49 protein-coding genes (2 of these 49 running past the window's edge) are annotated in these 57,671 nt (G+C 32.6%); 26 read left to right on the forward strand and 23 right to left on the reverse strand.

Annotation, left to right across the window (positions count from 1 at the left end):
- Positions 1-506 carry the final stretch of an aryl-sulfate sulfotransferase gene (locus tag RM697_RS07045; RefSeq protein ID WP_311427163.1) on the forward strand. The gene continues 1,138 nt to the left of window position 1, outside the view, so the window shows 506 of its 1,644 coding nt (coding positions 1,139-1,644); its start codon lies off the left edge, out of view; the stop codon is at positions 504-506.
- Between the two features lie 57 nt (positions 507-563).
- Complete coding sequence (gene rlmB, locus RM697_RS07050) at positions 564-1,298, forward strand: 23S rRNA (guanosine(2251)-2'-O)-methyltransferase RlmB (RefSeq protein ID WP_311427164.1); 735 nt, start codon at positions 564-566, stop codon at positions 1,296-1,298.
- Here the strand turns inward: rlmB and RM697_RS07055 are convergent.
- Positions 1,295-2,047, reverse strand: a complete 753-nt coding sequence (locus RM697_RS07055) for a rhomboid family intramembrane serine protease (RefSeq protein ID WP_311427165.1) — start codon at positions 2,045-2,047, stop codon at positions 1,295-1,297. The genes rlmB and RM697_RS07055 overlap by 4 nt on opposite strands.
- Positions 2,048-2,123: 76 nt before the next feature.
- Between RM697_RS07055 and RM697_RS07060 the strand changes: the two genes are divergently transcribed.
- The gene (locus RM697_RS07060; RefSeq protein ID WP_311427166.1) at positions 2,124-3,404 is read left to right on the forward strand and encodes a replication-associated recombination protein A; all 1,281 of its coding nucleotides are present in this window, start codon (positions 2,124-2,126) and stop codon (positions 3,402-3,404) included.
- On the opposite strand, the gene RM697_RS07065 is transcribed toward RM697_RS07060, so the two are convergent.
- Genes RM697_RS07065 through radC form a run of 4 tightly spaced genes read right to left on the reverse strand, consistent with a single transcriptional unit; the run spans position 3,401 to position 6,980 of the window.
- Entirely contained in the window at positions 3,401-4,282 is an 882-nt protein-coding gene (locus RM697_RS07065) for a hypothetical protein (RefSeq protein WP_311427167.1), read from the reverse strand. The two genes, RM697_RS07060 and RM697_RS07065, sit on opposite strands and share 4 nt — an antisense overlap.
- 12 nt (positions 4,283-4,294) lie before the next feature.
- Positions 4,295-4,984, reverse strand: coding sequence for a YjjG family noncanonical pyrimidine nucleotidase (locus RM697_RS07070; RefSeq protein ID WP_311427168.1), 690 nt, complete (start codon positions 4,982-4,984; stop codon positions 4,295-4,297).
- Positions 4,974-6,275 carry a polysaccharide deacetylase family protein gene (locus RM697_RS07075; RefSeq protein ID WP_311427169.1) on the reverse strand — a complete coding sequence of 434 codons (1,302 nt, stop codon included), beginning with the start codon at positions 6,273-6,275 and terminating at the stop codon, positions 4,974-4,976. Before RM697_RS07075 ends, RM697_RS07070 begins: the two co-directional genes overlap by 11 nt.
- Before the next feature lie 6 nt (positions 6,276-6,281).
- Positions 6,282-6,980, reverse strand: coding sequence for a RadC family protein (radC, locus tag RM697_RS07080; protein WP_311427170.1), 699 nt, complete (start codon positions 6,978-6,980; stop codon positions 6,282-6,284).
- Between the two features lie 51 nt (positions 6,981-7,031).
- Between radC and RM697_RS07085 the strand changes: the two genes are divergently transcribed.
- Positions 7,032-7,475 carry a DUF1569 domain-containing protein gene (locus tag RM697_RS07085; protein ID WP_311427171.1) on the forward strand — a complete coding sequence of 148 codons (444 nt, stop codon included), beginning with the start codon at positions 7,032-7,034 and terminating at the stop codon, positions 7,473-7,475.
- Between the two features lie 48 nt (positions 7,476-7,523).
- Here the strand turns inward: RM697_RS07085 and RM697_RS07090 are convergent, their stop codons facing one another.
- The 3 genes from RM697_RS07090 to RM697_RS07100 form a co-directional block, all read right to left on the reverse strand.
- Positions 7,524-9,791, reverse strand: coding sequence for a zinc-dependent metalloprotease (locus tag RM697_RS07090; protein ID WP_311427172.1), 2,268 nt, complete (start codon positions 9,789-9,791; stop codon positions 7,524-7,526).
- A 95-nt stretch (positions 9,792-9,886) separates the two neighbouring features.
- Positions 9,887-11,239: a UDP-N-acetylmuramate--L-alanine ligase gene (locus RM697_RS07095; protein WP_311427173.1), complete on the reverse strand. Its 1,353-nt coding sequence runs from the start codon at positions 11,237-11,239 to the stop codon at positions 9,887-9,889.
- Positions 11,240-11,287: 48 nt separating this feature from the next.
- Positions 11,288-12,241: a tetratricopeptide repeat protein gene (locus RM697_RS07100; protein ID WP_311427174.1), complete on the reverse strand. Its 954-nt coding sequence runs from the start codon at positions 12,239-12,241 to the stop codon at positions 11,288-11,290.
- A 144-nt stretch (positions 12,242-12,385) separates the two neighbouring features.
- Here RM697_RS07100 and RM697_RS07105 point away from each other — a divergent pair, with 144 nt between their 5' ends.
- A complete protein-coding gene (locus RM697_RS07105) occupies positions 12,386-18,643 on the forward strand; it encodes an alpha-2-macroglobulin family protein (RefSeq protein ID WP_311427175.1) in 6,258 nt (2,085 codons plus the stop codon).
- Positions 18,644-18,747: 104 nt separating this feature from the next.
- Positions 18,748-19,122 carry a DoxX family membrane protein gene (locus RM697_RS07110; protein WP_311427176.1) on the forward strand — a complete coding sequence of 125 codons (375 nt, stop codon included), beginning with the start codon at positions 18,748-18,750 and terminating at the stop codon, positions 19,120-19,122.
- Positions 19,123-19,193: 71 nt separating this feature from the next.
- On the opposite strand, the gene RM697_RS07115 is transcribed toward RM697_RS07110, so the two are convergent.
- From RM697_RS07115 to RM697_RS07135, 5 genes are all read right to left on the reverse strand, one after another.
- Complete coding sequence (locus RM697_RS07115) at positions 19,194-19,754, reverse strand: DinB family protein (RefSeq protein WP_311427177.1); 561 nt, start codon at positions 19,752-19,754, stop codon at positions 19,194-19,196.
- A gap of 87 nt (positions 19,755-19,841) precedes the next feature.
- Positions 19,842-20,357 carry a DUF4136 domain-containing protein gene (locus tag RM697_RS07120; protein ID WP_311427178.1) on the reverse strand — a complete coding sequence of 172 codons (516 nt, stop codon included), beginning with the start codon at positions 20,355-20,357 and terminating at the stop codon, positions 19,842-19,844.
- A gap of 34 nt (positions 20,358-20,391) precedes the next feature.
- Positions 20,392-21,111 carry an ion transporter gene (locus RM697_RS07125; protein ID WP_311427391.1) on the reverse strand — a complete coding sequence of 240 codons (720 nt, stop codon included), beginning with the start codon at positions 21,109-21,111 and terminating at the stop codon, positions 20,392-20,394.
- Positions 21,107-22,105 carry a GTPase ObgE gene (gene obgE, locus RM697_RS07130; RefSeq protein ID WP_311427179.1) on the reverse strand — a complete coding sequence of 333 codons (999 nt, stop codon included), beginning with the start codon at positions 22,103-22,105 and terminating at the stop codon, positions 21,107-21,109. Before obgE ends, RM697_RS07125 begins: the two co-directional genes overlap by 5 nt.
- 80 nt (positions 22,106-22,185) lie before the next feature.
- Complete coding sequence (locus tag RM697_RS07135) at positions 22,186-23,295, reverse strand: adenylate kinase (protein WP_311427180.1); 1,110 nt, start codon at positions 23,293-23,295, stop codon at positions 22,186-22,188.
- Positions 23,296-23,449: 154 nt separating this feature from the next.
- On the opposite strand from RM697_RS07135, the gene RM697_RS07140 reads away from it, so the two are divergent.
- The 14 genes from RM697_RS07140 to RM697_RS07205 all read left to right on the forward strand — a co-directional run bounded on the left by RM697_RS07140 (position 23,450) and on the right by RM697_RS07205 (position 36,857).
- Complete coding sequence (locus tag RM697_RS07140; RefSeq protein ID WP_311427181.1) at positions 23,450-24,613, forward strand: 5-(carboxyamino)imidazole ribonucleotide synthase; 1,164 nt, start codon at positions 23,450-23,452, stop codon at positions 24,611-24,613.
- A 4-nt stretch (positions 24,614-24,617) separates the two neighbouring features.
- Complete coding sequence (gene purE / locus RM697_RS07145; RefSeq protein WP_311427182.1) at positions 24,618-25,100, forward strand: 5-(carboxyamino)imidazole ribonucleotide mutase; 483 nt, start codon at positions 24,618-24,620, stop codon at positions 25,098-25,100.
- Between the two features lie 191 nt (positions 25,101-25,291).
- Positions 25,292-27,325, forward strand: a complete 2,034-nt coding sequence (locus tag RM697_RS07150) for a M3 family metallopeptidase (protein WP_311427183.1) — start codon at positions 25,292-25,294, stop codon at positions 27,323-27,325.
- Positions 27,326-27,352: 27 nt separating this feature from the next.
- Positions 27,353-28,132 (forward strand): hypothetical protein, encoded by a 780-nt coding sequence (locus RM697_RS07155; protein WP_311427184.1) that lies wholly within the window; start codon positions 27,353-27,355, stop codon positions 28,130-28,132.
- A 49-nt stretch (positions 28,133-28,181) separates the two neighbouring features.
- Positions 28,182-28,685 (forward strand): GbsR/MarR family transcriptional regulator, encoded by a 504-nt coding sequence (locus RM697_RS07160; RefSeq protein ID WP_311427185.1) that lies wholly within the window; start codon positions 28,182-28,184, stop codon positions 28,683-28,685.
- Positions 28,686-28,743: 58 nt separating this feature from the next.
- Entirely contained in the window at positions 28,744-29,076 is a 333-nt protein-coding gene (locus RM697_RS07165; RefSeq protein ID WP_311427186.1) for a hypothetical protein, read from the forward strand.
- Positions 29,073-29,894: a DCC1-like thiol-disulfide oxidoreductase family protein gene (locus RM697_RS07170; RefSeq protein WP_311427187.1), complete on the forward strand. Its 822-nt coding sequence runs from the start codon at positions 29,073-29,075 to the stop codon at positions 29,892-29,894. The genes RM697_RS07165 and RM697_RS07170 overlap by 4 nt, the downstream gene beginning before the upstream one ends.
- A 3-nt stretch (positions 29,895-29,897) precedes the next feature.
- A complete protein-coding gene (locus RM697_RS07175) occupies positions 29,898-30,794 on the forward strand; it encodes a TIGR01777 family oxidoreductase (protein WP_311427188.1) in 897 nt (298 codons plus the stop codon).
- A 90-nt stretch (positions 30,795-30,884) separates the two neighbouring features.
- The gene (locus RM697_RS07180) at positions 30,885-31,556 is read left to right on the forward strand and encodes a TetR/AcrR family transcriptional regulator (protein ID WP_311427189.1); all 672 of its coding nucleotides are present in this window, start codon (positions 30,885-30,887) and stop codon (positions 31,554-31,556) included.
- A complete protein-coding gene (locus RM697_RS07185) occupies positions 31,556-33,211 on the forward strand; it encodes a peptidase domain-containing ABC transporter (protein ID WP_311427190.1) in 1,656 nt (551 codons plus the stop codon). Before RM697_RS07180 ends, RM697_RS07185 begins: the two co-directional genes overlap by 1 nt.
- A gap of 4 nt (positions 33,212-33,215) precedes the next feature.
- Complete coding sequence (locus tag RM697_RS07190) at positions 33,216-34,571, forward strand: HlyD family secretion protein (RefSeq protein WP_311427191.1); 1,356 nt, start codon at positions 33,216-33,218, stop codon at positions 34,569-34,571.
- Complete coding sequence (locus RM697_RS07195) at positions 34,568-35,962, forward strand: TolC family protein (RefSeq protein WP_311427192.1); 1,395 nt, start codon at positions 34,568-34,570, stop codon at positions 35,960-35,962. The genes RM697_RS07190 and RM697_RS07195 overlap by 4 nt, the downstream gene beginning before the upstream one ends.
- 75 nt (positions 35,963-36,037) lie before the next feature.
- Positions 36,038-36,592: a sigma-70 family RNA polymerase sigma factor gene (locus tag RM697_RS07200; protein ID WP_311427193.1), complete on the forward strand. Its 555-nt coding sequence runs from the start codon at positions 36,038-36,040 to the stop codon at positions 36,590-36,592.
- A gap of 10 nt (positions 36,593-36,602) precedes the next feature.
- Positions 36,603-36,857: a hypothetical protein gene (locus RM697_RS07205; RefSeq protein WP_311427194.1), complete on the forward strand. Its 255-nt coding sequence runs from the start codon at positions 36,603-36,605 to the stop codon at positions 36,855-36,857.
- On the opposite strand, the gene RM697_RS07210 is transcribed toward RM697_RS07205, so the two are convergent.
- Positions 36,843-37,682 (reverse strand): UbiA prenyltransferase family protein, encoded by an 840-nt coding sequence (locus tag RM697_RS07210; protein ID WP_311427195.1) that lies wholly within the window; start codon positions 37,680-37,682, stop codon positions 36,843-36,845. The genes RM697_RS07205 and RM697_RS07210 overlap by 15 nt on opposite strands.
- 114 nt (positions 37,683-37,796) lie before the next feature.
- Here RM697_RS07210 and gcvP point away from each other — a divergent pair, with 114 nt between their 5' ends.
- The 4 genes from gcvP (at position 37,797) to RM697_RS07230 (ending at position 43,278) form a co-directional block, all read left to right on the forward strand.
- Positions 37,797-40,643 (forward strand): aminomethyl-transferring glycine dehydrogenase, encoded by a 2,847-nt coding sequence (gene gcvP, locus RM697_RS07215; RefSeq protein WP_311427196.1) that lies wholly within the window; start codon positions 37,797-37,799, stop codon positions 40,641-40,643.
- 181 nt (positions 40,644-40,824) lie between these two features.
- The gene (locus tag RM697_RS07220) at positions 40,825-41,886 is read left to right on the forward strand and encodes a 3-oxoacyl-ACP synthase III family protein (RefSeq protein ID WP_311427197.1); all 1,062 of its coding nucleotides are present in this window, start codon (positions 40,825-40,827) and stop codon (positions 41,884-41,886) included.
- Position 41,887: 1 nt separating this feature from the next.
- Entirely contained in the window at positions 41,888-42,409 is a 522-nt protein-coding gene (locus tag RM697_RS07225) for a class I SAM-dependent methyltransferase (RefSeq protein WP_311427198.1), read from the forward strand.
- Between the two features lie 20 nt (positions 42,410-42,429).
- The gene (locus RM697_RS07230; RefSeq protein ID WP_311427199.1) at positions 42,430-43,278 is read left to right on the forward strand and encodes a glycosyltransferase family 2 protein; all 849 of its coding nucleotides are present in this window, start codon (positions 42,430-42,432) and stop codon (positions 43,276-43,278) included.
- Here the strand turns inward: RM697_RS07230 and pafA are convergent.
- A complete protein-coding gene (gene pafA, locus RM697_RS07235) occupies positions 43,275-44,918 on the reverse strand; it encodes an alkaline phosphatase PafA (RefSeq protein WP_311427200.1) in 1,644 nt (547 codons plus the stop codon). The two genes, RM697_RS07230 and pafA, sit on opposite strands and share 4 nt — an antisense overlap.
- A 103-nt stretch (positions 44,919-45,021) precedes the next feature.
- Here pafA and RM697_RS07240 point away from each other — a divergent pair, with 103 nt between their 5' ends.
- On the forward strand, positions 45,022-45,759 hold the full coding sequence (locus RM697_RS07240; protein ID WP_311427201.1) for an MlaE family ABC transporter permease: 738 nt from the start codon (positions 45,022-45,024) through the stop codon (positions 45,757-45,759).
- Complete coding sequence (locus RM697_RS07245; protein WP_311427202.1) at positions 45,759-46,529, forward strand: ABC transporter ATP-binding protein; 771 nt, start codon at positions 45,759-45,761, stop codon at positions 46,527-46,529. The genes RM697_RS07240 and RM697_RS07245 overlap by 1 nt, the downstream gene beginning before the upstream one ends.
- A gap of 2 nt (positions 46,530-46,531) precedes the next feature.
- Here the strand turns inward: RM697_RS07245 and RM697_RS07250 are convergent, their stop codons facing one another.
- The 8 genes from RM697_RS07250 to pdhA form a co-directional block, all read right to left on the reverse strand.
- Positions 46,532-47,992, reverse strand: coding sequence for a DUF389 domain-containing protein (locus tag RM697_RS07250; RefSeq protein ID WP_311427203.1), 1,461 nt, complete (start codon positions 47,990-47,992; stop codon positions 46,532-46,534).
- Positions 47,985-49,067 carry a mannose-1-phosphate guanylyltransferase gene (locus tag RM697_RS07255; protein WP_311427204.1) on the reverse strand — a complete coding sequence of 361 codons (1,083 nt, stop codon included), beginning with the start codon at positions 49,065-49,067 and terminating at the stop codon, positions 47,985-47,987. The genes RM697_RS07250 and RM697_RS07255 overlap by 8 nt, the downstream gene beginning before the upstream one ends.
- Positions 49,068-49,100: 33 nt before the next feature.
- Positions 49,101-49,697, reverse strand: a complete 597-nt coding sequence (locus RM697_RS07260) for a SprT-like domain-containing protein (protein WP_311427205.1) — start codon at positions 49,695-49,697, stop codon at positions 49,101-49,103.
- Positions 49,698-49,706: 9 nt separating this feature from the next.
- Complete coding sequence (locus tag RM697_RS07265) at positions 49,707-53,726, reverse strand: FG-GAP-like repeat-containing protein (protein ID WP_311427206.1); 4,020 nt, start codon at positions 53,724-53,726, stop codon at positions 49,707-49,709.
- Positions 53,727-53,825: 99 nt separating this feature from the next.
- Complete coding sequence (locus RM697_RS07270) at positions 53,826-54,512, reverse strand: SDR family NAD(P)-dependent oxidoreductase (protein WP_311427207.1); 687 nt, start codon at positions 54,510-54,512, stop codon at positions 53,826-53,828.
- Complete coding sequence (locus tag RM697_RS07275) at positions 54,502-55,509, reverse strand: M28 family metallopeptidase (RefSeq protein ID WP_311427208.1); 1,008 nt, start codon at positions 55,507-55,509, stop codon at positions 54,502-54,504. Before RM697_RS07275 ends, RM697_RS07270 begins: the two co-directional genes overlap by 11 nt.
- Before the next feature lie 129 nt (positions 55,510-55,638).
- Complete coding sequence (locus RM697_RS07280) at positions 55,639-57,252, reverse strand: pyruvate dehydrogenase complex dihydrolipoamide acetyltransferase (protein ID WP_311427209.1); 1,614 nt, start codon at positions 57,250-57,252, stop codon at positions 55,639-55,641.
- A 3-nt stretch (positions 57,253-57,255) separates the two neighbouring features.
- A protein-coding gene (pdhA, locus tag RM697_RS07285) for a pyruvate dehydrogenase (acetyl-transferring) E1 component subunit alpha (RefSeq protein ID WP_311427210.1) crosses the window boundary here: on the reverse strand, positions 57,256-57,671 show its 3' portion. 583 nt of this gene lie beyond the right edge of the window; the window shows 416 of its 999 coding nt (coding positions 584-999); its start codon lies beyond the right edge, outside the window — the gene reads right to left on this strand; its stop codon occupies positions 57,256-57,258.

The raw sequence follows: 57,671 nt of genomic DNA on the forward strand, positions 1-57,671 counted from the left end.
ATGGTAATACTTTAATTTGTGAAGGAGCTAATGGGAGACTATTTGAGATTGATACTAATGAGAATTTGGTATGGGAATATATAAGTCCTGTTCATAACATCTCAGGACTTATTTTAACACAAGAAGACGATCCAGGTACAATCCCTAACAATACCTTTAGAGCTATAAAATACACACCAGATTACCCAGCGTTTTTAAATAGAGATTTAACACCAGGTAATGTTATTGAACTTAACGGAAATTTAAATCCTTGTGATAATTTAGACGTTAATGAATTTGAAATCGCTAATATTAGTTTGTATCCAAACCCAGTGATTGATCAGTTATATTTAAGTGGTTCTAGCGAAGTAAATTCATATATATTGCATGATGTATTAGGCAATATTGTTAGAGAAAAAATGCTTGATGCTCAAAGCATAAACTTTAGTAGTTTAAACTCTGGTATATATTTTTTAAGGTTGAGGTCAGATAATTCTAGTATTACCAAAAAAATAATTAAACAATAGCTTCAATTAATAAAAACCATCTCGCAACTAGATGGTTTTTTATTTTACTTTTGCCCAATGGAAAAAGAGACCACTATTTTTGGTATACGAGCTATCATTGAAGCCATTAACTCAGGAGAATCAATTGATAAAGTATTTATACAAAAAGGACTACATGGCGAGTTGTTTCATGAGCTTGAACACCTACTCAGAAAAGATGGCATAAGTACTTCTTACGTTCCAGTGGAAAAACTGAATCGTCTTTCTAAAAAAAATCATCAAGGTGTAATAGCACAAATTGCACCTATTGAATTTTGGGATATTGATACACTAATTACAACAACTCTTGAATCAGAAAAAACACCAATCTTTCTTCTATTAGATCAATTAAGTGATGTTAGAAATTTTGGAGCTATCATAAGAACAGCTGAATGTACTGGTGTTAATGGAATAATTATTCAAAAAAAAGGAGGAGCTCCAGTAAATGGCGATACCATTAAAACAAGTGCAGGAGCAATTTTTAAGATGCCTATTTGTAAAGTCGATCATATTAAGGATGCCATCTTTTATTTACAATCTTCTAATATCAAGGTGATTGCCGCAACAGAAAAATCTGAAGACACGCTCTATAATGTATCTTTCAAAGAACCATGTGCTATTGTGATGGGATCTGAAGGTAGAGGTATAAATCCTTCCGTCTTAAAAATAGTAGATGAAAGTGCTAAATTACCAATACTAGGAGATATTGAATCTTTAAATGTGTCTGTAGCCTGTGGTGCTTTTCTGTATGAAATGGTGAGACAACGTAGCTAATCCTCCGACTTTTTCTTAAATATATATCGCACTTTGATTATAGGCTTCTGAACTTTATTATCAACTAACTCGTCATTATCTTCAACTTCTTGATGTTCAATAAAATTACCGTCTTCATCAAAATGTCTCATAAATGGATCGTCCTCTTCATTATAACTAGGTTGTTCCCATACATAGCGCTCTGGTTTTGCTATCTGTTTCCTAAAGATTAAAGCAAAAAACAAACCCGTTATTAAACCTGCTAAATGACCTTCCCAAGACATACCTTCTTTTATTGGAAACACATACCAAATCATGCTTCCGTAGAAAAATATTATTATTAATGATAATGCTATAAGTCTATAGTGTTTTGCAAAGATTCCCTTGAAGAACATAAAGCTTACCAAAACATAAATTAGACCACTTGCTCCAATATGATTTGCTGGTCTACCAATAAGCCATGTTAAAAATCCAGAAAGTAGAATGCCATAAAAAATCACTTTCCAACTTATAGGTCTATAGAAATAAAATAATGCCATGGACAACACAAATAGCGGAATAGTATTGTTATATAAATGTTCAATATTTCCATGAATAAATGGACTAAAAATAACTCCTCGTAAGCCTTCAAAATCTAAAGGTCTTATACCAAAAGATTTAAAACCTGAATATATTCTTACTTGAAACCAAAAGGATATCCAAATGGTTAATACAAATAATATTGGATAGGCTACAACACCTGTTGAATATTTAAATTGAGTCTGACTCATACGTAACATATGTCAAATAGTAGTCCAAGATTTAAAGGTATGAAATATTGTCACTATCAATTCGTAATTTTACAACATGAATATTCCATTAGCTGAACGTTTACGTCCAAAAACATTAGACGAATATCTTAGTCAAGATCACCTTGTTGGCAAACATGGTACGCTTACCAACCATATAAAACAAGGTTTTATTCCATCCATGATTTTTTGGGGACCTCCAGGTATAGGTAAAACAACTTTAGCTAATATAATAGCTAATGAATCTGAACGACCTTTTTTTAAGTTAAGTGCTATAAACTCTGGTGTAAAAGATATACGAGAAGTTATAGACAAGGCTAAAAAAAGTGGTGGATTGTTTACTACTAGGAACCCTATTTTGTTCATAGATGAGATTCATCGGTTTAGTAAATCACAACAAGATTCTTTATTAGAAGCTGTTGAAAAAGGTTGGGTAACATTAATAGGTGCCACTACAGAAAATCCTAGTTTTGAAGTTATCTCAGCTTTACTATCAAGATGTCAGGTTTATACCTTAAATGCTTTTAGTAAAATTGAATTAGAACAATTATTACAACGAGCTATTACTGAAGATGACTTTTTAAAAGACAAACAAATTACCATAAAAGAAAGTGCAGCTTTAATTAAACTCTCTGGAGGTGATGCTCGTAAGCTTCTCAATATTTTTGAGTTATTAGTCTCCACGTTAAAAGATGATGAAAGCATTATAATTACTAATGAATTAGTAGAGCAAAGTATTCAAAATAACACAGTTCTTTATGACAAAACTGGAGAACAGCACTATGATATTATCTCTGCGTTTATTAAGTCTATTAGAGGAAGTGATCCTAATGCAGCTGTGTATTGGCTAGCAAGGATGATTGAAGGTGGTGAGGATGTTAAATTTATAGCAAGGCGTTTATTAATATTAGCCAGTGAAGATATAGGTAATGCAAACCCTACGGCTTTGGTTATTGCAAATAATACGTTTCAGGCAGTAACCGTAATTGGCAATCCAGAATCTCGTATTATATTAAGTCAGTGTGCTACCTATTTAGCAACATCTCCAAAAAGTAACGCGGCTTATAAAGCAATTGGAGCTGCTCAACAAATGGTTAAAGAAACAGGTAATTTATCAGTGCCTTTATCTATTAGAAACGCACCTACAAAATTAATGAAAGAATTAGGCTATGGTAAAGATTATCAATATGCTCATAATCATGAAAATAACTTTGCAAAGCATGAATTTTTACCTGAAGAAATAAAAGGTACCGTTTTTTATGAACCTGGTAATAACTCTAGAGAACAAGCTCAGCGAGACTTCTTGAAAAATCGCTGGAAAGACAAGTATGACTATTAGAATTTTATATTTAATTCTTTTGTAACATTGCCATTAGTCGTAACCTCAGAATAATACCATTTTCCATCCTCTTTATATACAATGGCGTTTTTATCTTTAACAGAGAATACATCTGCCTTGGGTGTAGCTAGTAAAATCATAACCTTCTTTGGAGTTGTATCTACTAACTGAAAGCCATTATCTATTGGTTGTGCGTATAAAATCTCTTTAGATTTAGTTTCTGAAGTTTTTGCTTCTTTAGTTTTTGCTTCAACTTTAGCTGTTTCTGCCTCTTCTAATTTCTTTTTTAATTCTTGTTCTTCCTTTTTTAATTTTTCTATAAGTTTAACCTCTTCTTTTTCTTTCTTTAAAGCTTCTACTTCTGCCTTTAGCTTCTCTAATTCTTCAGAATTTTCTTCTTCTTTTTCAGTTACTGAAACACTTTTAGTTATTGCTAAGGGTTCATATTTATAATCTAACGTACTAAAAGTTACAAAAGCATCTCTTAATGCTAAATTATAGCCTTTTTTATATTCTTTTTCTCTAGTTTCTCCTACTTTAGAAGCTATTATTAGATTACGATTACAGTCTATTAGTTCTATCTGTATTTTATTTTTCAGAAATCCTTTAACTTTCTTAGCTTCTGCTCTTAAAGCTAAACATCTATTATCTTTTAAATCCTTAGGCAAATCTTCATCTTCCAAAAATGCTGTATAACCATTCTTATTAAACAAAAATTTAGTAAGCGAATTAAGTTGGTATTTATCTTTACCTTTAGTAAACTCAAACTGATTAGGAACGATAATGTATTTATAATTATTGAGCTCTTGAGCCTGTGTTGTAAACGAAACACATAAACTCAATACATAAATTAGTACAGTTGCTTTTAAAAATTTCATGCTTTTATTTCTTTAAAGATACTTTTTTAATTCTGATAACTTATTTACACTAAGATGCTTACCATTTAATTTTTCATTTCTGTAATTAAAATGAATAGCCTCCATATTTATATTTAATGCACCTAAAACATCTGCTTCGTAACTATCGCCAATCATAATACTTTTTGAAACTTGTGCATTGGCAATTTTTAAAGCATGATTAAAAATAATAGGATTTGGTTTTTTAACACCAGCTTGTTCGGAATTTGTAACACTAATAAAGTATTTAGATAAACCTGAGTTTTTAATTTTTTTTGTTTGAGCCTCTTCAAAACCATTAGTGATAATATGCAATTTGTAGTTTGGTTTTAAATAGCTTAGTATATCTATGGTATCATCAAAAAGGTGATTAAATGTTGTAAGATAAGTAATGTAATCTACTGCTAATATATCTATAAGCTTATCTTCAATTTCATATTCTAAACTATCAAACGATTTTTTTAGACGTCCATAACGCAGTTCTTTTTTTGTAATTTTCTCTTCTCTATAAAGTTTCCAGTACTCAAAATTAATAGGTTCGTAAACTTTAGTAAAGTCATTAATATCTACTTTAATATTATTAAGCTCAAAAATACGCTTAAATGCTAGCTTTGAATTCTTATCAAAATCCCACAAAGTATGATCTAAATCAAAAAATATATGATTAATATGATTAAGTTTCATCTTTAGATTCTAATATAATATTAAATAAATCTTTAAAACCATCCCATGGTTCTTCGTTACTTAATGAATAATTATGAAATACAGGAACAAAAGTACCATTAACTTGTTTTATTGTTTGCATTAAAGCTTGTATTTTTTCCTTTTTATCAAGTTGAGATTTATGTTTTAGTAATGAATAATCAAAACAGTGAAAAGCATTTATTTGTAGTGGAGTTTCAATCTCAAAATCTAAGTCGTAAAACTGAAATGGTGTACATGTGCTAGCTCTAAATCCAAGCTCATTGATATAACCCATTGTGTAATCCTTGTAAATTTCTAATTCTATTAAATTTCTGTAAGCTTCTGGTAAGTTTATCTTGGAATGTGAATTTCTGGAAGCGTCTACATTATAATTTATAACAGATTCTAATTTCTTCTTCTCATTGATTAAAATTTTAAGATCATTTAATGCAAGATATGAGGCCTTAAGACCTACATCGCAATAATCTGCAACTGATTTTATAAGTGATACAAATTTCTTTTTGTTAATACTAATATTTTTATCGTAAGTAGTATAATTACCAACCAAGAAGAAAACTATAAACTTAAAGTTATGCTGTTTTTGTTTTGTTATTATCCATTTAAAAGTATCATGCGGATCTCTTTTAAAACCTGTTAAAGTAGAAAATCTTTGATAAAGTCGTTTTAGTTTTAATCTTCCTAGATCACCTAAAGTTCCACCAACTGTTCTTAACAATCCTTTATTACTGAAATAGTAAGCCATTGGCACATCTATAACCGGATTTATTTTATAACGTTGTTTTGGAAAGGTAAACTTTGGAAATTTTTCTAACAGTACTGCCTTTAATTTATATGCCCAGATATCCACCACTGGTTGCTGTAAAAAATCATTTTTATATGCCAAACTCTCAGTAGCTAAAAATCGTCCATATTCATCTCTAACTTGTGGTAAGTATTCTTCATATCTGCTTAACAGGTAAAATGAAGCTGCAAAAATATCATATGGTAAACTACTTTTCTCGCTGGTTACAAAAAAACCAATAGTTGCATCCCAATCTTGAATATTTATAGGAATATCTGACAGTCCTTGCTCAAATAACAACTCATTACTTCTAACAAAAATCTCACTACTCAGAGGTTGTTTAGTGTAAGACATCTTTATGCTATCATGAGCGATAAACTCTTCAACTTTACTCGTAAAACTTACAGGCACACCAAGTATCCGTTTTACAATATGTTTAAACGTATATCTTAGTCTTGGTGTTATTTTATGAGTATATACTAAAAGCATGGTAAATTATAAGATGTCCTTATCTGCAAAACTAAAGTAAGCATCTTCAGTAACTATTAAATGATCCAAAACTTTTATATCTAAACTCTCTGCAGCTATTTTGAGTTTTTGAGTTATCATTTTGTCAGAATTGCTGGGTTTCAATGTTCCTGATGGATGGTTATGTGCCAATATTATTCCTGTAGCTCCATACTCTAGAGCAGTTTTTAAAGCTAGTCTTACATCAACTAAAGTACCTGTAATGCCTCCTTTACTAAGCTGTATTTTCTGAATAATTTTGTTGGAATTATTAAGATATATTATCCAGAATTCTTCATGAGGTAATTCGCCTATAATAGGTTGCATAACTTCAAAAACAGATTGACTTGATGTGATTTTTTTCTTTTCTATGGCCTGTTCTGCTCTTCTACGTCTTCCTAATTCTAAAGCAGCAGCAATAGTAATAGCTTTAGCTTCACCAATACCTTTAAAACTCATTAATTGTTTTAAAGATAATTTACCAAGATCACTTAAATTATGATTAACACTTGCTAATATTCGTTTACTTAAATCAACAGCTGTCTCTTCTCTACTGCCAGATCCTATGAGGATAGCAATTAATTCTGAGTCGCTAAGAACAGACTTTCCTTTATCTCTTAATTTCTCTCTAGGTTGGTCGTTTTCTGACCAATTTTTTATAGATAATGAATTAGATGGCTCTGACATGTTTTAAATATAAATATTGTAAATTTCTGATGCAATTAAATACCAATTATTATGACCTCTTTTTTTGATAAAGGCACTTTTGAAGAGTTAAATCGTAGAATAGACGCTTTAAATAAAAACCATAAGCCTCAATGGGGAAAAATGGATGTAGCACAAATGCTATGGCATTGTCAAGGACCTTTAAATATTATTTTAAATCATAACGATTATAATTTAAAACCAAATTGGTTAGTGAAAACTTTCTTCAAAAAAACAATGTACAGTGATAAACTATGGCGAAAAAACCTACCTACTATTTCTGTATTTAAAAGCTCTGAATCTAAGGATTTTGAAAATGAAAGACGTAAGCTCTTAGACTTAGTACAAGAGCTAAACACACATAAAGATAGAAATACTTGGCAACCTCATCCTGTCTTTGGAAAACTTACCAAAGCCCAATGGGGAAAAATGCAGTACAAACATTTAGATCATCATTTAAGACAGTTTGGTGTATAAAAAAAAGGAGCTTTTCAGCTCCTTTTTTATTAATATTTAAATAGTTATTTAACGAATTATAAGTTTACGTTCTACAGAACGAATGCCATCAGAAATTCTGAGAATATAGATACCACTCATTGCATTCTGAACAGAAATATTTTCATTGAATTGTGAGGTAATTTCATAGTCCTTACTAAATACTTTTCTACCTCTAATATCATAAAGATCAATTTTAATATCATTAACTGTATTAGGTCTAAAATCAATGGTAAAGTCACCAGTGTTTGGATTAGGATAAATGCTAAGATTACTTAGTAACTCATCTTCAACACTCAGTCCTGCTTGTAATTCAAAAGGTATTAAGTTAATATTATAGAAAATATTCCCTACAGATTCTACAATAATTCTACAATTTTCAGCATCTACATTTGGCATAACCACATCATGTGATCCATCATTAGCTACAGAAGCTGCTAAAACAGTATCAAAAGTAACACCTGCATCAGTTGATAGTAAAATATTAACTTCTGATGTATTAATACCATTCTCTGTAGTTCCTGCAACATCCCAAGTTACAGTCTGCGTTGAATTTCCATCGTATACAGTACCAGGTGCATTTTGAGACGTTACTCTAAAAAATCCTGACAACACTGTATTTATAGTCATTGCGTCAAAATCGTTATTTCCACCATTAGGATCATTGTCTCTTACTGTGACTCTAAAATTAATTGCTCTCTCTATTAGAACTAATTTTTCCCATTGTGTGGAGTTTCCACCATTTGCGACTACATCTTCTAATCTAGGAATGTATCGAACAGGACTAGAAGTAGGTGGGAAAGAGCGTACCAATGGACCTTCCATAGTCGTTTCACCTGGAACACCTTGAGGACCTAAATCATATTGCTCCCAACAATAAGTTAAAGACTCAGTACCATCAGCATCTGTTGCTGTTGCTGTTAATTTGTATGGTGTTCGTATTGGTATGTTATAGTTAGCGCCAGCATCTACAGAAGGTGCACTATTTCCTGAAGCTGTTTGAGTTGCGCAAGTACTATTACCAAAACTAATGTTGTTCCACATGGTTTGAAGACTTCTTTGATGAAAATACAAGTCTCTAAACGTTTGAATATTTTGCGATCCGCAAATCCCTGCATAACCCATTATGGTTGTTCCACTTCCAGGTTCATAAGCACTTGATGTAGACACATTGCTTGGATTACAAGATCCCTCTGAACCATTCCATGTATGTGGCGAACCATATTGATGTCCCATCTCATGCATTAAAATCCCTTCAAATGCAGAACCAATTGGAGCTCCTGTTCCACTTACTGCTCCAGCCCTAATAGAAGTACAAGGAGAGTTTAAAAACGCTAAACCACCAGGACCTGTTGTTAACATATGACCAATATCATAAGGTTGACCAATAAAAGCATCAATAAATTGTTGACTTTCATTGATCAAAGCTGAATAATTACTATTAGATAAGAATGGTGACGATAAAAAGATGACATTTTCGTTATTAGATACTAACTCCATGGTTAACGAAAGTTCTCTTTCGTAAAGTGCGTTGACGCGAGTCATCACATCAACCATATTAGCTAATACGGCTGCTTTTCTTTCAGCCTCAGGTGCATCTTCAGCCAAGCCTGCTTGTGCTACTTGAAAAGCTGCATATTCTTCTGTACAACCTAAAGCTAAAGCAAATGTTCTAAGCTGACCATCGTCTGCATTACGTTGAAACGTACCAGTATCTTCCGCTCTACTTATGTCTATAATATCTTCATCTTCAACACCACATTCAAAAGGAACAAATGGCACACTAGCTCTTGAATATACACTGTAAACAGTTTTATCTGTTGTAGCAGGCTCAATGTAATCAACACCATCTGGAGACATCTTAATACTTCTTAAACCAAAAGGCGTAATACTAAATCTTACTGTATTGTATGGATTTGTAATACTCTGACCTTTATAGGATCTTAACTCTGGATGTTGGTTTTGTAAAGCTTCCTGCATTACAGAAGCTTCAACTACTCTGTATTGCTCTACAGTTCCATCAGAATTTGGAAAATCTACAATAACACCTTGTGTAAATGAAGCTTCTCTTCTATTAGGTGCAGCTTCTAATCTAGATTTTAATGCCTCTAGCTTAAGTTCATATTGTAAGTATTCTATTGGCTGATCTTGGATGTAAACTAATGTTTTCTGACTTAAGTTATCTTCTGATGCAGAACTCCAAAGATTTGTTTTCTGCGCAAAGGACATAGAAAAAACCATCACAAAAGCCATAGTTAACACTATTGCTTTTGAAGGTAATGTGTACTTATTTTTCATAGTTATTTTTTTAAAGAAACCAAAGTTATTGTTTATTTTAGTGATATGCAATAGATTTAATAGTCTCTTTTGTAATAAACTCATTACAAATAAAGCTAAATTAATCCTTTTACCTCATCAAAATCTAAGCCTCCATAATTTCCTGAGCTCATCAAAAGAAGTGCTTTATTATCAAAATTCTGTGAGAATAAAAAGTCTTTAAAATCGTCTGGATTCGTATAAATGATTAGGTCATCTCGTTGGAAGGCATTAGCAATTTGCTCGTGTGTAACTTCTTCCAATTTTTTTATTTCAACGGCATGTGGCGAATAAAACACAACAGCTACATCTGCAGCGTCTAAAGCACCTTTGTACTCTTTTAAAAATTCAGCATTGAGACTACTATAGGTATGTAATTCTAGACAAGCCACTAAGGTTCTATCTTGGTACTGTTCTTTAACCGCTTGTGTTGTCGCTTCTACTTTACTAGGCGAATGTGCAAAGTCTTTATAGGCCACGCTATTGGAAGATTCTGCAATTTTCTCTAGACGTTTACTTGCGCCTTTAAAGGTTGAAATGGCCTCATAGAAATCGTCTTCATCGATTCCCATATGTTGGCATATCCACTTAGCTCCTGCCAAATTATTTAAGTTATGCTTTCCAAAAACCTCAATCGGCAAATCTCCTTCTGGTGTTGCTAAAAGCGTTTGTCCTTTATCAACCCTGTACTCTGGTGTTTGATAAGGCAACTTTCTAATGGTATTTTCTGATATTTCGACAACACGTTTTACTTCGAGATCTTCTTCATTATAATTAATACTTCCTCCATTAATTATTGAATCTACAAAAATGCTAAACTGCTCTACATAATTTTCGTAGGTTGGGAATACATTGATATGATCCCAAGCAATACCACTAATTAAGGCAATATTAGGTTTATATAGGTGAAACTTTGGTCGTCTGTCTATAGGTGAACTTAAGTACTCATCACCTTCAAGGACAATAAAATCATTATCCTCAGTAAGTTTAACCATCACATCAAACCCTTCTAGTTGTGCACCAACCATATAATCTACGTCTCTATCATGGTAATGCATCACATGAAGTATCATAGACGTAATCGTAGTTTTACCATGACTACCTCCAATAACAACTCTAGTTTTTTCTTTGGATTGTTCGTATAAAAATTCTGGATAACTATAGATTTTTAATCCTAATTGCTGTGCTTTTAATAATTCAGGATTATCGGCTTTTGCGTGCATTCCTAATACAATAGCATCTAGGCTTTCAGAAATTTTTTCAGGATACCAACCAAAAGCTTTAGGTAATAACCCTTTTGCTTCTAACCTTGATTTTGATGGATCAAAAATCGTATCATCGCTTCCTGTAACCTTATATCCTTTATTATGAAGCGCTATGGCTAGATTATGCATCGCTGCACCACCAATAGCTATGAAGTGAACATTCATGTAATTGTGTTTACAACAAAGATTAAACTCCAATTTCCAAATTCCAAATTACAATTGAAGAATCTGTTCTTTTTCTTTGAGCGCTTGTTTAAAATTAGCACGAATAGATAAGGCCTTATTAATCCAATTTAAAGATTGCGCTTTATCTTTTTTATGTTTATAAATCTGAGCTAACCTGTAATAAGCCCATTCTATAGGCACACCATCCTTTACGGAATGATTTTCTACAAATACCAATAAGCACTTCTCACCTTTTTCTAATTGAACATTATAGTCCGCACAAACTTTTCCTATTTGATAATGCAAAGCATTACGCTTATGCTTCTTATGTGCATTTTCAATATTAGAGATAGCATCATTTGGTCTGTTTTCATTCTCATAGAACGTTGTTAACTTACCAAAACAAGTTAAAGATCCACCTACTTTAATAGCCTTTTTATAGTAATTTTCTGCCAATTCTGGTTCATCATCATATTCATAGATATAGCCTTTTGCCAAGTAACCATCAACAGCAGATAAATCTTGTAGCTCATTAGCATAGTATAATGACTTCTTCTTACTACCTCCTACTATTCCTGGTAATTGCATGTATAACTCCACTAAAGCCCAACGTGCATCAATATGAGTTTCGTCTAGTTCAGCTGCACGCTTAAATGCTTTTTTTACATCACCTATAATTCCAAGAGCTTTAAGCTTACTAACCGTTAAAGCCTTCATGCCTAAAGCACCTCCATGCTTATAATGATAGTTAGCATTAGTAGCATTAGCTTCAACTAATTGTTCATACTGTTCAATGGCTTCATCCCATTTTTTTTGATGACCATAAGCATCTCCTAATAACTCCACACCTTTAATATCTTTAGGGTTCTCTGAAACATAGTTAACAAGAAAAACTTCCGCTTTTTTAAATTGCTTTTTATCGAACAACACAGGAATATCCTCCAAAGAAGATTGTCCTAGGAGCATACTTGGAAATAGAAGTAATAAGGTTAAGTATCGCATAGGTAATTCAGTCGAAAGTGCAAAAATAAACTTTCTTTCTCACGTTTAAAATAACTAACTTCACTCAATCAACGTTAGTATTACCTCATTTGTTGTTTTTTGGAATGGCTTTTGAATGTATCCTTGTTGTAAAATCGATTACTAATGAAACAGACACTCTCTATATTAATGGTATTCTTATTTGCTTCTTTTTCTCATGCTCAAAATGATTATAAATCTCTTTGGGAAACTGTTGAAAAACATGAAAATGATGGCCTACCAAAATCTGCATTAAAAGTTGTTGAATCTATTGCTGAACAAGCAAAAAAAGATCTTAATAAACCTCAGCAAATTAAAGTTTTACTTTATAAAAGTAAGTATGTGTTAACATTAGAAGAAGATGCACAACTAAAGATCATAAATGATTTTAAGGCTGAGATAAAAATAAATGAAGCACCTGTAAGCAATATTCTTGAGAACATGTTAGCTACCATGTATTGGCAATATTTTCAGCAGAATCGTTATCGTTTTTATAACCGTTCTAATACACAAACTAAAGTCGATAAAGCCGATTTTAGAACTTGGGATTTAAAAACCCTTTTTCAAGAAATAAAAATTTATTATCAAAAATCATTAGAGAATGGTCTTTTACTAAAGCAAGAGCGCTTGGTAGATTATGATATCTTACTACATAAAGCCACAGAATCTAAACGTTACAGACCAACACTCTATGATTTATTAGCTCATAACGCACTTGAGTTTTATAAAACAGACGAAAACAGTATTACCAAACCAACGTATCAGTTTAAAATTGATGATTTAAAATATCTAGGAGATAATAAAACGTTTCAAAGTTTAAACATTAACTCAAGAGATTCGTCATCGCTTCAATTAGAAGCATTAAAATTATATCAAAAACTCATCAAGTTTCATGCTAAAGATACCGAGTTTTATGCCTTAGCTGATGTAGATATACAGCGTTTAAAATTTGTAGCGCAGCATGCAACGTTTGGTTCTAAAGAAGACCATCATCTCAAGGCCTTAACTTCTGGTAGCAATTTATATAAAAACTCTGAAATTTCTAGCTGGTATAATTTTGAAATAGCTTCAATTTATGCAGAGGAAGGCAGAACATATAATACTAAAAAAGAAGACACTTGGAATAACCGTTGGAAGCTTAAAGAAGCATTAAAAATTTGTAATACTGTCATTGAAAGGCATCCAAGTTCTCGTGGTTCTGAGAATTGTAGAACTCTTAAGAATCTGCTGTTAATTGAAACACTTCAGCTCACTACAGAAAAGTATGTTCCTCTAAATAAACATTCAAGATTATTAGTTAGTTACACTAATATAAATAAGCTAAAATTTGAACTATTTAAGGTGAGTATAAACCAACTTGAAGAATTCAATAGCTTACGAAAAAAAGACGATAAACTAAAGTTTTTAAAATCTAAATCAGCAGTAAAAGACTGGGAGGAAACTTTAAAAAACGAAAGTGATTATCAAAACCATTTTACAGAAATTGTTATTCCTAAATTAGATAATGGTATTTATATAATACTTGCTAAAACCAATAATAATCAAAACATATTTGCAGTATCTGAGCTTCATGTTACTAATATGGCATTGGTCGAAAAAGCAGAGAATAAAAAGCATGTTTACCAACTTATCAATCGTAATGATGGTTCGCCAATCTCTGGTGCAACAATAAACATGCAATATAAAATTAACTACAATTCCTCTTCAAAAACTAGAGCATATACAACGGATTCCAAAGGTCAGTTTACAGTTTCAAAACCTAATGCTTCGCGTTATTACCAGATAAAGTTTGATGCCAATTATAACGAAGAGAAAGGTTTCTTTAACAACTTTAACATGTATCGTTCTTACAGAGATAGAGACGATAATGACACAAAGCACAACGGATTTTTATTTACAGATCGAAGTATTTATAGACCTGGACAAACTGTATTTTTTAAAGGTATTGTGATGTCTACTAAGGACGAAAAATCCTCTGTTGTTAATAATGAAACTGTGACTGTGCAGCTAAAAAATGTAAATCATGAACAACTCAAAGAACTAACGTTTAAGACCAATGCTTTTGGCTCTTTTCATGGTGAATTTATCTTACCAAATGATGGTTTAACAGGTGAGTTTCATTTACAAGTTAGAGGTCGAAAAGACTTGAACGTTTATCATTATTTTTCAGTAGAAGAATACAAGCGTCCAAAGTTTGAAACCAAATTTAATCCTGTAACTAAGCTTTATAAAGTTAACGACAGCGTTACAGTAAAAGGTAATGCGCTTGCTTATGCAGGAAGCGCTATTACAGATGCCAAAGTGGTTTACAGAGTTACACGAAAAGTTCAGTATCCTAATTGGTATTATTGGAGACGTCCTTACTTTAGTTCTCAACCTCAAGAAATAACCTTTGGCGAAAGCATTACTGATGATTCTGGAAATTTTGAAATCACCTTTAAAGCCTTACCAGACGATACAGTAGACAAAACTAGTTTGCCAATATTTCAATACGAAGTCACAGCAGATGTTACAGATATAAATGGCGAAACCAGAAGCGCCACAACTATAGTTAATGTAGGTTATCATGCCATGACTGCCTCAATCTCAGTTGACCCTCAACTAGATAAAACGAAGAAAAATAATACGCTTACTATTGAAACCAAAAATCTTAATGGTGAAGTTGTTGAGGCTAAAGGAACACTCAAGATTTACAAATTACAAGCACCAAAAACGGTATTAAGAAATAGACCTTGGCAAGCTCCTGACTATCAAGAATTGTCTCAGTCTGAATTCAAAACACTGTTTCCACATGATGCTTACAATAATGAAAGTAACCCTCAATTTTGGAAAAAAGGCGATTTGTTTTTCGAAACTAGTTTTGACACTGAAACCTCTAGAGAAATAGCACTTGGCAAACTAAAAAAATGGCAATCTGGTTTATACACCATCATCCTTGAAAGCGAAGATAATTTTGGGCAAGCTGTAAAAGCAGAATCTAGAACGACGTTATATAGTACTGATGACAATACATTAGCTGATAACGCCTTATTTAATATCACTACCAATAAAAACAGTTATACTATTGGCGAAACGGTTTCTGTAACGATTGGGTCTTCAGCTACAACGACAGTAACTCTAGAAGTAGAAAAAGATCAAAAGGTTATTAGCTCCTATATCATCCCACTAAACAATAACAAAAAAACCATAACCATTCCTGTTACTGAAGCAGATTTTGGTGGTTTTGTAGTGCATTATAGCTTCTCGGCTTTTAATGGCTATCAAAGTGGTAGCAAGTTCATTACTGTACCTTATCCAAAAACAAACTTAGAGATTGAAACCACAACTTTTAGAGACAAGCTACAACCAGGAACAGACGAGACCTGGAGTTTTAAAATTAAAGGGCCAAAAGGCGAACAAGTAAGTGCTGAGCTATTAGCAAGTATGTACGATGCCTCTTTAGACCAGTTTAAAACGCACCAATGGCAATTCAACCCAATCCAGCGACCAACCTATTACAGCACTAGTCGTTGGAATGCCAATCATAGTTTTGGCAATAAAAACTTTAGAGTTTATAATACTATAAATGCCTATTATAACTTTAAACAACAATCCTATGACCAACTCAATTGGTTTGGGTTTTATTTTGGGAATATCTACGAACTAAAAGACAACTATTACAGAGGTTCTGTTTTAAGTAAAAATAGATCATTGAATGAAGAAGATCTACCAAATGCTGAATTCGTGCAAACATTAAGTGGTCAAGTTGCTGGTCTTAATATAACCAGTGATTCAGGACAACCAGGTGGTAACTCTTCAGTCCAATTGCGAGGCGTTTCTTCCATTAATGGTAATTCTGAACCTTTATTCATTATTGATGGAGTTTCTGTTGATGAAAAAACTTTTAAAGCATTAAGTAAAGATGAGGTAAAGGAAATTAAAGTACTCAAAGACTCTAAAGCTTTAGCTATATATGGTATTAAAGGGAAAAACGGAGTAATAATAATTACAACTGTTAACGGAAACTTTAAAGTCGCTAACTTCGATAACATCAAAATCCGTAAAAACCTTCAGGAAACAGCCTTTTTCTTTCCACAATTACAAACCGATGCAGAAGGTCATGTAAGTTTTAATTTTACCACACCAGAAGCTTTAACCCAATGGAAATTACAATTGTTAGCACATACTAAAACCTTAGAAAGTGCAACAACAACCTTGGAAGCCGTAACTCAAAAAGAGCTCATGGTTATACCTAATACACCTCGTTTCCTAAGACAAGGTGATCAAATTACAATCAGTACAAAAATTGCTAATCTTACTGATAAGGAACTTAAAGGTGTTGCTATACTTCAACTCTTTGATGCTATAACTGGAGAATCTATAGATCATAAATTATCTAATTCTTATAACGACTTAGGCTTCTCAGTTTCTGCAAAAGGGAATACAAATGTGGTTTGGAATTTAGATATTCCTAATTCCATTAACGCAGTTCAATATAAAATAATTGCAAAATCTGGCGATTTTAGTGATGGTGAACAAAACGCTTTACCTGTACTTTCCAATAGAATGTTGGTTACTGAAACATTACCTATGTGGATACGTTCTAACGAAACGAGAACATTTACTTTAGATAAACTCAAAACCAACACCTCGACAACGTTAAAGCATCATAAGTTAACTTTAGAAATGACTTCTAATCCTGCTTGGTATGCTGTGCAAGCGTTACCTTATTTAATGGAATATCCATACGATTGCAACGAACAAACCTTTAGTAGGTATTATGCTAATGCTTTAGCCAGTCATGTCGCAAATTCTAATCCTAGACTACAAGAGGTGTTTAATCAATGGAGGAATACAGATGCGCTTATCTCAAATTTAGAAAAGAATGAAGAATTGAAGTCTATCCTAATTCAAGAAACACCTTGGTTACGCGATGCCCAAAGTGAAACGGAACAAAAGAAACGCATTGGCTTGTTATTCGATCTTAATAAAATGAATAGTGAGCTTAGTAAAGCGTTACGCAAGCTCAAACAAAACCAAATGAATAATGGTGCATGGCCTTGGTTTAAAGGTGGTTATGCTAATCGTTATATTACTCAACACATTATCACAGGATTTGGACATTTAAAGCAACTTTCTGTCATTCAGAGCGACAGCGAAGAATCTATGATCAAAAAAGCCATTCAATATTTAGATAATGAATTTGTAAAAGAATACCACAACTTAAAGAAATACAATAAGAATGTTGACTTAAGTAAAGATCATTTAAGCTACACGCAGTTACATTACCTCTATATGCGAAGCTTCTTTAAAGACATAAAAGTGTCTGAAGAAGTACAGGATATAATGGATTATTACCACAATCAAGTCAAAGACTATTGGTTATCACGTTCATTATATGCCAAAGGTTTAATGACGTTGATTACACACAGAAACAAAGACACAAGTACTGCAACAAAAATTTTAAAATCATTAAAAGAAACAAGTATCAACTCAGAAGAATTAGGCATGTATTGGAAAGCGAATACTGCGTCTTGGTATTGGTATCAAGCACCTATTGAAACGCAAGCGTTACTCATTGAAGCTTTTGCAGAAGCAGGAACTGTAATCCAGAACGAAGCGAAGAACCTTGAAACTATTGATAACCTTAAGATTTGGTTACTAAAAAACAAACAAACCAGTCGATGGAAAACTACAAAGGCAACCACTGAAGCTGTTTACGCTTTGTTGCTTCAAGGGAGTGATTGGCTATCAGTATCAGAAGCCGTTGAAGTTTTGATTGGAGAAAGAAATATTGTACCTGAAAAGTTAGAAAATGTTACTGTTGAAGCAGGAACAGGTTATTACAAAACCTCATGGAATGCAAATGAAATTACTCCAGAAATGGCTAATGTAACATTAACTAAAAAAGGAAATGGTATAGCTTGGGGAAGTTTATATTGGCAATATTTTGAAGATTTGGATAACATAACGTCTGCTGATACACCATTAAGCTTAAAGAAGAAATTATTCCTAAAAAAGAATACAGATACAGGAGAACAAATCACAGAAGTAACTACAGAAACTAATCTAGAAGTTGGCGATTTAGTTCGTGTTCGAATAGAATTACAAAGCGATCGTGATATGGAGTTTTTACATATGAAAGATATGCGTGCAGCTGGGCTAGAACCTGTTAATGTACTTTCCAAATACAAATGGCAAGATGGTTTAGGTTATTACGAAAGCACTAAAGACGCATCGACCAACTTCTTTTTTGATCGCCTACCAAAAGGTGTATATGTTTTTGAATACGATTTAAGAGTGAATAATGCTGGCAATATGAGCAATGGTATTACTACGATTCAAAGTATGTATGCACCAGAATTTTCGAGTCATAGTGAAGGGGTTAGAATTTCGGTAAAGTAAGTTACTTTTTGTTAGTAATTGTGTTGATAGACGACAAATCAACACAATTAAGTAGACTACATTTTACTTAATTTTAAAACATACTAACTAATAACTCTTTTATTATGAATCCAAAAGTTAAAATGATTCTAAGAATTCTTCTTGGTGTCTTCGTCCTAGTATTTGGTGTAAACAAGTTTCATAGCTTTTTACCAATGCCTGAGCTTTCAGGAGATGCAGCAGCTTATTTCGGTGCTTTAATGAACTCCAAGACCATGACCCTAGTTGCTATTGTAGAAATTGTAGCTGGTTTAGGTTTAATCTTTAATAAATATGGTGCACTATTAGCCTTGATACTTATGAGTGTTTCAGTAAATGCGGTTTTATTCCATGCAGTTCTCGATCCAGGTGGTATTGGTGGTGCAGCTCTATTGCTAGTTCTAAATGTACTCGTACTCATGGGTTACAAAGACAAATACAAAGACCTCTTAGCAGGCTAGATAAATAAAAGAGACGCTTTTTAAGCGTCTCTTTTATTTAATGTAATCTCTTTATTCTTGAAATAGACTGTTTAATCATTAGGTATTCGTTTCTTCAATAATAAGATTTGACCTAAATGACTTGATTGATGTTCCATAACATGAAACCAAGCCCAATAGTGATTCATATTGTCGTCAGATGTGTTTTGTGCTAACCATTGATCATCCTTATTCTTTAAATACTCTAGCGTTTTAGCCCTAACAGCTTCAAAGACCTCTAGATATTCTTGAACTTCTTTGCCTTTGAATTTTTTTTGAGCCTCTTTACCCATTGACATTGCTGTATTCCATTCTTCCTCCTCTTCTTCATTGAGTTCCCTGTTTTCAAACGTATAAACCTGATACAACTTTTCGGTTGCAGCTAAATGCATAATTAATGTACCAATGCTATTCGCGTTTTCATCTAGTAAAAAATCAATTTCTTCAGTATTTAAGTCTTTAACCGTTCGTTCAACTCTATTACTTAAATCGTTTAGCATGGACACTAAAACACCTACTTGTGGCGTAAAACCCTCTTCAGAACTAATTGTTCTCTGTGCATTTACAGTAATTGTAATTAAGAAAAAGGAGAAACCTATTAAAATCTTTTGCATAGCTAGTTGGCTTTAAGTTTAGAATAAAAGTAAGGCTAATAATCAACTGCTGTTGATGTATTAGTAACAATTTAACAAGATGCAATTCTACTTAGGCGGATATTGCGATAGGATTTTATTAACTAAAGCCACAAAAGCAGCTTCTCGTTTTTCAGGTTTAGCTTTAGGATTATAGGCGCTTTCGCTAACGGCTTGCCAAAAGAGATTAGTTCTATCTTTATCCACAAAATCTAATATTATTTCTCTATTAAGTTTAGACGACCCAATTGGGAAACCAATGGAAACACCTCCTCCAACATTTCGCCCACCACTTCCTACACCTACACCAACATTATTACCAGAGTTATTTCTAAATTCTTGACTTTTAACATCAATGTAGAAATCAGGATTTTCTGATAACGTATAACCTTTAGATGCCATAGCTGTATCTAAAGCAGCGATTAAACGTTTAAAATCTAATTCACTTAATCCAGACTTTATATCTGTAAAATAATTGTAGGTTTTATAAGATGTAAAGTCTGTTTTATTATCGTAGTCGTAGTTTACAGTTGCGCCACAGGACACTAATAGTAAGCTTAAAATAAGTACTTTCAGAAATCTCATTTTTATAAATTTTTGACTTAAAGATAATCAAAAATCAATCTTTACTATCTACAGATTTTGTTAAAGCTGAAGAAATAATACCTGTTGGTATGGCTACAATACCTAAACCTATGAGTAAAATGAAGAACGTAAAAATACGTCCTCCAACTGTTATAGGATATACATCTCCATAACCAACTGTTGTTAAAGTAACAATAGACCACCATAAACTTTCAAATACTGATGAGAAGTGTTGTGGTTGTGCTTCGTTTTCAAAATAATAAATACCAACGGCCGAAAAATAGATTAAAATTAGTGTTATAACCATAAAAAGAATAATCTGCTCTTTGGCAGCAATCATGGCTTGTGTAAATACACGCAAAGCTTTGTTGTAGCGTACTAATTTTAAGAGTCTAAATAACCTAAACATTCTCAATAATCTCAACGATCTTAAATCTACACCAAAGGATAAATAAAACGGTAGAATAGCAAAAAGATCTATGAGTCCGAAAAAGCTAAAAACAAACTTAATTTTTTTATCTGCTATATAAATTCTTGCTAAATATTCTATAGTAAAAACGATAACACAAAACAATTCTATGAGATGTAAGATTTGCTTTGATTGGATAGTTAAATTTGGTAAGGTCTCTATCGAAAAGGTAATAACAGATAGAATAATTAAAAACTGAATACCATAAGCAAATGCTCTTCCTAAACTAGAATCATTGCTATCAATAATATTTCTAATTTTTTCTTTCAGGATAAAATTATTAATGGTTTAACATACTCCAAAGCTGGTCTTTCAACTCTGTGATACCTTTTTGTGCCACGGAAGATATAAAACAATATTTTATAGGCAAAGTCTTATCTAATTCTATCTTTAATTCTGCTTGCAATTCATCATCTAACATATCACTTTTAGAGATTGCAATAAAACGTTCTTTATCTAACATCTCAGGATTATAACGCCTCAGTTCATCTAGAAGAATGTCGTATTGCTTTGCAATATCGTCTGCATCTGCAGGAATTAAAAACAATAGTATTGAGTTACGCTCTATATGTCTTAAAAAATAATGCCCAAGCCCTTTTCCTTCGGCAGCACCTTCAATGATTCCAGGAATATCTGCCATAACAAAGGTCTGATAATCTCGATACTCTACGATGCCTAGATTTGGTTTCAAGGTCGTAAATTCGTAATCGGCAATTTTTGGTTTTGCAGAAGTAATTACAGATAAGAGTGTTGATTTACCTGCATTAGGAAAACCAACTAAACCAACATCTGCTAAAACTTTCATTTCTAAAGTTATGCGCTTTTCTTCTAGAGGTTTTCCTGGTTGTGCATAACGTGGTGTTTGGTTTGTAGAACTTTTAAAATGCCAATTTCCACGTCCTCCCATTCCGCCTTCACAGATAATTTTCTCTTCACCATCATCAGTGATTTCAAAAAGTATGTTGTCCGTTTCTGTGTCTCTTACAACAGTACCTAAAGGGACATCAATATATACATCCTCACCATCAGCTCCTGTACTTCTACTTTTACTACCATGTCCTCCATGACCTGCTTTAAAGTGCTTTTTAAATTTAAGATGATATAAGGTCCAAAGATTTGAGTTTCCTCTTAAGATTACATGACCACCTCGCCCACCATCACCTCCATCTGGTCCTCCTTTAGTGATGTATTTTTCGCGATGTAAATGCACTGAGCCTTTACCTCCATTTCCGGAAGCAACGTAAACTTTTACATAATCAACAAAATTTCCTTCTGTCATGTTAATTTCCTGCGAAAACAGTAATCTTTTTTAGTAGTGAATATAATTAAGTTTCCTGCTTTTTACAGGAATAATAAAACTTACAAACTATCGATAACTTTACTTAAACGAATCGTAATCTCTTCAATAGAGCCAACACCATCTACTCCAAAATACTTGTTCTGCTTTGAGTAAAAATCCTTTAAAATCGCTGTTTTATTGTAGTATTCCTTTATACGGTTTCTAATAATGTTCTCGTCAGCATCATCAGATCTTCCGCTAGTTTTACCGCGTTCTAAAAGTCGTTGCACTAATATTTCATCATCAACTTCTAGAGCAATCATGGCATTTATTTGAGAGTCTTTAGAATCCATTAGGCTTGCTAATGCTTCAGCTTGTGCATTTGTTCTTGGAAATCCGTCAAAAATAAATCCACTTGCATCTGCATTCTTTTCAACTTCAGCATTGAGCATATCTATAGTAACTTCATCAGGTACTAATTCCCCTTTATCCATAAACGATTTTGCCAACATGCCAAGAGCAGTTTCATTTTTTATGTTAAACCTAAAAACATCTCCTGTAGATATATGCACTAAATCGTACTTTGTTTTTAGAAAATTAGCTTGAGTTCCTTTTCCTGCTCCAGGAGGTCCGAATAATACAATATTCGTCATATGCTGCGTTGTTTTTAATTGATAAATTTCAGGTAAATCGCGTCCTAATCCATCGTAATCTAAACCATAGCCAATAATGAATTTATTAGGAATTTCTTTACCTATATAATGTAATTTAAAGTCTTTTTTGTAAGCATCAGGTTTAAAAAATAATGTTGCAATTTTAAGTGCTTTAACTTTCTCATTTTTAAAAATCCTATATACTTCAGCTAAAGTTTTACCAGAATCAATAATATCTTCTAAAATCACAACTGTTCTATCTGTAAGATCCTGAGTTATACCTATAAGACGTTGGATATCTTCAGAAGATTTTAACCCTTCATAAGATGCTAATTTTATAAATGTGACTTCACAAGGTTTAGGATACTTTTTTACAAAATCACTAACAAACATGAAAGATCCATTAAGTATACCTACAAACACAGGGATTTCCTCACCAAGATCATTAGCAATCTCATTCACTAAGTTTTGAACTATAGAATCTACTTCCGCCTCAGGAATAAATGGTTTAAAATATAAATCGTGAAGCTTTATCACTTGTCTTTAAATTTTGAGAAATGCAAAGATAATCAATTGATTGTCTATAGACACTTTTTGCTGTGCAATTTTACAATTTTAAAGCATAATTAGCTTATTTTTGTATTGAGTTATTTCGATTATTATAGATCTCTGTCTCGGCAGAAAAATACGTATGAATTACTTTTCTTCAGACTTTACTTTAGGTATTTTAGGTGGTGGCCAACTTGGCAAAATGTTACTTACTGAAACGCGCCAATTAGATATAACTTCTAAAGTTTTAGATCCAAGTGCCAAAGCACCTTGCAGAATTGCTTGTAACACATTTATACAAGGTGATTTAATGGATTTTGATACTGTAGTTAATTTTGGACAAGACGTAGATGTACTTACTATTGAGATTGAAAATGTTAATGTTAATGCACTAGAAAGTCTTGAAAAACAAGGGAAAATTGTATATCCTAGCTCCAAAACGCTGAGAACTATCCAAAATAAAGGACGACAAAAGTTATTCTATAGAGATCACAATATACCTACTGCAAATTTTACAAGATTTGCTTACACTTCTGAAATTAATGATGCTATTCTAAATAATACTGTTAACCTTCCATTTATCTGGAAAAGCACTCAGTTTGGTTATGATGGCACTGGAGTTAAAGTTGTACGATCTGAAGATGATTTATCTAGCCTACCAAATGTAGAGTGTATTGTTGAAGATCTTATAGACTTTAAAAATGAAATAGCTGTTATAGTTTCGAGATCGTCTAACGGAGAGGTTAAAACTTATCCTTTAGTAGAAATGGAATTTCATCCTGAAGCCAACCAAGTAGAATATGTTATTTGCCCAGCTCGTTTAGATCCATCTATAGCTAAAAAAGCAAATGACATTGCACTAAAAGTCTCAAACGCCTTTGAACACGTAGGCTTATTGGCTGTTGAACTATTTTTAACTAAAGACAATACTATTTTAGTTAATGAAGTTGCTCCAAGACCTCATAATTCTGGGCATTATTCTATAGAAGCTAGTTACACATCACAGTTTCAACAACACATTAGAGCAATTTTAGGATTACCTCTTGGAAAGACAGAAAGTAAAGTTGCAGGAGTTATGGTTAATCTTGTTGGTGCAGAAGGTCATACAGGAAATGTTATCTATAAAAATTTAGACACTATATTAGAAATGGATGGTGTATCGCCACATATTTATGGTAAAAAACAAACAAGACCTTTTAGAAAAATGGGACATGTTACCATTATAAATAAAAATGTAAATGAAGCACGTAAAATTGCTGAAGACGTTAAAAAAAAGATAGAAGTAATTAGCGATAAAACTAACTAATATCATGAGTAAAGTAGGAATAATAATGGGAAGTAAAAGCGATTTGCCAGTAATGCAAGACGCTATCGATATTTTAAAACAACTTAATATTGAAACCGAAGTAGATATTGTTTCAGCACATCGTACGCCAAACAAAATGTTTGATTATGGCAACAATGCACATCTTAGAGACATTTCGGTAATTATTGCTGGTGCAGGAGGCGCAGCACATTTACCAGGAATGATTGCTTCACTTTCTCCACTTCCAGTAATTGGAGTCCCTGTTAAGAGTAGTAACTCTATAGATGGATGGGATTCTGTGCTTTCCATACTACAAATGCCTGGAGGTGTACCTGTAGCAACTGTAGCGTTAAATGGTGCTAAAAATGCAGGTATTTTAGCAGCACAAATATTAGGTAGCACAAACTCACAAATTAGAAAGCGTATCATTGCTTTTAAGGAAGAATTAAAACAAAAAGTACACGATTCAGCAAAGTCTTTAAACTAAAAAACCTCGAATAAAATTCGAGGTTTAGAGCTATTAATCAATAATTTGTTAGAGTTGTTAAACGCTCTAATAAAATTATAGTGCAAAAGTAAACATATATTTTGAAATGGCTTACCAAAAAATTAGTTAAAATTCACAATATCAACAAACTAGTAAGAAAAATAATACGAGAATAACACCACACTATTTTCATGAATATCTTAACATCAACATTTTCAACAGCATACAATACAGCACCATTTTCTAAAATTAATACCGAAGATTTTCTTCCAGCAATTAAAACATTAATTGCAGACACCAAGTCAGAAATTTTTAATATAAGCAGTAACTCCGAAAGTCCAACATTTCAGAATACTATTGAAGCTTTAGAATTTTCTGGTCAGCAATTAGATAGAGTTACTAGTATCTTTTTTAATTTGAATTCTGCTGAAACCAATGAAACTATTCAGAATATAGCACAGCAGATTTCTCCATTACTCTCAGAATTTAGTAATGATATTACTTTAAATGAAGATTTATTTAAACGTGTAAAATCAGTTTACGATTCAAAATCGGAATTAAATCTTACTACTGAACAAAACACATTACTTACAAAAAAGTATAAAAGCTTTTCTCGCAATGGCGCAAATTTATCTGAATCTGATAAAACTAAGTTAAGAGCAATCGATAAAGAACTGAGTCAGTTAAAGCTGAAATTTGGCGAGCATGTTCTCGCAGAAACTAATGCTTTTGAGTTAACTATAACAGAAGAAACTCAGTTGAATGGTTTACCTGAAGGTACTAAGGAAGCTGCAAGACAATTAGCAGAGTCTAAAGGAAAGCAAGGTTGGCTTATTACTTTAGATTATCCTAGTTACATTCCGTTTATGACCTATGCAGAAGATAGAAGTTTGCGAAAAAAGCTCTCGATGGCTTTTGGTAGCAAAGCTTTTAAAAATGATGATAACGATAACCAAAATATTGTTCTAAAAATAGCGAACTTAAGGTATCAGCGTGCACAACTTTTAGGCTATAAATCTCATGCACATTTTGTGCTAGAGGAACGCATGGCAGAAACACCTGAAAAGGTCAATACTTTCCTAAATAATCTATTAGAAAAAGCCAAACCTGCAGCATTAAAAGAATTTAATAATCTTGAAACTTTTGCAAAAGACTTAGATCAAATAGATCGTTTAGAAAAATGGGATTCGGCCTACTATTCAGAAAAGCTAAAACAAAAATTATTTAGCTTAGTTGATGAACAATTAAAACCTTATTTTAAGCTAGAACATGTTATTGAAGGTGCATTTAAAGTGGCTGAGAAATTATTTGGACTAAGATTTAAACAGGTAGATACCATAGATAAATATCATGAGGAAGTTAAGACTTATGAAGTTTTAGATTCAGATGATAACCTCATCTCTATTTTCTATGCCGATTTTTTCCCAAGAGCTGGTAAACGCAATGGAGCATGGATGACATCTTATAAACCTCAAATGATAAAAAATAACAAGAATGAAAGACCACATGTATCTATTGTATGTAACTTCACAAAACCTACGAAAAGCAAACCATCACTACTAACATTTAATGAAGTAACAACCTTATTCCATGAGTTTGGTCATGCTTTGCATGGTATGCTAGCTAATACAACCTATCCTAGCTTATCTGGAACCAACGTGCATTGGGATTTTGTAGAATTACCAAGTCAGATATTAGAAAATTGGTGCTATGAAAAAGAAACTTTAGAACTCTTTGCAACCCATTATGAAACAGGAGAACTTATTCCGATGGATTTAATAGAAAAAATAAAAGCATCGTCAACGTTTCATGAAGGTATGCAAACGTTACGACAAATAAGTTTTGGATTATTAGATATGAGTTGGCATAGTACAGATCCTTCAAACATTACAGACGTTAAAGCCCATGAAGTTGAAGCCTTTAAGGATACTAGATTATATCCTAATGTGGAAGAGAATTGCATGAGTACATCGTTTTCACATATTTTTCAAGGCGGTTATTCTTCTGGCTATTATAGTTATAAATGGGCTGAAGTATTAGATGCTGATGCTTTTGAATATTTTAAAGACCAAGGTATTTTTAATAAAAAAGTTGCCGATAAGTTTAAACTATTTGTTCTATCACAAGGTGGTACCGAAAACCCAATGGCCTTATATAAACGCTTTAGAGGACAGGAACCAAAGCCAGAGGCTCTATTAAGACGTGCTGGGCTTTTAGTGAAATAAGTTTAAGTATTTATTCGTTTAGCTTTTATGAAGCTAATTAAGTATCTAGGACATGCCACTATAATTACTCTTTTAACGGTTTTAACTCAAGTTGGAGGATTAGTATGGCTTTTAGCACTTATTTTATCTTATAAACTTAAAAGGAAAAAAAGATATCTATTCCCACTACTCTACTTAGTTTTTAACTTAGTATTGATTCCTCCCATGGCAAAAACATTTGGTAGAGAACAACTCCCAATTTTCCATAAAACTTTAGAACCAATCAATTGGTTTTATCCTTTAACGTTTAGAAATTATGTAACACCTGAGTTAAAAGCATTATTAATTGAAGCATCTAAATCTTCTCAATTAAACGCCTATAAAATAATTTATTTAGATGCAAATTTCCCATTCATTGATGGATTTCCTTTACTTCCTCATCGAAGTCATAATGATGGAAAAAAAATTGATATTGCTTTCTTATATAATATTGAAAATGGCACTATCACAAATAACAAACCTTCAAACTCTGGTTATGGCATATTTGTTAATTCTGATCAAAGAATATCTAGAACATGTAAAGAACTAGGCTATTGGCATTATGATATTACTAAATATCTAACTTTTGGTTCAACTAAAAACTTAAAGTTCAATCAAAAAGGTACAGCACAATTAATTAAAGAATTATTAAGCCATTCTGAAACTGATAAGATTTTCATTGAGCCTTACCTAAAAAATAATTTAGTTTTGAATAAATACTCAAAAATCAGATTTCACGGCTGCCAAGCTGTTAGACATGATGATCATATTCATTTACAAATAAAATAAACTTTCAATAATTATTGAAAGTTTAAAAAATTAATAGTATATTTGTACTATGAATTACGATGATGCAAAAATAAAGTTCATTAGCACTTGGGGAAGTTTAGGCTCACTTTGGGGAATAAATAAAGCCATGGCTCAAATACAAGCCCTGCTTTTTATTTCCACGAAACCCCTTTCCATGGAGGATATTATGGAAGATTTAAAGATCTCTAGAGGTAACACAAGTATGAACTTAAGACAGCTTATGGATTGGGGAATTGTTACTAAAGAACTAGTTCCTGGAGAACGTAAAGAGTTTTTTACCACCGAAAAAGATGTACAAGAATTAGCTAGAGTAATTGCAAAAGAAAGAAGTAGAAGAGAGATAAAACCTGTGATTAAAGTACTCAAAGAAGTATCTTCAATAAAAGACGATGGTTCTGCAAAAACTAAAGAATTGATTAAACAGACTAAAGCTTTACATAACTTAACGCAAGATGCAGATAATATGATTAACAAATTGGTAGAACAAAAACAAAATTGGCTCACAAAGTCTGTTCTTAAACTTATGAAATAATCATAAATTTTTTAAATCTAACTTTCAATTTTTTCTGAATGTTTAAAACATATAAAAAATGAAATACATATACTACACCAATAAATTTGTCATTATTACAACTGCTATTCTTTATTTAACGTTATACTTAGGTTTATATGCTCAAATAGTTTTAGGCTTTGTTCAAATTATAAGCTCATTACTTTTATTATTTCATTGGAAACTATTTTCAAAAAAATCTAAGTCTAGACTTTACTGCTACTACACAATCACAATCACTTATGGATTATGTTGGTTGTTTGATTGGCCATTATTTAATTCTATGCTTTTTGGCATAATCGCCATTATTATCATTCCTATGAGTATAGCAACATACTTCTTTATAACATTAAGTAATATTTATAAATCATGAAAACATTACAACATCAAACATTGCTTTACGATGAAGATTGTCCATTATGCAATCTATACACTAATGGCTTTATAAAAAGTAAAATGCTAGATAAAAATGGCAGAAAACCGTTCTCAAAATTATCTATTGAAGAACAAAACTTTATTGACATAGAAAGAGCTTCAAACGAAATTGCATTAATAGACACTAAACACAACACTGTAATTTATGGCATAGATAGTCTTCTCAAAGTACTAGGAAACTCGATGCCTTGGATAGCGTTTATTGGACATTTAAAACCCGTAAAACATGGTCTTAAAAAACTATATTCATTTATATCCTATAACAGAAAAGTTATTATACCTAATAAAAAATCTTCTGAGAATGTTTTAGAATGCGTACCTAGTTTTAATTATAAATATCGCTTATTCTACATCATTTTTAGTCTACTTATTACAAACTTGGCTCTTTTCAATTTTAGCAGTTTACTACCAAATATCTTAGAAACTAACTTCATTATAGAAGGTGTAATTACTACAGGTCAAATTATATTTCAGTTACTGTTTATAACGTCATTAAAAATTAAACAAAAGTTCAATTACATAGGAAATCTAATGACTGTTTCTTTAGCTGGCAGTTTACTGCTCCTTGTTATGCTCGGATTAAATGCTGTTTTTGGCTTGAATCAATTAACCATCGTTTTAGGATTTTTAATAATAGTGTCTTTAATGTTTTTAGAGCATCAAAGGAGAGTTACACTATTAGACTTTCCAAAACATCTTAGCTATACATGGATCTTATATAGAATACTAGTTCTAATATTAATTTTAAATTTTTAAATGATGAAAACTATAGTAATTGCAGGTGGTACGGGATTTTTAGGGTCAGTATTAGAGCATTATTTATCTCACAAAGATTATGATATAAAAATATTGACACGTAAACCAACAAAGCCAAACCACATCTATTGGAATGGTAAAGATCTAGGCAAATGGTGTAAAAGTCTGGAACAGATTTTTGCATTGATTAATCTTTCTGGTAAATCGGTAGATTGTCGTTATACAGATAAAAACAAAAAACGTATTTACGATTCGCGAATAGATTCTACCAACACTTTAGGTTTGGCTATTAATCTATGTGATCATCCTCCTAAAATTTGGTTAAATGCATCAACTGCAACCATATACAGACATTCTGAAGATATGCTAATGACAGAAGATAACGGTGAAATAGGTAACGATTTTTCCATGAACATTGCTAAGTCTTGGGAATACGAGTTTAATAATATTGTTACACCAAAAACAAGAAAAGTGATACTTAGAACCTCTATAGTATTAGGTAAAAATGGTGGTGCATTAAAAGTTTTAAAATCTTTAACTAATTTATTCTTAGGAGGAAGACAAGGCTCTGGACAGCAAAAAGTAAGCTGGATTCATGAAAATGATTTTGCTCGTGCTGTACATTTTATTATCAATAATAAAACTACAGTAGGAGTTTATAATATTACAGCACCAAAGCCTACAAATAATAGTACTTTAATGAAGCGTTTAAGACATTATTTAAATATTCCTTTTGGGATTAATCATTCCAAATGGCTTTTAGAGTTAGGTGCTTTTTTTATTGGTACAGAAACCGAATTAGTATTAAAAAGTAGAAACGTAATTCCGAAACGTCTTTTAAAAGAAGGCTTCTGTTTTAAATATAAATCTATTGAAAGCGCCTTAAAATCCTTGTGTTAAGATATTAGAAGAAGTAATAAATCACAAATAAGTGTTAAATTCTCAATATTAATAGTATTACTATTATATTTGCAAACCTAAACACTAATTATGGAAAAGTTACTTTCAACATTTAAGATTACTGTCCCAGAAAAAATATTTATAAAAGATCCTGAGTCTTCAACTCTTGGTAAAAAGATCGTAAGCCATGGCATTGACCTTATAGATGACATTGGTTTTGAAGCCTTTACTTTTAAAAAACTTGGAAATAAAATAGGATCTAATGAAAGTTCTATCTATCGTTACTTTGAAAGTAAGCACAAGTTTTTACTCTATTTATCTTCCTGGTATTGGGCTTGGATTGAGTATCAGTTAGTATTTGAAACTCACAATGTACAGGACAAGGAAGATAAACTTATGCGAGCCATAACTATTGTGACTAGAAGTATAAAAGAGGACACTAATTATTCTCATATTAATGAAGTGTTACTTAGTAAAATTATCATTAATGAAAACTCAAAATCATTTTTAACCAAAGAAGTAGACCAAGAAAATAAAGAAGGATACTTCCAAGTCTATAAACGCCTTACGCATCGTTTACGTGATATCATAAATGATTTAAAACCTAGCTATCTACATGCATCTAGCTTAGCAAGTACAATAATAGATGGTAGTTTACATCAGCATTTCTTAAAAGATCATTTTGCCTCAATGACAAATTGCGATAATAGTAATACACCAACAGACTTTTTTATAAACCTGGCTATTAAAACCCTTAAATAATGAAATCCATGACACCTTGGCAACGATTTATTGGTTTAATTCAATTAGAAAAAAAGGATATTTGGCAAGTAGCCTATTATGCCATTTTTTCTGGTTTAGTTGCACTTTCTTTACCATTAGGTATACAAGCCATTATTAACTTAATCCAAGGCGCACAAGTATCAACCTCTTGGATAGTACTTGTAATCTTAGTAACACTAGGCGTAGTATTCGCTGGAGTTCTTCAGATTATGCAACTTCGTATTATAGAGTCTATTCAACAGCGTATTTTTATGCGAGCCTCTTTTGAATTAAGTTACAGATTCCCTAAAATAAAGTTTAACGAGTTAAGAGGTTACTATCCACCAGAGTTAGCCAATAGGTTTTTTGATACCTTAACCATTCAAAAAGGATTATCTAAGATATTGATCGATGTTCCTGCAGCCTTATTACAAATAATATTTGCATTACTCCTGCTTTCCTTCTATCATCCATTTTTTATATTCTTCGGAATTTTAGTTTTGGCATTAGTCTATGTTGTCTTCAAATTTACAGCAAGACGAGGTTTAGAGACTAGTTTAAGAGAATCTAAACATAAATACAAAGTAGCGCACTGGATCCAAGAAGTTGCAAGATCAGTAGTAAGTTTTAAGCTCTCAGGTAGAACTACCTTAGCCTTACAAAAAAATGATGCATTAGTGGTTGATTATTTAGAAGCAAGAGAAAGTCATTTTAAAGTACTAATTCTACAATTTACGCAGATGATTGGCTTTAAAGTTATCATCACTGCTGGATTATTGTTAATTGGTGGTGCTTTAGTGCTCAATCAAGAGATGAATATTGGTCAGTTTGTTGCAGCAGAAATTATTATTCTTTTAGTAATAGCATCAGTTGAAAAACTTATACTTGGCTTAGAATCTTTCTACGATGTACTCACTGCAATTGAAAAATTAGGGCAAGTAGTTGATAGAGAAATAGAATCTCAAGACGGTGAAACTCCAAGTTTTGATGATAATATTAATATTGAACTTAAAAATATTTCTTACGAAGTTAAAGACAGAGAAGATCCTATCATTGACAATGTTTCTTTCAAAATCGATAAGTCTAGCAGAATTTTAATACAAGGCGAGAGTGGTTCTGGAAAATCAAGTTTATTACGTCTCATAGCAGGTATTATTGAACCAACAAAAGGAAACATATTTGTTAACCAATATTCATTCAGTGGAATTTTAACAAATCACTACAGAGCAAACTTAGGATTGTCATTATCAGAGGAAGTTCCGTTTGAGGGAACTATACGAGAGAATATAACATTTGGCGACCCAAATATTTCCGATGAGAAAGTGTTTTGGTCTATGAATTTAGTTGGGCTAAGTGATTTTATTAAACGCCAACCTAATGGATTAAATACCAAACTAAATCCAGAAGGAAAACAGATGTCCTATACTATTTCAAAAAAGATAGTTTTAGCTAGAGCTATAGCAAAATCTCCGAAGCTATTAATATTAGAAGATGCCTTAGATCAGTTTAATGTTGAAGAAACTAATAAGATAATAGATGCACTTACACACCAAGACAATCCTTGGGCTCTTGTAGTAGTAAGTAGTAACAGTCGTTGGCAAAACAATTGTAAAGAAGTTATAAAGTTAGATAATGGTAAAATTTTAAAAGCTTAACACAATGCTGAATATATCTAATAATCATTTAAATAAAAAAGTGCCATTAGACACCTATGAGTCTGGTAAAATCACTTTAGATAGACCTTACGGAAAAACATTCAGAAAGTTCTTGTTGGCAGCAGCTATTATAGGAATTATAATTCTCTTTTTGCCTTGGACTCAAAATATCACAGGACAAGGTTTGGTAACCACATTAACACCAGATCAAAGACCACAAACCATTCAGTCTCAGATTCCTGGCAGAATTGAGCAGTGGTATGTTCGTGAAGGTGATCGTGTTAAAAAAGGAGATACTATTCTTAGAATTTCTGAAATAAAAAGTGACTATTTTGATGATAAACTCGTAGAGCGAACAGGAGATCAGATAAAAGCTAAGTCATCATCAGTAGAGGCTTACAAAGGCAAAGTGCAAGCCAAACGTACTCAAATTGGCGCTTTAAGAAATGAGCAAGTTTTAAAGACAAAACAAGCCAAAAATAAATTAAAACAAGCAAGTTTCAAGGTACAGAGCGACAGTATTGATTTAGAGGCTGCAAAAACAAATAAGAGAATTGCAGAAACACAATATAACCGTATAGAAGATTTACAAAAAGATGGTTATATGGCTGTCAAAGATGTTGAATCTAAACGTTTAAAATTACAAGAAACTCAAGCAAAATTAATTTCACAACAAAATAAATATTTAGCCAGTCAAAACGAAGTTATTAATGCCGAAATTGAGCTATCAAGAATTCAGGCTGAATATGCAGACAAGATATCTAAAACTGAAAGTGAATTATTATCAGCTCAGTCTTCTGGTTTTGATGCAGAGGCTCAGGTTACTAAACTCGAAAACCAGTTTACCAATTATCAAATCAGAAGTAATCTACTTTACATTGTTGCTCCACAAGATGGGTTTATTAACAAAGCTATTGTTGGTGGTATTGGTGAATCCTTTAAAGAAGGACAAGCACTTGTTGGCATTATGCCTTCAAACTACGATTTAGCTGTAGAAACATTTGTAGAGCCTATAGATTTGCCATTAATTCATATTGGCGAAAAAGTACGTGTGCAATTTGATGGATGGCCAGCAATTATTTTCTCTGGTTGGCCAAATGTCTCTTATGGAACTTATGGTGCAGAAGTTATTGCTATTGAACGTTTTATTAGTCCAAATGGTAAATATAGAATCTTATTAGCTCCAGATCAAGAAGATCATGAGTGGCCAGAAGCTCTCAGAGTAGGCTCAGGAGCAAAAACAATTGCATTATTAGAAGACGTCCAAATTTGGTTTGAATTATGGCGAAAATTAAACGGATTTCCACCAAATTATTATCAACCAGAATCATCAGGTTCAAAAAGTTCTAAAAAGAAATGATAACACGTTACCTTACTTACTGTTTTCTAATTTTTGGTTTCATTTTGAATGCGCAAGAGCTTCAGAATACAATGACTTTGTCAGAATATTTAGGTTATGTAAAAACCTTTCATCCTTTAGTAAAACAAGCTAATCTTGTTGTTACAGAAGGGGAAGCTAAGCTATTAAAGTCGAGAGGAGCATTTGACCCTAAAATTGATGTTGATTATGACAGGAAAAAGTTTAAAAACACAGAATATTTCGACAAGCTAAATACAACCTTTAAAATTCCGACTTGGTTTGGTATTGAAATTAAAGGTCAGTTAGAGCAAAATGATGGTGTCTTTTTAAATCCTGAAGCCAACGTTCCTACAGACGGTTTATATAATGTTGGTGTTTCTGTTCCTGTGGCAAGAGGTTTATTAATTAACGAGAGAATGGCTGTTCTTAAACAATCTAAATTATTTTTAGATCAGAGTAAAGAAGACCGAAAACTCCTTGTTAACGAGATTCTTTACAAAGCCACAAAAGCCTATTTTAATTGGCTTCGTTATTATAATGAAAAGGAAGTTTATCGTACATTCTTAGAAAATGCCAACACACGTTTTAAAGGTATAAAGCGAAATTTTGAAACAGGACAGTCTGCAGCTATAGATACTACTGAAGCAAGGATAGCTCTAAATAATAGAAAGTTAAGCTTAGAGAATGCAAAACTACAACTAATTAAAGCTCAGCTAAATTTATCTAATTTTTTATGGATACAAGATACACCAGTTGAGTTAACCGATAATGTTATACCAGATGTTGAAACGCCTAATGTTATAAATGATGCCTTGGGCTTATCAACCATGAGCTTTAATGGATTTGATGTTAATGCGCATCCTAAGATGCAATCTCTAAATTACAAGTTTGAAGGACTCAGAGTAGAACGCAGACTTAATAGAAATAACCTGCTGCCAAAAGTAGATCTAGAATATAATTTTCTCTCTGAAACACCAGAGATAATGAATTCCTTTAATACTGTAAATTACAAAGCTGGTTTAAATATTTCATTCCCATTATTTTTAAGAAAAGAACGCGGAAACTTAAAATTAGCTAATGCTAAAATGCAAGCCACAGAGTTTGAAATTGATGCTACTAGAGTAAGTCTTAATAATAAAATTAATAGTATTAATCAAGAAATTGAATCTTACGATATACAATCTAACCTCACTACAGATATTGTTTCTGATTATCAAAAATTATTGACTGCAGAAGAACGAAAATTTACTGTTGGTGAGAGCTCTCTATTCTTAATAAACTCTCGAGAATCTAAGCTAATTGAAGCACGACTAAAAGCCATAGAAATAGATTATAAGCTTTTTAATTCTAAAGCCAAGTTATTTAATAATGTGGTATTTGATAATCTTTAAAAATCGAGAAAATACAAGCTTTAAGATTTATTAGATTTTTTATCCTATTTTTGAAATAAAATTGCGCTAACCTTCATGGCAAAACACACCATTGATCCTAACAAATGGATTACTCTCTATAGTGATTATCTCTTTAACTACACCATAACACGTGTTAGCGACAGAGCTATTGCTCAAGATTTGGTTCAGGATACCTTTTTAGCTGGTTTAAAGTCTATGGTAAATTTTAAAGGAGAAGCTAGCGAACGAACCTGGTTAATTTCAATATTAAAGCGAAAAATAATAGACCATTATCGTAAAATAAATTCTAATAAAGGGAAAGCAGAAGTAAGAATGTCTTACAACAGTGATTCAGAAACAGAAGGTGATTGGTTAGAGGAACGTGTTGCTGATCCTTTTGATAAAACAGCAGAAGACACTATTGAAAACACTGAGCTTAGTATGGCAATACATGATTGCATTAGTAAGTTACCAACTAAACAAGCTGCAGTTTTTAAAATGAAATCATTATTACATTATGAAACTGAGGCTATTTGTAATGAATTAGGAATTACTGCGTCTAACCTTTGGGTAATTATTCATAGAGCTAGGACTGCTATGGCTGATTGCATGGAAAAGAATTGGTTTTAAAACCTCAACTATGAAAAAACGTTTTTTATTTATAACCTGTGAAGAAGCGATGCATATTTGCAATAAATCGCAGTATAACGAATCTTCAAAATGGGAAAAATTTAAACTAAACATTCGCCTCTCTTGGTGCAAGGTTACGCGTGCCTATTTTAAACGCAATACCAAATTAACAAACATAGTAAATAAGGCTAATACAGAATGCCTTAAAACTGAGGAACGCAAAACTATGGAACAAGAATTCCAAAAAGAATTAGCCAAGCACTAACACTATTACCAACCATAAAACAGGAATACTCTCCACCCAAAAAGCACTGTAATATCTATTCTGATTTGTTTTTGAAAATATCAAAAATAATGCTGTTAAAAAAAAGATTAGTAATACAGCAACTACTTCATTTACATGAAACTCAGGTTTTAAAAATTCAAGGATAAAAAAGAATACTAACAGAAGTAATCCAATAGTTTTTGTATTCTTAATACCAATACGCTGAGGCAAAGTTGCCAACTTTAGACTATCAAAATTAAGGTCTCTTATTTCAAATGGTAACATTAAAACCATGATCAATAAAAATCGTTGAATTAATGTTATAATCACCTCTTGTTTCAATATATCATAGTCAGCATTTATTAGCGGAATCAAAACGCTCACTCCAGCCCAAACTAGAGAGATAATATAAATTTTTAATCCACTAATACTTCTCAAGTTTTTCTGATCATCTAAAAATATTTTTTTAGGTAAAAATGGAATAGCATATAAAAACGTTACTATACCAAAAACACTTAAATACCATAGTGTTTTTGTTGATAACTGGAATGCATAAAAACACATTAATACAAAACATATAGCTGAAAATATTTGAATAACCTTAAGCCAACGTGCAAGACTACGATGATGAAATTTTGCTAAGCCAAAATACTTTATAAAGTTGTAACCAGTTATCGTTGCATAAAAAATAAAATACAATACAGAATCATCATATAACAAGCCAAACTCTTTGAGTGTAATCCAAGATAGTGCATATACAGCTAAAGCCACATGAATACTAGCGTTTAGATAAAAATCAAAAATATTCTTTAAGAGTCGCACCATACAAAAATAACCAAAGTGTTAATAACCTATTCAATTCGTTAAAAACTTAGAAATACCTTAACAAAAAAAAGTGCTTTATTCCTTATTTTTGCACTTCGTAAACATGACCTGTAAATGAACACAACATCCTTTGCTGCACGACATATTGGTCCAAGAGAAGAAGACCAAAAAGAGATGCTTAAAACTATTGGTGTAAATTCAATAGAACAACTTATAGCAGAAACTATTCCTGATGATATTCGATTAAAAGAACCTTTGCATTTAGACGCTGCAATGAGTGAACAAGAGTATTTAGTTCATATTAATGAACTATCTAAAAAAAACAAGGTTTTTAAAACATACATTGGGTTAGGTTATCATCCAACAATCCTACCTGCAGTAATACAGAGAAATATTCTCGAAAATCCAGGTTGGTATACAGCTTACACACCTTACCAAGCAGAAATTGCTCAAGGTAGATTAGAAGCTTTACTAAACTTCCAAACTATGATTACAGATCTTACAGGTATGGAATTGGCTAATGCTTCACTCTTAGACGAAAGTACAGCTGCTGCTGAAGCTATGAGCCTTTTATTTTCAGTTAGAGAACGTCAGCAGAAAAAAGATGGGATTGTTAAGTTTTTTGTGTCAGAACACATATTACCACAAACATTATCTGTTTTAAAAACTAGAGCTATTCCTATAGGTATAGATTTAGTTATTGGAAGTGAAGATAACTTCGATTTCTCGTCAGAATTTTTTGGAGCCATACTTCAATATCCTGGTAAGCATGGTCAAATTACAGATATAAAATCGTTCATTGAGAAAGCCACAAATGCTGGAATAAAAACTGCTGTAGCTGCAGATATTTTAAGTTTAGTAAAATTAGAAGCTCCAGGTAAATTTGGAGCAGATGTGGTTGTTGGGACAACCCAACGTTTAGGTATACCAATGGGTTATGGAGGACCTCATGCTGCTTATTTTGCTACCAAAGAAGCTTACAAGCGTGATATTCCTGGACGAATTATTGGTGTTACCAAAGATGCCAATGGTAATAGAGCGTTACGCATGGCTTTGCAAACCAGAGAACAACATATAAAGAGAGATAGAGCCACCTCAAATATATGCACAGCCCAAGTACTATTAGCTGTGATGGCTGGTATGTATGGTGTATATCATGGACCAAAAGGGTTTAAATTTATTGCCAATTCTATTCATAACAAAGCAAAAGCACTGTCTAGTAGTTTAGAAAAATTAGGATTTAAACAAATTAACAACAACTATTTTGATACTATTAAAGTAGAAGTTAATGCTAAAAAACTGAAGAAGATTGCCCAAAAACGAAAGAATAACTTCAACTATATTAATGATACTTCAGTTTCAATTTCACTAAACGAAACCACATCAACTAGAGATCTAGATTATATCCTCAAAATATTTTCAAAACTAAACGACTCAAAATCATATGAAGTTATTGAAAATGATGCTACTGTTATTCCCGAAGATTTACAGCGTAAATCAGATTTTATGACTTTAGATGTGTTTAACAGCTATCATTCTGAAACAGAATTGATGCGTTACATCAAAAAGCTAGAGCGTAAAGATTTATCATTAAATCACTCTATGATTTCTCTAGGATCTTGCACCATGAAACTTAATGCAGCAGCCGAAATGTTACCTCTAAGTATTTTTAAATGGGGAAATATTCATCCTTTTGCTCCTTTAGAACAAGCCAAGGGTTACCAAATAGTTTTAAAAGAATTAGAAGATCAACTTACTGAAATTACAGGATTTGCCGCTACCTCGTTGCAACCAAATTCTGGTGCACAAGGAGAGTTTGCAGGCTTAATGGTTATTAGAGCTTATCATGAGTCTAGAGATGATTACCACAGAAACATATGCTTAATACCTTCCTCTGCTCATGGTACAAATCCAGCAAGTGCAGTAATGGCAGGAATGAAGGTCGTAGTAACCAAGGCAACTGAAGAAGGTAACATCGATGTTGATGATCTTAAAGAAAAAGCGGAGTTGCATAAAGATAATCTTGCTGCTTTAATGGTTACTTATCCTTCCACACATGGTGTTTACGAGTCTGCAATTAAAGAAATTACTCAGATTATTCATGACCACGGTGGACAAGTATATATGGATGGTGCAAATATGAATGCTCAAGTTGGCTTAACAAATCCAGGAGCTATTGGTGCAGATGTCTGTCACCTTAACTTACATAAAACATTTGCAATTCCACATGGTGGAGGTGGACCTGGAGTTGGCCCAATTTGCGTAGCAGAACAATTAAAACCATTTTTGCCGGGAAATCCTGTGGTTAATACTGGAGGAAATCAGGCGATTACAGCTATCTCTGCAGCACCTTTTGGATCGTCTTTAGCCTGTCTGATTTCATATGGTTATATAAAAATGTTAGGTTCTAAAGGATTACAAGAATCTACAGAAGTTGCAATTTTAAATGCTAATTATATTAAAACACGCTTAGAAGGTAGTTTTGAAACCTTGTACTCAGGAGAAAACGGAAGAGCAGCGCACGAAATGATCATTGACTGCAGACCCTTTAAAACTCATGGTATAGAAGTTGTAGATATTGCTAAACGTCTTATGGATTATGGATTCCATGCGCCAACTGTATCTTTTCCTGTAGCTGGAACTATGATGATTGAACCTACAGAAAGTGAGAGTAAACAAGAGATTGATCGTTTTTGTGAAGCAATGATTTCTATTAGAAAAGAAATTGATGATGCGTCTAAAGATGATTCAAATAATATGCTTAAGAATGCTCCGCACACCTTAGCAATGCTAACAGAAGATGAGTGGTTATTACCATATACAAGACAAGAAGCTGCATTTCCATTAGATTATGTAGAAGATAATAAATTTTGGCCAAGTGTAAGACGCGTAGATGATGCTTATGGTGATCGAAATTTAATTTGCACCTGTGCTCCTATTGAAGCTTATGCAGAAGCTTAATAAGAAATTCAAATATAATTTAAGAACGCTCAACATATTGAGCGTTTTTTTATGGTTTTCATAATTAATGTTCTTTTAATTGCATTGTTGATAAAAATTTCACTTTAAATAGAAATAAAGCAATAAGCTCTAGTTGAAATAGTTAGTTTTGAAAATTAACAACTGACTAAACGTATTGATTATGGCAATTCAAATAACAGGAACAGGAAGTTATATACCAGATTTAATAGAAAAGAATGAAGACTTCCATGAGCATAACTTTTTAAATGCAGATGGTTCTACAATTAATTATCCTAATGAAATAATTGTAGAAAAATTTAAAGATATCACTGGCATTGTAGAACGACGTTATGCTGAAAATCACCTCACCTCCTCAGACCTTGGTGCACTAGCAGCAGAAAAAGCCATAAATAATGCCAATATAGACCCAGAGGAATTAGACTATATTATTGTGGCTCATAATTTTGGAGACGTAAAACACGATACCATACAAAGTGATATTTTACCTTGTTTAGCTTCAAGAATTAAACATAGCCTTCGTATTAAGAATCCAAAGTGTGTAGCTTATGACATCCTATTTGGTTGTCCTGGTTGGGTTGAAGGTGTTATCCAAGCACAAGCTTATATTAAAGCTGGTATGGCTAAAAAATGTTTAGTTATTGGCACAGAAACTTTATCTAGAGTTGTAGACAAACATGATAGAGACTCTATGATTTACTCAGATGGTGCAGGCGCAAGTGTAATTGAAGCATCTGATGATGAAAACACAGGTATTTTAGCGCATGAAACTGCTAGTTTCACATATGATGAAGCTTACTATCTTTTCTTTGGTAAATCTAACAATCAAGAGTTATGTAAAGATACACGTTACATTAAAATGCATGGTCGTAAAATCTATGAATTTGCATTAAACAATGTACCGCAAGCCATGAAATCGTGTTTAGATAAAAGTGGTGTAGATATTTCTGAAGTTAAAAAGGTGCTTATTCACCAAGCCAATGAAAAAATGGATGAAGCCATAATAAAACGCTTTTACAGATTATACAAGGCATCTGTTCCTGATGGTATTATGCCAATGAGTATCCATAAATTAGGCAATAGTTCTGTCGCTACTGTGCCTACACTTTTTGATTTAGTGAAAAACAATAAATTAGAAAATCATAATCTTTCCAAAGGCGACGTTATTATCTTTGCCAGCGTAGGTGCAGGAATGCATATAAACGCCGTAGTCTATAGATATTAATATGTACGAGAATACTTATCCGAATAAGCGGTTTAAATACACCTTAGAGTTCCTTAAAAAACATATCTCTAAAGAGGAAAAAATTCTAGATTTAGGTGTTCAGAATCCCTTTTCTGATATCATGATATCTCAGGGGTTTTCAGTTGAAAATACTACTGGAGAAGATTTAGATGATGAAATCACAGCCGTAAAAAATTCTGAAGCCGATACAGTTACAGCATTTGAAATATTTGAACATCTATTATCTCCTTACTCTGTTTTAAAAGCTATTAATGCAAAAAAACTAGTAGCAAGCGTACCATTAAAACTATGGTTTGCCTCAGCCTACAAAAGTGAAACTGATCCATGGGACAGACATTATCATGAGTTTGAACCTTGGCAGTTTGATTGGTTACTTGAAAAATCTGGCTGGAAAATTATGGATAGTAAGCAATGGACAAATCCCACAAAAAAACTAGGCATTAGACCTCTACTAAGAAGTTTTACTCCAAGATACTACATCGTATATGCTGAAAGAATGTAACTTTGGAAAAACAATTTTCCTTGAAGTTTTATATCATCATACCAGCACATAACGAAGAAGATTCTTTAGCATTAACGCTTGAATCATTAGCAACTCAAACCTTAAGACCTGAGAAAGTAGTTGTTGTAAACGATAACTCTTCAGATGCTACACAAAACATAGCTGAAACGTTTTCTGCTACCTATGATTTTATAGAAGTCCTTCAAAACACCTCATCTAATAAGCATTTACCAGGAACTAAAATAATAAATGCTTTCAATAAAGGTCTAGAAGCATTAGATAACCATTATGATGTTTTATGTAAGTTTGATGCTGATCTTATTTTTCCTAATAATTACCTAGAAAAATTGTCTTTACATTTTAGTGCAAATGATAAAACTGGCATGGTTTCTGGTTTTTGCTACATTCAAAAAAGTAACCAATGGATTTTAGAAAATTTAACCCGAAAAGATCATATAAGAGGCGCTTTAAAAGCTTACAAAAAAGAATGTTTTAAGGATATAGGTGGATTAAAACCATCTATAGGTTGGGATACTGTAGATGAATTATTGGCTAAATATTATGGCTGGGAAATATTAACAGACAATACACTGCATGTTAAACATTTAAAACCAACAGGTGCTAACTATAATAAAGGCTCAAAATATTTACAAGGTGAAGCTATGTATAAACTTAGATTAGGTTTTGCTTTAACTTTGATAACTGCATTAAAAATGAGCTTTAAAAAGAAATCTTTCCCTTTATTTGTAGATTATATAGAAGGCTATTTAAAGGCAAAAAAACATAGTATAGAATTCCTTGTTGATGCAGATCAAGGTCAATTTATCAGAAAACTTCGTTGGAAAGGGATATTTGATAGATTCTCCTAATCTAAAACAAACTCTAATGGCTTTCCTGTTACGGAATTAGGAAAACTAATTCCTAATAATGCTGAAATCGTTGGTGCAATATCCGGAATTACTACTTTTTCTAAAGTCTCACCTTGTTTTATTCCTTTTCCGTAAAACAAAAGTGGTACATGTGTATCGTAACTAAAACCAGAGCCATGTGTTGTTCCTACTCTAGAGTATGAAATTACAGAAGGACTTAATACGACAAGAACATCTCCTGAGCGTTTTTGATTAAACCCATTTTGAAGCAGTACCTCTATTCCACTACTAAATTCTACTGAGCTCATGGTTGTAGCTGTGTAGGCCTTATCTATATGAGGATAACTAATAATTTCATCTACCACTGCTTGCTGCACACCTTGTAGATTTAATCCTAATGATTTTATTTTATCCCTATTCAAAAACACTTGAAAATTACCTGCATCTTCCATTAAATCTGACGCTCCATACGTCGTTGTTAAAAAGAAATTTAGTTTGTTTTTAAAAGCATTTAAATCGTAATAATCAGCAGGGATTTTTAAATCTTTTAAATACGATGGTACATGTACTGCAGCATGATCTGCTGTTAAAAATACAGTATACTCTCCTACACCTATAGTAGTGTCTAGGTATTTAAATAAACGCGCTAAATCTTTATCTAACCTTAAATAAGTGTCTTGAGTTTCTTTAGCATTTACTCCAAATTTATGACCAACATAATCTGTACTAGAGTAGCTTAAGGTTAAAAAATCCGTATTATTATCTTGTCCCATAGATTCTCCATCAAGTGCAGCTATAGCAAAATCAGTAGTTAGACTATTACCAAAAGGTGTAGGCTTAATTATATCAAAACCTCCATTTTCAGCTTGTAGTTTATCTAAATCATAAGGAAAAGATGCTGTGTCTTTACCTCTAAATTTTCCTTCATAAGTATTGATATCTGGTCCACTTTCGGTATATGTTTTAATATCATAAAGCGTATTCCAAACTTTAAAGTAAGACTCTGCTTTATCAGATTTATTAAAGTCCTTAACCCATTTTGGTAAGTCGTCTCTATAATAACTACTAGTTACCCAATTACCTTCGTTTTTACCTTGAAACCAGTAAGCACCATCTGCACTATGGCCAGCTGGCAAAACTGCTCCTCTATCTTTTAAGGCGATACCTATAACTTTAGAACGCTGTTGTGTATGCAGTTGTAATTGATCTGTAACTGTGGTCACAGTCATTCTGTGTGGTGATACTTTACTGTAATCATCAGTTGTACCTACAGATCTATAGTTATTATCATTAACACAATACACCGATTTTTTTTCCACCTTATCATACCAATTATTCCCAATTATACCATTATACTTAGGTGTTGTCCCTGTAAAAACAGCTGCATGTCCTGGCCCTGTAAAGGTAGGAATATAGTTAAAGTGTGTGTTCTTACAATTAAAGCCTTTATACATTAAGCGCTTAAAACCATCTTCTGAAAATTTACTTTCAAAACGTGTGAGATAATCATAGCGCATTTGATCGACTACTATACCAATAACTAATTTAGGGTTATCATTATTTGAACTCCGATAATCTTGAGCTATACAACTCAATCCAAAACACAGGAGTGTTAACGTACTATATAATAACTTGTGCATGACGATTTAATTTATCCAAAAATACAGCTTTTAACACATCTTAAATTAAAATTAAGGTTAAATACGGCTTAGTTTTTTTACTTTAGCATCAACAAAATTGCAGATGAGTTATCTTCATAATATTGGTGCTTATTTCCTAATGATTAAAGAAATGTTTAGAAAACCTACCAAATGGTCGGTTATGAAAACATTGATTTTAAAAGATATTGATGACCTTATTATAGGTTCTCTAGGAATTGTTGCTTTTATCTCCTTTTTTGTTGGAGGAGTTGTAACGATTCAAACAGCATTGAACATTAGTAATCCATTAATTCCAAAATATCTTGTAGGTTTTGCAACAAGACAGTCTGTAATTTTAGAATTTGCACCAACTTTTATCTCTATTATTATGGCAGGAAAAGTAGGTTCTTTTATCACCTCTAGCATAGGAACAATGCGAGTTACAGAGCAAATTGATGCTCTTGAGGTTATGGGAATTAATGCCATTAATTATTTAGTATTCCCTAAGTTTATAGCATTATTGCTTTATCCTTTTGCTATATCTATAGCAATGTTTTTAGGTATACTTGGAGGAATGGCAGCCTGTGTTTATGGAGGTTATGCTACGCTCGAAGATTATGTTACTGGTATACAAACCGATTTTCAAACGTTTCATATTATATATGCATTTATTAAAACTTTTGTTTTTGCATTTGTCTTAGCTACAATACCATCATTTTATGGTTATTTTATGAAAGGTGGTGCCTTAGAAGTTGGTAAGGCAAGTACAACATCTTTTGTTTGGACTAGTGTGGTTATTATTCTTCTAAACTATCTATTAACAAGTTTAATGCTCGGCTAATGATTGAGGTTAAAGACATACAAAAATCATTTGGAGACGCTCATATTTTAAAAGGAATTAGTACGTCTTTTGATAAAGGAAAAACGAATCTTATTATTGGCCAAAGCGGTTCTGGTAAAACAGTTTTTTTAAAATGCTTGCTAGGTTTGTTTACTCCAGAAAACGGTACAATATCCTATGATGGAAAAATATACAGTGAACTTTCAAGCGATCAAAGACGAGATCTAAGAGCAGAAATGGGAATGGTGTTTCAAGGAAGTGCTTTGTTTGATTCCATGACCATAATGGAAAATGTTATGTTTCCATTACGCATGTTTACCAAAATGACAAAAGCAGAAATGGAAGAACGAGCTGATGTAGTTTTACAGCGAGTTAATTTACCTGATGCTCACCATAAAATGCCAAGTGAAGCTTCAGGTGGTATGCAGAAACGTGTTGCAATTGCTCGTGCCATTGTAAACAATCCCAAGTATTTATTTTGTGATGAACCAAACTCTGGTCTAGATCCTAAAACAGCTATTGTTATCGATAATTTAATACAAGAGATTACTGATGAGTTTAATATAACGACCGTCATTAACTCTCATGATATGAATTCTGTTATGGAAATTGGAGAAAAAATAGTATTTCTGAAAGATGGATTAAAAGCTTGGGAAGGCTCAAATGAAACCATTTTTAAAACAGATAATGATGCTGTAACTAACTTCGTTTACTCCTCAAATCTATTTAAAAAAGTGCGTAAAATGTACCTTGATGAAAATGAAAAATAACATTATTCTACTACTAAAGTATCAAGTTTTAGTTTTCCTTTAAACCAAGCTCTTAGTTTTCTTAAATCATCTTTCTTTTTGTCCTCAGTAGTTAAAGAATCTACCCATTTAAATGAGAAAATAGCTAAGGTATCTATCTTAGAAAAGTTTGAGGTAATTTGTTTAGAATAAGAAATTGATTCAATGTTTTCATAGTTTATTTTAGCTTCACTTACCAAATCTTGAAAAGGAATTTGATCACGTTCTAGTCTTGATAATGCCTTTACGCGATCCTCTAAATAACTAATTTTTTGGCTTTGAGAGAGGAGATCTAAAGAATCTCTAGTTCTTAATTCTTCCATGTATTCTAAGTTATTTACAGCTCTATTTTTAATTTGATTTATATATAATTTAGTATTATTTAAAGCTGGATAATCACTAAATCTAGCCTCTAATAAACGTTTTGTTTCATCAGAAATTTCATCATTAGCAAACGGAATGAGTTCAATGATAGATTGATTTTCAGGATCATAAGTTTCAGTTGCATACTTTTTTATGTAGCTAGAATGTGGTAATGCTTCAAGCTCGTTATCAATAAATGATTTTGCATCAGTTTCAAATCTAGTTTTCTTTAAAACATCAATAAAAGTTAATGTAGCAGGTATCATAACAATTATTGCCAATATTGAAGCTATTTGAGCAATACGTTTGCGTTTTTTTGAGTTCGCATAACGCAACATAGGGAAACGTAATAATTTCAGTACAATAAAAGTAGCAAGAGCAATAAAAATGGTGTTAATTGTAAATAAGAACATAGCTCCTACAAAATATTCCCAATTTCCTTTTGCTAATCCATAACCAGCTGTACATAAAGGAGGCATTAATGCTGTAGCAATAGCTACACCAAAAATTACTGACGCTATGGTTCCACGTTTTGTTCTAGCAATAATGAGAGCTAATCCACCAAAAAATGCAATTAAAACATCTCTAATATCAGGAGAAGTTCTACCTAATAACTCAGAGGTATCTTCGCTTAATGGAAATAACCAGAAAAATAAAAAAGCTGTTAGTAAACTTAACACAATCATAGTTACTAAGTTTATCAATGAGCTTTTAAGAGTGTCTATATCATTTAATGCAATAGACATACCTATACCTAAAATTGGACCCATTAATGGAGAAATTAACATGGCACCAATAACAACTGCAGTACTATTAGCATTAAGACCAACAGAAGCAACAAAAATAGAGCAGATTAAAATCCATGATGTAGCTCCTCTAAAAGGAATATCAGCCTTTATAGCTTCAACTGTAGCATCACGATCTGTATCGTCACGAAAGTCTAATAAATTGTTAAGAAATTGTTTAATACTTGCAAAAAAACCTTTGGCTTCTGCTTTTAAGGCCTCTTTAGATTGTTTTACTGCTTCTTCTTTAGAAGTCTCTTCCTCATTAAAATTAAATTTACTCTCTTTATTATCCATAATGTTCTCCAAATTTATCCTTCACTTTTTGTAAAGTTTGCTTGATATCTTGCTCTTTAGCTTTAGGAAAGATAAGTAAAACTTCATCTTTATCTACAATGATATAATCTTTTAGGCCATCAACCACAACAACTTTATCATCTTTAGTTCGTATCATATTCCCAGTGGCATCTTCTGCTAAGGTTCTGGCATTTACAATGGCATTGTTTGCATTATCTTTATCTAATTTATCATATAAACTTCCCCAAGTTCCTAAGTCATTCCAATCAAACGTAGCAGGTATTACATAAACATTTTTTGAGGTTTCCATAATAGCATAATCCACGGAAATATTGTCTGCCTTACCATAATTATCTCTGACAAAATCATCTTCAAAATCGGTATTATATACATCAATACCTTTTTCAAATAACGCAAACAAATTTGGCTGATTATTTTTAAATACTTCAACAACTGTTTTTACGCTCCACATAAATATTCCTGCATTCCACAAAAAATTACCTTGATCAATAAATTGCTTAGCCGTTTCATAATCGGGTTTCTCTCTAAACTGATTTACAGATTTAATAGTTTTAGAATCTGATTTATTAAATTCAATATAACCATATCCAGTATTAGGAAACATTGGTTGGATACCTAAAGTCATCAATGCATTATGCTCTGAACAAAAATTAAAAGCTTGTTGCACATTATCTGTAAAGGCTTGCTCATTTTCAATCCAATGGTCACTTGGTGCAACAATCATAACAGCATCTGGATTTTCTTTCTGTATTTTTAACGACGCATATAATATACAAGGTGCTGTATTTCGCATTGCAGGTTCTAAAACAACTTGGCGTTTGGTTACATTTGGTAATTGTTCAAAGACCAAATCATTATAACGCTCATTTGTTAAGATGAAAATGTTTTCTGAAGGAATTAAATTCGCTAATCGATTAAAGGTTTTTTGGATTAAAGTGTCTCCTGTTCCTAGCATATCATGAAATTGCTTAGGGAAATCTTGAGTACTTACTGGCCAAAATCTTGAACCTACTCCACCAGCCATAAGTATGGCATAATAATTTTTATTTTTCATAATGTTTTTTGTCGTTACCTAATGTATAAGCTTCTAATCTAATAACTCAACTTCTGCATTAGGATTAAATAAATATAACTTACCTGTTGAGAGCTCTACACATTCAAACCGTTTTCTGCGTTTAGATCCCTTTTTAAAAACTCTACCATTGTAAATTTTAAAATCGGAACCTAATGGAATTTCAAAAATATAGCTTTTATCGTTAGGTGGATCAAATTGTTTTAATGCTAAGGCTAATGTATGATCTGTATCACTACTTGCTTTAGGGTTTTTAAAATGTTTAGCTAATAATGGTAACAATTCTATAGGGAAAATTTCTGGTCGTAATAATGGAAGCATTAAATGCTGAAACGTTTGCTTCCATTCTTTTCCGTGAGGTTTAATAACTTGTCCATAAACTTGATAGGCTTTGAAATGAGCAATTTCATGAATTAGAGTAATTAAAAACCTATACGAATTAAGATTTGCATTAACTGTAATCTGATGCTTTCCGTTATGTAATCGTCTGTAATCACCATGCTTAGTTCTACGTTCATTTTTAATTTTTATAACAAGATCACTAACTGATAATAACTCATTTACATATTCGCAGGCATGACTTGGTAAATGTGTATTAATTAAATTAAGCATTAAAGTATATTACTCTTTAATGATTATCATTTCTGAAGTATCATTAACACTCAGTATATAAAATCCTGCAGCAACAGTATTTGGAAACGTTAATGTTGTTGTAGCATTTAACTCATCATATCTTGTTTCTAAAATATCCATTTTACGACCTCTAAGATCAAATAATTCAAAACTATCTTCTTGCAGTGTATTGGTAATATTTACGATTCTGTTTATAACTGGATTGGGATAAATTTCTATCTCATTAAAACCAGGATTAATTACAGTTAATGACGAATCAAAGTATGGTACAGCAAATTCAAAAGTATCATCTGCAACTTTCTCCCCTATAAAACGACCTGGAAGATCATCTGCAGGTGGATGAATTCCTCCCCAAATCCTAGATAAACTAGTTTGATCTGATGCATCTCTATACGTTGCCCACTGTAAAACTACATCTTGTGATGGACCTTCCTCGAAAACTAAAAATTCATTTTGCTTAGCAACAAACTCACCAATACCTCCTGGAAAAAAAGGATCACCTGTTATTTTGGTCATTATTTCAGCAGCTGCTCTAGAATAAGTAGAATGGCCAGAAACATAACCAGCAAAAGGTGGTGTTACAAAGGATGGTCTTTGATAAGGAAACCAATCTTCAGCAAGAATCCAACCAACACCTGCTTGGTCTGTTTCAGGGTTGTTAATAAAATCATGACCTCTCCAGGTATATAATTTTACCTTACCTACATTGACTCCAAAATCACCTGCTAATGGGTCTCCAAATTCAACCAACTCAATATAACCTGGTACTAAAGGTAAACCAGAAATACTGTAATTAGGTAAGTCTGGATCAGAACTTTGACCTTGTTCTGCTCCCATATATCTAATAGCAGAAATTGGTCTAATATAATCGTACCAACCCTTTACACTCCATGCAGAAATAGCACAATCATGCATTGCACCACCCATAATAAAATACGCTTTAACATCCCATTCTAAATCTGATAAGATGTCGCCTTCACCTTCAAAACGTTTTTCAAAATCTGGATGATCTGTTACATAATTTAATAAGGTAAACCAGTGACCAGGTGGAGTTTCAGAATCTGGACCATCAGCCCAAAATTCTGCTAAAACTCTTGTATAATCTGCTCTTGGAACTAAATTTGGTTCATAAGGACTATTAGTAATAGGATTAAGTGCATGTCCAGTTCCTACATCACCTCCTTCTAAATAATTATAAAAGCTTGGATAGTCTTGAAAATCCGTTGGGAAATTACTTATGTCTGTATTACCTATTGCTCCTGGTGAAATATCCCAAACAACACCATCGGAAGGATCTAAATGAGATTGCCAAATACTAACCATCGAAAATCCCCATTTGTATTGATCACTCATCATATTATTTTCAGTAGTACTGACATTAGGAGGGCTTGAAGGATCATGAAAAACTCTATACGTATTTCCATCTCGCTCATATAAGGTTACATCATCTTCACTCAATGCAAAGCCTTTTACATTTCCCCATTCTGGACTTAAAAAAGGTGGAGTATCTGCATCAATAACCTGACCTCCTTGATCTATAAAAATATCGAGACTTAAAGGTTGCCAACGATTAGGATCATTTATTGGAAGATTTGTGTCTATATCTAAAGCATAAGGCTCATTAACTGGTTCATAATAAGCATTATCATATCCTGTTTGTTCTCTCGCACCATCCTGATTTCCATATGCAATGATAACTTCTGCAATATAATTACCAAGTGCTGCTGCATTTCCAAATTGATAATTAGTAGATACATTAAAGGCTGGATTATAACCTAATTTTTCCATCAATAAATCAAATCTAGCCTGACTAGATTCTACTCCAGGAGAATTTTGAAACCTATGACTTAATAGCCTGTAAGCTGCAAAACTAATGGCTTCTCTTTGAGATTCTTCTAAAGAGTTTATAGGTGTGAAATCTAATAGTTCACTGGTAAACCCTTGAACATCGTTACCAATAAGATATGGTCTTGCAACATCATCATAAATAGACCAAGCATCATACATTGCTACGCTTGTATGAAATAAGTTTCTAGCATGTACTGTTGGCCTTGCAAAATCGTTTCGAATTGCAGATAATAAAGCTTCATTCCATAATCGTGCTACAGAAACTCCTTCAGGGAATTCATCTGCATTTAAGGACACTAAAATACTCTGTTCCAAGCTAGAGCATAAGTCGTCTGATTCTGTAACTGAGACTATTCCTGTTTCTTCGATATCCCATTTTACAACAATAGTATCTGTTCCTTGACCTTGAGTAATGTGACCTCCAGAAACAGACCAAGATGTTGTAGAACCAACACTAATAGGATATGTATAGGTTTGCTCGCTTAAAAAAGAAGCAGTTGTTGCGCCATCAATAGATTGTGCTTCTAAATATGTACAAGTACCATCATCTAATGTAGCGTCAGGATTATAATTACAAGAATCTGGGTCTGTACAACCATATATTTTCTGACTTGGTTCTATATCTAAAACTTCATAACCACTACCTTCAGTTGCTCTAATAATTGTATTAAAGTCTAAATTGTTGTGCGTTTCTTCGAGTCCTGATGGCCATTTTATTGTAAGTGATGTAATCGTTGCAGCTTCTTTTAATCCGAAATGGATTGGCAATTGACTCTGACTAAAAAATCCAACACCACTTTTGTATCGTAATAATGTTCCTTCAGTAGTATTTAACTCTAAAATAGCACCTATAGCATTTCTATTAGAAACTGTACCTCTTAGTTCTACTTTAAACCATTTAAAGGGTGAAGATTGATCAAATTCTATACTTTTATTTTCATAGAAATACGATTGCCCATTAGAGTTGGTAACAAAAAGATCTAGATCGCCATCATTATCGTAATCAAAATCTATGGTCTCTACACTAATAGTAGAATCCGCGAGTCCATAACCAATAGTAACATCTTGAAACGAATTAATACCTTCAGCAACTAAACTTCTATAATAAACATTAGTTTCATCACTTCTATTTTCAAAATCAAAACCATTAACAACAAAAAGATCTTCGTCACCATCTAAGTCAAAATCTGCAAAGCGTGCTCCCCAAGACCATCCTGTACTATTTAAACCATAAGTATTTGAAGTCTCTGAAAAGCTATTTGAACCATCATTTTCTAATAATGCATTCTGATCGATTCCTGTGATAAAAAAATCAAAATCTTGATCTTGATCAAAATCACTAATGGCAATTCCCATATCATCAATCATATTATCTAATCCATATGAAGAAGCATCTTCGATAAACGACGTACCAGATTGATTAATGTAAGCGTAGTTTGGATCGTCAAAATCATTGGCTACAATAAGATCCATCCATCCATCAGAATTAATATCAAATGGAAAAGCTACGTAACTATAATAAGACTCGGTTTCAGTTAATCCTAGAGCATCTGTGACATCTGTGAAAGTACCATTACCATTATTTCTGTATAAAGAATTGGAATTACACGCATTCCAATCACTAAAATAAATATCTAAATCACCATCATTATCATAATCAAACCAAGTTGCGCCAGTATTTAAACAGCTATTTACAACTGGTAATCCTGCAGGTAAAGTGGCTTCTAAAAAAGTACCGTTACCCATATTTCTAAACAACTGAATTTTATTAGAATGTGTAAAAATAATATCTGGGAAACCATCATTATTGTAATCTCCCCAAGATACTCCAAACTTAAAACCTTCTTGGGCTAAAGACCCTTGCGTGATATCATCAGTAGTTAGTAAGTTTACCAAACCAGAGGCTTGTGTTACATCTGTGAATGTACCATTGTTATTGTTTCTGTAGAGCTTACTAATAGTGGTAGGGTTACCATCATCTTCTATTGCATTGGCTACAATAAAAATATCTAAATCATTATCTGCATCATAATCCGCTACTGCTACACCATTGTTGTTAGTAACACCAGCAAAACCTGATATCATCTCAGCTCTCTGAAACGTCTGAGACTGAACCAAAACACCAAAACAAAATAACAAACAGCATAATCTTAACTTCATATCCAATTTTTTTTGTAAATATAATTAATTGTCAATCAAATTTAAAAGATTGTATGGCTCAAGAGGTTTTAAAAGACAAACTAATAGTCAGTTGATTAATCAAGGTGTAGAATTAGATACCTGAAGTAGTTTTCCGTTATAATAGTTCTGACCTGTGAGAGCAAAATTTGCAATATATGTTGCCATATCAATAGCTGACGTTGGTGCTTTATATCCCGGAAAAGCCTCCTCTAACATTTCGGTTTGAACTGCTCCTAAAGCTAATACGTTAAAACTTGGTCCAGATTCTTTGTATTCTTCTGCTAGTAATTCTGTAAGTGTAATTACTGCGCCTTTACTAGAACTGTAAGCTGCTAAACCTGGAAATTTTAATGAGCCTTGAACACCTCCCATTGAACTGATGTTAACTACGTGTCCATCATTCTTCATAAATGGTAATACAATTCGTGTTAATTCAGAAACTCCAAATACATTGGTAGTATAAACGTTTTTAAAATCTTCAAAAGATGTCTCACTAAATGGTTTATTTAGTAAGGTGCCAGCATTATTAATTAGAACATCAACGTGTTCCCATTCGTCTGTAATAAATTTTTGAACGTTTTGATAGTCTTCTTTCTTAGATAAATCAAAAGAAAATGAAGTAATATTATCAAAATGGAGATTATTAACGGGTTGTGCATTACGTGATAACGCTAGCACATTATGACCTTGGTTTGCAAATAAATGCACGAGTTCAAACCCAATACCTCTACTTGTTCCTGTGATTATGATATTTTTACTCTTCATTTAAAACCACTTCTTTTACAGATGCATTCATCATACCTTCTAAGGCTGGAATCATCTTATTTATAAATTTGGTCATGTGTTCATAATCCATTTTATCAGCCTCATCATCTACATGGTGATAATAGTCAAAATTTGTAAAATCAAATGTTGAAATAGCATGAGCTGGAATATTTAATTCTTTAAAAAATGGAAAATTATCTGACCTAAAGAATAAATTAAATTCTTTGGCTTTAGGGAAAAATCCAACGACTTCTTCACCGCCATACTTATTTAATATTGGTGCAAAATTAGAACGATTATAACCACTCATATAAGCCATTGATTTGTCTGCTGCTCTTGGTACACCAATCATTTCAAAATTAATCATGGTATACGCATTTATACCTTCTTCTTTTAATCTCGCAGCCAAATGAGCAGATCCTTTTAATCCCATTTCTTCTGCAGAATAGAGTGTGATTAATATACTCCTTTTGTTAGTTTTTGATTTTGAAAAATATCTTCCAAACTCCATAGCAGCGATAGTCCCAGAAGCATCATCGTTAGCGCCATTGGCAATGTTATCTCCATTGACTTCTTTACCAAATCCAATATGATCGTAATGACCACCAAGAATTATAAATTCATTTTTAAGACTTGGATCATTCCCTTCAATCATACCTACAACATTGAATCCTTTGATTATCTGCTCTGGATTAGCACTTCTACTGTTTTTAAACTCGAAGTTATCACGATACGTTTCAAAATATGGTTTAATATTATTTGCCTTGAAATAATTTTCAATAAACACTGCAGCTTTTTCGATGCCTTCACTTCCTGTTGCCCTACCTTCTAACTCATCAGAAGCAAGATAATCCATACTTTTTTGAATATCTGATGCTGTAATAGTAATCCTTTCTGGTATTACTCCATCTTTTCCATCTTTTCCATCAGCTGCTTTTTTTTTAACTGAACAAGATATTAATACTAATGAAACAAGAAATATTATTGTTTTTTTCATTTGAAATTTGATTAGGTTATAAAGATAAAAAAACCTGTTTCAAATAAATGAAACAGGTTTAATAATATTATTGATTCTGAATCAACACTTCGACATGCTCAGTGCAACGATTCAGAATGACAAGACAATTTAAACAAGCATAGTGACAGGATTCTCAATGTATCCTTTTAATGTTTGAAGGAATTGTGCTCCAGTCGCTCCATCTACAGTTCTATGATCACAAGCCATAGTCAACTTGATAGTATTTCCAGGAACCACTTGACCATTTTTAACTACTGGCTTAGAAACAATTGCACCAACAGATAAAATTGCAGAATTAGGCTGATTTATGATCGATGTAAAACTCTCTATGCCAAACATTCCTAAATTAGAAATGGTGAAAGTGCTGCCTTCCATTTCATCTAAAGTCAATTTCTTATTACGCGCTTTACCAGCATAATCTTTTACCGCTGCACCTATTTGCGTTAAACTTTGCTCGTTAGCAAACTTAACCACAGGAACAACTAATCCATCTGGAACTGCTACTGCAACACCAATATGCACATGATTATTCAGACGCATTTTGTCGTCAAACCATTGCGAATTTACTTGTGGATGCTGACGCAGTGCTAAAGCACATGCTTTAACTATCATATCATTATAAGAAATCTTAGTATCTGGCAATGAATTGTATTGCGCTCTAAATGCAATAGCATTGTCCATATCAAACTCCACATTAAGATAATAATGTGGTGCCGAGAACTTAGACTTCGCTAAATTTTTGGCAATCGCCTTACGCATGTTAGAGTTGGCAACTTCATCAAAGTCTTCTTGTCCTGTTGGAACAAATTTAGCCACAGGAGCTGAACTCGAAGCTTGAGTTGATGGTGTGAAATTTTCAACATCTCGTTTAACGACACGACCATTTTCTCCTGTGCCTTGAACTTGTGATAAGTCTATATTCTTTTCGGTAGCTATTTTCTTGGCTAATGGTGAAGCAAATATTCTTCCGTTGGACGATGAAGTTGAAACTGAACTCGAAGTCGAAGCTTCTTTTTTAGCTTCAACTGGTTTTGGTGCTTCTTCTTTTTTAGGTTCGATTTTCTTTTCATCTGAACTACCAACCTTAAAGTTTTTAGCTACAGCTGATACGTCAGTTCCTACTGGACCTATGATTGCTAAAAGCGCATCTACTTTTGCAGACTCACCTTCTTGTAAACCAACATGCAATAAGGTTCCTGATTGAAAGGACTCGAACTCCATAGTAGCTTTATCTGTTTCAATCTCAGCTAAAATATCGCCTTCCTCAACTTCATCACCTACTTTTTTTAACCAGGTTGCAACTGTCCCTTCTTCCATAGTGTCACTTAATCGTGGCATAGTAACCACGATAACGCCTTCTGGTAACTCGATCTCGTCAGCTGATGAAGATTCATCTACAACTTGAGATTCCTCGACTGCGCTCGGAATGACATTTTCTTTTGTATCTGAAGCGCTTCCATTCAACAAGGCAGAGATATCTTCACCTTCTTCTCCAATTATCGCTAATAATTTATCAACTTCTGTAGTTTCTCCTTCTTGAACACCAATATGTAATAGCGTTCCTTCATAAAAAGATTCAAACTCCATGGTAGCCTTATCAGTTTCGATTTCCGCAAGAATATCGCCTTCAGAAACTTTATCTCCAACTTTTTTTAACCATGATGCTACAGTACCTTCTTCCATGGTATCGCTTAAACGCGGCATATTTATTACTTCAGCCATAGTCTATAATTTGTGAGGTAAAAATGGATAATTATCTTGTTCATAAACGACATCATACATAATGTTTTTATCAGGATATGGTGACTCTTCTGCAAAAGTCTCACATTCTTTTACTAAGCTCTTAACGCGTTTATCTATCTCTGCAATCTCATCTTCAGAAGCATATTTCTTATCTAAAATAATCTCTTTAACTTGATTGATTGGATCTATCTTTTTGTATTCTCCTACTTCATCTTTGGTTCTGTAATGTTGTGCGTCACTCATTGAGTGACCTCTGTAACGATAGGTTTTCATTTCTAAAAATGTTGGGCCATCACCACGACGAGCGCGCTCCATTGCTTCATGTACAGCTTCAGCAACTTTAACAGGATTCATTCCATCTACTGGTCCACAAGGCATTTCGTAGCCTAAACCTAATT

The sequence above is a fragment of the Microcosmobacter mediterraneus genome (genome assembly GCF_031846265.1).
GTDB classification, from domain to species: Bacteria; Bacteroidota; Bacteroidia; order Flavobacteriales; family Flavobacteriaceae; genus Microcosmobacter; species Microcosmobacter mediterraneus.

Coding starts and splice junctions, on each gene's coding strand:
- RM697_RS07100 (WP_311427174.1), bottom strand. CDS start 12,241: ATGCGATACTTAACCTTATTACTTCTATTTCCAAGTATGCTCCTAGGA.
- radC (WP_311427170.1), bottom strand. CDS start 6,980: ATGTCAGAGCCATCTAATTCATTATCTATAAAAAATTGGTCAGAAAAC.
- RM697_RS07150 (WP_311427183.1), top strand. CDS start 25,292: ATGAATATCTTAACATCAACATTTTCAACAGCATACAATACAGCACCA.
- RM697_RS07090 (WP_311427172.1), bottom strand. CDS start 9,791: ATGAAAAATAAGTACACATTACCTTCAAAAGCAATAGTGTTAACTATG.
- RM697_RS07115 (WP_311427177.1), bottom strand. CDS start 19,754: ATGCAAAAGATTTTAATAGGTTTCTCCTTTTTCTTAATTACAATTACT.
- RM697_RS07250 (WP_311427203.1), bottom strand. CDS start 47,992: ATGGATAATAAAGAGAGTAAATTTAATTTTAATGAGGAAGAGACTTCT.
- RM697_RS07260 (WP_311427205.1), bottom strand. CDS start 49,697: ATGCTTAATTTAATTAATACACATTTACCAAGTCATGCCTGCGAATAT.
- RM697_RS07275 (WP_311427208.1), bottom strand. CDS start 55,509: ATGAAAAAAACAATAATATTTCTTGTTTCATTAGTATTAATATCTTGT.
- RM697_RS07225 (WP_311427198.1), top strand. CDS start 41,888: ATGTACGAGAATACTTATCCGAATAAGCGGTTTAAATACACCTTAGAG.
- RM697_RS07240 (WP_311427201.1), top strand. CDS start 45,022: ATGAGTTATCTTCATAATATTGGTGCTTATTTCCTAATGATTAAAGAA.
- RM697_RS07170 (WP_311427187.1), top strand. CDS start 29,073: ATGAAAACATTACAACATCAAACATTGCTTTACGATGAAGATTGTCCA.
- gcvP (WP_311427196.1), top strand. CDS start 37,797: ATGAACACAACATCCTTTGCTGCACGACATATTGGTCCAAGAGAAGAA.
- RM697_RS07160 (WP_311427185.1), top strand. CDS start 28,182: ATGAATTACGATGATGCAAAAATAAAGTTCATTAGCACTTGGGGAAGT.
- RM697_RS07070 (WP_311427168.1), bottom strand. CDS start 4,984: ATGAAACTTAATCATATTAATCATATATTTTTTGATTTAGATCATACT.
- RM697_RS07220 (WP_311427197.1), top strand. CDS start 40,825: ATGGCAATTCAAATAACAGGAACAGGAAGTTATATACCAGATTTAATA.
- RM697_RS07205 (WP_311427194.1), top strand. CDS start 36,603: ATGAAAAAACGTTTTTTATTTATAACCTGTGAAGAAGCGATGCATATT.
- RM697_RS07175 (WP_311427188.1), top strand. CDS start 29,898: ATGAAAACTATAGTAATTGCAGGTGGTACGGGATTTTTAGGGTCAGTA.
- rlmB (WP_311427164.1), top strand. CDS start 564: ATGGAAAAAGAGACCACTATTTTTGGTATACGAGCTATCATTGAAGCC.
- RM697_RS07105 (WP_311427175.1), top strand. CDS start 12,386: ATGAAACAGACACTCTCTATATTAATGGTATTCTTATTTGCTTCTTTT.
- RM697_RS07245 (WP_311427202.1), top strand. CDS start 45,759: ATGATTGAGGTTAAAGACATACAAAAATCATTTGGAGACGCTCATATT.
- obgE (WP_311427179.1), bottom strand. CDS start 22,105: ATGACAGAAGGAAATTTTGTTGATTATGTAAAAGTTTACGTTGCTTCC.
- RM697_RS07095 (WP_311427173.1), bottom strand. CDS start 11,239: ATGAATGTTCACTTCATAGCTATTGGTGGTGCAGCGATGCATAATCTA.
- RM697_RS07120 (WP_311427178.1), bottom strand. CDS start 20,357: ATGAGATTTCTGAAAGTACTTATTTTAAGCTTACTATTAGTGTCCTGT.
- RM697_RS07165 (WP_311427186.1), top strand. CDS start 28,744: ATGAAATACATATACTACACCAATAAATTTGTCATTATTACAACTGCT.
- RM697_RS07075 (WP_311427169.1), bottom strand. CDS start 6,275: ATGCTTTTAGTATATACTCATAAAATAACACCAAGACTAAGATATACG.
- purE (WP_311427182.1), top strand. CDS start 24,618: ATGAGTAAAGTAGGAATAATAATGGGAAGTAAAAGCGATTTGCCAGTA.
- RM697_RS07140 (WP_311427181.1), top strand. CDS start 23,450: ATGAATTACTTTTCTTCAGACTTTACTTTAGGTATTTTAGGTGGTGGC.
- RM697_RS07065 (WP_311427167.1), bottom strand. CDS start 4,282: ATGAAATTTTTAAAAGCAACTGTACTAATTTATGTATTGAGTTTATGT.
- RM697_RS07210 (WP_311427195.1), bottom strand. CDS start 37,682: ATGGTGCGACTCTTAAAGAATATTTTTGATTTTTATCTAAACGCTAGT.
- RM697_RS07055 (WP_311427165.1), bottom strand. CDS start 2,047: ATGAGTCAGACTCAATTTAAATATTCAACAGGTGTTGTAGCCTATCCA.
- RM697_RS07195 (WP_311427192.1), top strand. CDS start 34,568: ATGATAACACGTTACCTTACTTACTGTTTTCTAATTTTTGGTTTCATT.
- RM697_RS07280 (WP_311427209.1), bottom strand. CDS start 57,252: ATGGCTGAAGTAATAAATATGCCGCGTTTAAGCGATACCATGGAAGAA.
- RM697_RS07060 (WP_311427166.1), top strand. CDS start 2,124: ATGAATATTCCATTAGCTGAACGTTTACGTCCAAAAACATTAGACGAA.
- RM697_RS07255 (WP_311427204.1), bottom strand. CDS start 49,067: ATGAAAAATAAAAATTATTATGCCATACTTATGGCTGGTGGAGTAGGT.
- RM697_RS07155 (WP_311427184.1), top strand. CDS start 27,353: ATGAAGCTAATTAAGTATCTAGGACATGCCACTATAATTACTCTTTTA.
- RM697_RS07180 (WP_311427189.1), top strand. CDS start 30,885: ATGGAAAAGTTACTTTCAACATTTAAGATTACTGTCCCAGAAAAAATA.
- RM697_RS07185 (WP_311427190.1), top strand. CDS start 31,556: ATGAAATCCATGACACCTTGGCAACGATTTATTGGTTTAATTCAATTA.
- RM697_RS07270 (WP_311427207.1), bottom strand. CDS start 54,512: ATGAAGAGTAAAAATATCATAATCACAGGAACAAGTAGAGGTATTGGG.
- RM697_RS07085 (WP_311427171.1), top strand. CDS start 7,032: ATGACCTCTTTTTTTGATAAAGGCACTTTTGAAGAGTTAAATCGTAGA.
- RM697_RS07265 (WP_311427206.1), bottom strand. CDS start 53,726: ATGAAGTTAAGATTATGCTGTTTGTTATTTTGTTTTGGTGTTTTGGTT.
- RM697_RS07200 (WP_311427193.1), top strand. CDS start 36,038: ATGGCAAAACACACCATTGATCCTAACAAATGGATTACTCTCTATAGT.
- RM697_RS07110 (WP_311427176.1), top strand. CDS start 18,748: ATGAATCCAAAAGTTAAAATGATTCTAAGAATTCTTCTTGGTGTCTTC.
- pafA (WP_311427200.1), bottom strand. CDS start 44,918: ATGCACAAGTTATTATATAGTACGTTAACACTCCTGTGTTTTGGATTG.
- RM697_RS07190 (WP_311427191.1), top strand. CDS start 33,216: ATGCTGAATATATCTAATAATCATTTAAATAAAAAAGTGCCATTAGAC.